Annotated in this window: 57 protein-coding genes (1 of these 57 running past the window's edge); 15 read left to right on the top strand and 42 right to left on the bottom strand. The window is 61.3% G+C overall.

Annotated elements, in window-relative coordinates:
• The 7 genes from VJ698_RS01895 to VJ698_RS01865 all read right to left on the bottom strand — a co-directional run.
• Positions 1 to 435, bottom strand: the 5' portion of a protein-coding gene (locus VJ698_RS01895) for a hypothetical protein (protein ID WP_324100961.1). The gene continues 336 nt to the left of window position 1, outside the view; 435 of the gene's 771 nt are visible here — the first part of the coding sequence; the start codon lies at positions 433 to 435; the stop codon falls past the left edge of the window.
• Positions 436 to 439: 4 nt separating this feature from the next.
• Entirely contained in the window at positions 440 to 1,543 is a 1,104-nt protein-coding gene (gene serC, locus VJ698_RS01890; protein ID WP_324100960.1) for a 3-phosphoserine/phosphohydroxythreonine transaminase, read from the bottom strand.
• A 2-nt stretch (positions 1,544 to 1,545) separates the two neighbouring features.
• On the bottom strand, positions 1,546 to 2,052 hold the full coding sequence (locus VJ698_RS01885; protein WP_324100959.1) for a urate hydroxylase PuuD: 507 nt from the start codon (positions 2,050 to 2,052) through the stop codon (positions 1,546 to 1,548).
• A gap of 106 nt (positions 2,053 to 2,158) precedes the next feature.
• Complete coding sequence (pqqE, locus tag VJ698_RS01880; protein WP_324100958.1) at positions 2,159 to 3,304, bottom strand: pyrroloquinoline quinone biosynthesis protein PqqE; 1,146 nt, start codon at positions 3,302 to 3,304, stop codon at positions 2,159 to 2,161.
• 158 nt (positions 3,305 to 3,462) lie between these two features.
• Entirely contained in the window at positions 3,463 to 4,392 is a 930-nt protein-coding gene (pip, locus tag VJ698_RS01875; RefSeq protein WP_324100957.1) for a prolyl aminopeptidase, read from the bottom strand.
• A gap of 18 nt (positions 4,393 to 4,410) precedes the next feature.
• Complete coding sequence (locus tag VJ698_RS01870) at positions 4,411 to 5,058, bottom strand: response regulator transcription factor (protein ID WP_324100956.1); 648 nt, start codon at positions 5,056 to 5,058, stop codon at positions 4,411 to 4,413.
• A complete protein-coding gene (locus VJ698_RS01865) occupies positions 5,055 to 6,449 on the bottom strand; it encodes an ATP-binding protein (protein WP_324100955.1) in 1,395 nt (464 codons plus the stop codon). The genes VJ698_RS01870 and VJ698_RS01865 overlap by 4 nt, the downstream gene beginning before the upstream one ends.
• Positions 6,450 to 6,873: 424 nt before the next feature.
• On the opposite strand from VJ698_RS01865, the gene pqqB reads away from it, so the two are divergent.
• Genes pqqB through pqqD form a run of 4 tightly spaced genes read left to right on the top strand, consistent with a single transcriptional unit; the run spans position 6,874 to position 9,095 of the window.
• The gene (pqqB, locus tag VJ698_RS01860) at positions 6,874 to 7,800 is read left to right on the top strand and encodes a pyrroloquinoline quinone biosynthesis protein PqqB (protein ID WP_324100954.1); all 927 of its coding nucleotides are present in this window, start codon (positions 6,874 to 6,876) and stop codon (positions 7,798 to 7,800) included.
• A gap of 2 nt (positions 7,801 to 7,802) precedes the next feature.
• Positions 7,803 to 8,555, top strand: coding sequence for a pyrroloquinoline-quinone synthase PqqC (pqqC, locus tag VJ698_RS01855; RefSeq protein ID WP_324101016.1), 753 nt, complete (start codon positions 7,803 to 7,805; stop codon positions 8,553 to 8,555).
• The gene (pqqA, locus tag VJ698_RS24560; RefSeq protein ID WP_414691083.1) at positions 8,470 to 8,739 is read left to right on the top strand and encodes a pyrroloquinoline quinone precursor peptide PqqA; all 270 of its coding nucleotides are present in this window, start codon (positions 8,470 to 8,472) and stop codon (positions 8,737 to 8,739) included. Before pqqC ends, pqqA begins: the two co-directional genes overlap by 86 nt.
• 59 nt (positions 8,740 to 8,798) lie before the next feature.
• The gene (gene pqqD / locus VJ698_RS01850) at positions 8,799 to 9,095 is read left to right on the top strand and encodes a pyrroloquinoline quinone biosynthesis peptide chaperone PqqD (RefSeq protein WP_324100953.1); all 297 of its coding nucleotides are present in this window, start codon (positions 8,799 to 8,801) and stop codon (positions 9,093 to 9,095) included.
• Between the two features lie 100 nt (positions 9,096 to 9,195).
• On the opposite strand, the gene VJ698_RS01845 is transcribed toward pqqD, so the two are convergent.
• From VJ698_RS01845 to VJ698_RS01830, 4 genes are all read right to left on the bottom strand, one after another.
• Complete coding sequence (locus tag VJ698_RS01845) at positions 9,196 to 9,840, bottom strand: alanyl-tRNA editing protein (RefSeq protein WP_324100952.1); 645 nt, start codon at positions 9,838 to 9,840, stop codon at positions 9,196 to 9,198.
• Between the two features lie 108 nt (positions 9,841 to 9,948).
• On the bottom strand, positions 9,949 to 10,293 hold the full coding sequence (locus tag VJ698_RS01840) for a cupin domain-containing protein (RefSeq protein ID WP_324100951.1): 345 nt from the start codon (positions 10,291 to 10,293) through the stop codon (positions 9,949 to 9,951).
• Between the two features lie 154 nt (positions 10,294 to 10,447).
• Positions 10,448 to 10,960 (bottom strand): TspO/MBR family protein, encoded by a 513-nt coding sequence (locus VJ698_RS01835; protein ID WP_324100950.1) that lies wholly within the window; start codon positions 10,958 to 10,960, stop codon positions 10,448 to 10,450.
• The gene (locus tag VJ698_RS01830; protein WP_324100949.1) at positions 10,957 to 11,343 is read right to left on the bottom strand and encodes a VOC family protein; all 387 of its coding nucleotides are present in this window, start codon (positions 11,341 to 11,343) and stop codon (positions 10,957 to 10,959) included. The genes VJ698_RS01835 and VJ698_RS01830 overlap by 4 nt, the downstream gene beginning before the upstream one ends.
• Positions 11,344 to 11,769: 426 nt before the next feature.
• On the opposite strand from VJ698_RS01830, the gene VJ698_RS01825 reads away from it, so the two are divergent.
• The 5 genes from VJ698_RS01825 (at position 11,770) to VJ698_RS01805 (ending at position 15,044) form a co-directional block, all read left to right on the top strand.
• Positions 11,770 to 12,330, top strand: a complete 561-nt coding sequence (locus tag VJ698_RS01825) for a TlpA family protein disulfide reductase (protein WP_324100948.1) — start codon at positions 11,770 to 11,772, stop codon at positions 12,328 to 12,330.
• Positions 12,331 to 12,403: 73 nt separating this feature from the next.
• Positions 12,404 to 13,531 (top strand): transglutaminase domain-containing protein, encoded by a 1,128-nt coding sequence (locus VJ698_RS01820; protein WP_324100947.1) that lies wholly within the window; start codon positions 12,404 to 12,406, stop codon positions 13,529 to 13,531.
• On the top strand, positions 13,531 to 13,935 hold the full coding sequence (locus VJ698_RS01815; RefSeq protein ID WP_324100946.1) for a mercuric transporter MerT family protein: 405 nt from the start codon (positions 13,531 to 13,533) through the stop codon (positions 13,933 to 13,935). The genes VJ698_RS01820 and VJ698_RS01815 overlap by 1 nt, the downstream gene beginning before the upstream one ends.
• Before the next feature lie 9 nt (positions 13,936 to 13,944).
• On the top strand, positions 13,945 to 14,235 hold the full coding sequence (gene merP, locus VJ698_RS01810; protein WP_414691081.1) for a mercury resistance system periplasmic binding protein MerP: 291 nt from the start codon (positions 13,945 to 13,947) through the stop codon (positions 14,233 to 14,235).
• A gap of 158 nt (positions 14,236 to 14,393) precedes the next feature.
• A complete protein-coding gene (locus tag VJ698_RS01805; protein WP_324100945.1) occupies positions 14,394 to 15,044 on the top strand; it encodes a nitroreductase family protein in 651 nt (216 codons plus the stop codon).
• 31 nt (positions 15,045 to 15,075) lie between these two features.
• Here the strand turns inward: VJ698_RS01805 and VJ698_RS01800 are convergent, their stop codons facing one another.
• The 25 genes from VJ698_RS01800 to VJ698_RS01680 all read right to left on the bottom strand — a co-directional run bounded on the left by VJ698_RS01800 (position 15,076) and on the right by VJ698_RS01680 (position 42,221).
• Complete coding sequence (locus tag VJ698_RS01800; protein ID WP_324100944.1) at positions 15,076 to 15,453, bottom strand: hypothetical protein; 378 nt, start codon at positions 15,451 to 15,453, stop codon at positions 15,076 to 15,078.
• A 109-nt stretch (positions 15,454 to 15,562) separates the two neighbouring features.
• Complete coding sequence (locus VJ698_RS01795) at positions 15,563 to 16,810, bottom strand: multidrug effflux MFS transporter (RefSeq protein WP_324100943.1); 1,248 nt, start codon at positions 16,808 to 16,810, stop codon at positions 15,563 to 15,565.
• A gap of 23 nt (positions 16,811 to 16,833) precedes the next feature.
• Entirely contained in the window at positions 16,834 to 17,742 is a 909-nt protein-coding gene (locus VJ698_RS01790; protein WP_324100942.1) for a CoA ester lyase, read from the bottom strand.
• A gap of 67 nt (positions 17,743 to 17,809) precedes the next feature.
• On the bottom strand, positions 17,810 to 18,583 hold the full coding sequence (locus VJ698_RS01785) for an IclR family transcriptional regulator (RefSeq protein WP_324100941.1): 774 nt from the start codon (positions 18,581 to 18,583) through the stop codon (positions 17,810 to 17,812).
• Positions 18,584 to 18,751: 168 nt separating this feature from the next.
• Positions 18,752 to 19,786, bottom strand: a complete 1,035-nt coding sequence (locus VJ698_RS01780) for a TRAP transporter substrate-binding protein DctP (protein WP_324100940.1) — start codon at positions 19,784 to 19,786, stop codon at positions 18,752 to 18,754.
• 105 nt (positions 19,787 to 19,891) lie between these two features.
• A complete protein-coding gene (locus tag VJ698_RS01775) occupies positions 19,892 to 21,829 on the bottom strand; it encodes a TRAP transporter large permease subunit (protein WP_324100939.1) in 1,938 nt (645 codons plus the stop codon).
• Between the two features lie 244 nt (positions 21,830 to 22,073).
• A complete protein-coding gene (gene fabG, locus VJ698_RS01770) occupies positions 22,074 to 22,853 on the bottom strand; it encodes a 3-oxoacyl-ACP reductase FabG (protein WP_324100938.1) in 780 nt (259 codons plus the stop codon).
• 109 nt (positions 22,854 to 22,962) lie between these two features.
• Complete coding sequence (locus tag VJ698_RS01765) at positions 22,963 to 23,880, bottom strand: CoA ester lyase (protein WP_324100937.1); 918 nt, start codon at positions 23,878 to 23,880, stop codon at positions 22,963 to 22,965.
• Positions 23,881 to 23,914: 34 nt separating this feature from the next.
• Complete coding sequence (locus VJ698_RS01760; protein WP_324100936.1) at positions 23,915 to 25,153, bottom strand: CoA transferase; 1,239 nt, start codon at positions 25,151 to 25,153, stop codon at positions 23,915 to 23,917.
• Positions 25,150 to 25,635 (bottom strand): MaoC family dehydratase, encoded by a 486-nt coding sequence (locus VJ698_RS01755; protein ID WP_324100935.1) that lies wholly within the window; start codon positions 25,633 to 25,635, stop codon positions 25,150 to 25,152. The genes VJ698_RS01760 and VJ698_RS01755 overlap by 4 nt, the downstream gene beginning before the upstream one ends.
• Positions 25,632 to 26,795, bottom strand: a complete 1,164-nt coding sequence (locus tag VJ698_RS01750) for an acyl-CoA dehydrogenase family protein (RefSeq protein WP_324100934.1) — start codon at positions 26,793 to 26,795, stop codon at positions 25,632 to 25,634. Before VJ698_RS01750 ends, VJ698_RS01755 begins: the two co-directional genes overlap by 4 nt.
• Complete coding sequence (locus VJ698_RS01745; protein WP_324100933.1) at positions 26,792 to 27,292, bottom strand: MaoC family dehydratase; 501 nt, start codon at positions 27,290 to 27,292, stop codon at positions 26,792 to 26,794. Before VJ698_RS01745 ends, VJ698_RS01750 begins: the two co-directional genes overlap by 4 nt.
• Before the next feature lie 8 nt (positions 27,293 to 27,300).
• Positions 27,301 to 28,677 carry an MmgE/PrpD family protein gene (locus VJ698_RS01740; RefSeq protein ID WP_324100932.1) on the bottom strand — a complete coding sequence of 459 codons (1,377 nt, stop codon included), beginning with the start codon at positions 28,675 to 28,677 and terminating at the stop codon, positions 27,301 to 27,303.
• A 333-nt stretch (positions 28,678 to 29,010) separates the two neighbouring features.
• Complete coding sequence (locus VJ698_RS01735; protein ID WP_324100931.1) at positions 29,011 to 29,787, bottom strand: molybdopterin-binding protein; 777 nt, start codon at positions 29,785 to 29,787, stop codon at positions 29,011 to 29,013.
• Positions 29,774 to 30,670, bottom strand: coding sequence for a cytochrome b/b6 domain-containing protein (locus VJ698_RS01730; RefSeq protein ID WP_324100930.1), 897 nt, complete (start codon positions 30,668 to 30,670; stop codon positions 29,774 to 29,776). Before VJ698_RS01730 ends, VJ698_RS01735 begins: the two co-directional genes overlap by 14 nt.
• A gap of 277 nt (positions 30,671 to 30,947) precedes the next feature.
• Entirely contained in the window at positions 30,948 to 31,631 is a 684-nt protein-coding gene (locus VJ698_RS01725) for a response regulator transcription factor (RefSeq protein WP_324100929.1), read from the bottom strand.
• A complete protein-coding gene (locus tag VJ698_RS01720; RefSeq protein WP_324100927.1) occupies positions 31,628 to 34,561 on the bottom strand; it encodes an ATP-binding protein in 2,934 nt (977 codons plus the stop codon). Before VJ698_RS01720 ends, VJ698_RS01725 begins: the two co-directional genes overlap by 4 nt.
• Positions 34,562 to 34,698: 137 nt before the next feature.
• Positions 34,699 to 36,072, bottom strand: coding sequence for an OmpP1/FadL family transporter (locus VJ698_RS01715; protein WP_324100925.1), 1,374 nt, complete (start codon positions 36,070 to 36,072; stop codon positions 34,699 to 34,701).
• A 220-nt stretch (positions 36,073 to 36,292) separates the two neighbouring features.
• On the bottom strand, positions 36,293 to 37,309 hold the full coding sequence (locus tag VJ698_RS01710) for a 2Fe-2S iron-sulfur cluster-binding protein (protein ID WP_324100924.1): 1,017 nt from the start codon (positions 37,307 to 37,309) through the stop codon (positions 36,293 to 36,295).
• Positions 37,310 to 37,388: 79 nt separating this feature from the next.
• Complete coding sequence (locus tag VJ698_RS01705; RefSeq protein WP_324100923.1) at positions 37,389 to 38,375, bottom strand: aromatic/alkene monooxygenase hydroxylase subunit beta; 987 nt, start codon at positions 38,373 to 38,375, stop codon at positions 37,389 to 37,391.
• A 41-nt stretch (positions 38,376 to 38,416) separates the two neighbouring features.
• The gene (locus tag VJ698_RS01700) at positions 38,417 to 38,731 is read right to left on the bottom strand and encodes an MmoB/DmpM family protein (RefSeq protein WP_324100922.1); all 315 of its coding nucleotides are present in this window, start codon (positions 38,729 to 38,731) and stop codon (positions 38,417 to 38,419) included.
• A gap of 43 nt (positions 38,732 to 38,774) precedes the next feature.
• Complete coding sequence (locus VJ698_RS01695; RefSeq protein WP_324100921.1) at positions 38,775 to 39,110, bottom strand: Rieske 2Fe-2S domain-containing protein; 336 nt, start codon at positions 39,108 to 39,110, stop codon at positions 38,775 to 38,777.
• 48 nt (positions 39,111 to 39,158) lie between these two features.
• On the bottom strand, positions 39,159 to 39,425 hold the full coding sequence (locus VJ698_RS01690; protein ID WP_324100920.1) for a toluene-4-monooxygenase system B family protein: 267 nt from the start codon (positions 39,423 to 39,425) through the stop codon (positions 39,159 to 39,161).
• A gap of 115 nt (positions 39,426 to 39,540) precedes the next feature.
• Entirely contained in the window at positions 39,541 to 41,040 is a 1,500-nt protein-coding gene (locus VJ698_RS01685; RefSeq protein WP_324100919.1) for an aromatic/alkene/methane monooxygenase hydroxylase/oxygenase subunit alpha, read from the bottom strand.
• Positions 41,041 to 41,378: 338 nt separating this feature from the next.
• Positions 41,379 to 42,221 carry a dienelactone hydrolase family protein gene (locus VJ698_RS01680; protein WP_324100918.1) on the bottom strand — a complete coding sequence of 281 codons (843 nt, stop codon included), beginning with the start codon at positions 42,219 to 42,221 and terminating at the stop codon, positions 41,379 to 41,381.
• 119 nt (positions 42,222 to 42,340) lie between these two features.
• On the opposite strand from VJ698_RS01680, the gene VJ698_RS01675 reads away from it, so the two are divergent.
• Entirely contained in the window at positions 42,341 to 43,312 is a 972-nt protein-coding gene (locus VJ698_RS01675) for a GlxA family transcriptional regulator (RefSeq protein ID WP_324100917.1), read from the top strand.
• 38 nt (positions 43,313 to 43,350) lie between these two features.
• Positions 43,351 to 44,139: an N-acetylmuramoyl-L-alanine amidase gene (locus VJ698_RS01670; RefSeq protein ID WP_324100916.1), complete on the top strand. Its 789-nt coding sequence runs from the start codon at positions 43,351 to 43,353 to the stop codon at positions 44,137 to 44,139.
• A gap of 84 nt (positions 44,140 to 44,223) precedes the next feature.
• Here the strand turns inward: VJ698_RS01670 and VJ698_RS01665 are convergent, their stop codons facing one another.
• On the bottom strand, positions 44,224 to 45,108 hold the full coding sequence (locus tag VJ698_RS01665) for a LysR family transcriptional regulator (protein ID WP_324100915.1): 885 nt from the start codon (positions 45,106 to 45,108) through the stop codon (positions 44,224 to 44,226).
• Positions 45,109 to 45,219: 111 nt separating this feature from the next.
• Between VJ698_RS01665 and VJ698_RS01660 the strand changes: the two genes are divergently transcribed.
• Genes VJ698_RS01660 through VJ698_RS01650 form a run of 3 tightly spaced genes read left to right on the top strand, consistent with a single transcriptional unit; the run spans position 45,220 to position 46,431 of the window.
• Positions 45,220 to 45,597 (top strand): cupin domain-containing protein, encoded by a 378-nt coding sequence (locus tag VJ698_RS01660; protein ID WP_324100914.1) that lies wholly within the window; start codon positions 45,220 to 45,222, stop codon positions 45,595 to 45,597.
• A 42-nt stretch (positions 45,598 to 45,639) separates the two neighbouring features.
• The gene (locus tag VJ698_RS01655) at positions 45,640 to 46,023 is read left to right on the top strand and encodes a hypothetical protein (protein ID WP_324100913.1); all 384 of its coding nucleotides are present in this window, start codon (positions 45,640 to 45,642) and stop codon (positions 46,021 to 46,023) included.
• Between the two features lie 15 nt (positions 46,024 to 46,038).
• Positions 46,039 to 46,431 (top strand): VOC family protein, encoded by a 393-nt coding sequence (locus tag VJ698_RS01650; RefSeq protein WP_324100912.1) that lies wholly within the window; start codon positions 46,039 to 46,041, stop codon positions 46,429 to 46,431.
• Between the two features lie 6 nt (positions 46,432 to 46,437).
• On the opposite strand, the gene VJ698_RS01645 is transcribed toward VJ698_RS01650, so the two are convergent.
• From VJ698_RS01645 to VJ698_RS01630, 4 genes are all read right to left on the bottom strand, one after another.
• Positions 46,438 to 47,607, bottom strand: coding sequence for an acyl-CoA dehydrogenase (locus tag VJ698_RS01645; RefSeq protein ID WP_324100911.1), 1,170 nt, complete (start codon positions 47,605 to 47,607; stop codon positions 46,438 to 46,440).
• Positions 47,608 to 47,717: 110 nt separating this feature from the next.
• Positions 47,718 to 48,905: a multidrug effflux MFS transporter gene (locus tag VJ698_RS01640; protein ID WP_324100910.1), complete on the bottom strand. Its 1,188-nt coding sequence runs from the start codon at positions 48,903 to 48,905 to the stop codon at positions 47,718 to 47,720.
• A gap of 270 nt (positions 48,906 to 49,175) precedes the next feature.
• Positions 49,176 to 52,058, bottom strand: coding sequence for a hypothetical protein (locus VJ698_RS01635; protein WP_324100909.1), 2,883 nt, complete (start codon positions 52,056 to 52,058; stop codon positions 49,176 to 49,178).
• A 318-nt stretch (positions 52,059 to 52,376) separates the two neighbouring features.
• Positions 52,377 to 53,537 (bottom strand): GGDEF domain-containing protein, encoded by a 1,161-nt coding sequence (locus VJ698_RS01630; RefSeq protein ID WP_324100908.1) that lies wholly within the window; start codon positions 53,535 to 53,537, stop codon positions 52,377 to 52,379.
• A gap of 349 nt (positions 53,538 to 53,886) precedes the next feature.
• Here VJ698_RS01630 and VJ698_RS01625 point away from each other — a divergent pair, with 349 nt between their 5' ends.
• Positions 53,887 to 54,552 carry an SDR family oxidoreductase gene (locus VJ698_RS01625; RefSeq protein ID WP_324100907.1) on the top strand — a complete coding sequence of 222 codons (666 nt, stop codon included), beginning with the start codon at positions 53,887 to 53,889 and terminating at the stop codon, positions 54,550 to 54,552.
• A 384-nt stretch (positions 54,553 to 54,936) separates the two neighbouring features.
• On the opposite strand, the gene VJ698_RS01620 is transcribed toward VJ698_RS01625, so the two are convergent.
• Entirely contained in the window at positions 54,937 to 55,839 is a 903-nt protein-coding gene (locus VJ698_RS01620) for a hypothetical protein (RefSeq protein ID WP_324100906.1), read from the bottom strand.
• Positions 55,840 to 56,270 lie beyond the last annotated feature (431 nt).

The raw sequence follows: 56,270 nt of genomic DNA, 5'->3' as shown, positions 1-56,270 counted from the left end.
CCCCTGTTCCGATTGACGCACGGCAGCGACAGTTGCAAAGGCATACCGCAGGAGCGGTAGGTGCGCCGTGTTGAGCAAGGATTGATAGCGGCGAGCACTCAGATTGAAGCAAGCGTAATCGGCAATAGCTCGCGCGCCACGAAACCCGGAAGCCCACTCGTCGGGAAGAGCGGCTGGTGGCCCGCTGCTGCTCATGCCGATGCCGATGCCGACACGCGGTTTGTCAGTCAGGCGCGGCGAAAGTGACGCGAGGCGTGAGACCAGCGCAGCGAGGCCGGAATTGTGGCCCTCCTCCGGCTGCGGCGTAACGGTGCCGAATTCAACGCTGTCGAATCCTGCGGCAAGCAATTCGGCTGCGCGGCTGCCATCCTTGTCGATGCCGCCGGCCAGCCCCAGCCGGCAAGGCCATGATCGCTTCCTCATTCTCTCAATCATCCACTCATCCATTAGACTGCCTGAATTCCTTCATGAAGTCGATCAGTGCGCCCACACCCGCCAGGGGCATGGCGTTGTAGAGGCTCGCCCGCAGGCCGCCGACGTGACGATGGCCGCGCAGGTTTGTCAGGCCAGCCTGTTCCGCATCGATCAGGAAGCGTTCGGTCAAGCTGTCGTCCGCCAGATGAAAACGCACATTCGTCATCGAGCGATGCGCGACGAGAATCGGCGCGGTGTAGAAGCCATCGCTGCTGTCGATCGCTTGATACAGCAAGGCGGCCTTGCGCCGGTTGGTTTCCGCCATGGCTGACAGTCCACCCAATTCCGCGATCCACTCGAAAACCAGTGCCGCGAGATGGATCGCCATGACGGGCGGCGTGTTGATGCAGCCATCCTGCTCGGCCTGCAGGCGATAGCAAAGGGGTGACGGCGCCGACTGCGCGGGACGCCGCAGCAGATCTTCGCGCACAATGACGACGGTCATGCCGGAGGGGCCGATATTCTTCTGCGCACTGGCATAGAGGAGACCGAAGCGCGAGATATCGAGCGGCGCGGAGAGAAAACAGGACGTGACGTCCGCCACCAATGGAACCTCACCCGTGTCGGGCCATGCAGGATAGGCAAGGCCGTCCACGGTCTCGTTTGCGGTGATGTGGCAGTAGGCGCATCCCGTCGGCACATGCCACTTGCCCACGGCTGGCGCGGCGAGGGCTTCTCTTCCATCGTGCCTGGCGATCACGCTGACCTCGGCAAAGCGTGCCGCTTCCTGCATGGCGCGTCGCGACCAGTACCCGGAGTCCGCATACGCAGCCGTTCGCAGGTCGGAGTCCGGGTCGAGGAGATTCAACGGCACCGCAGAAAACTGCTGCATGGCGCCGCCGGCCAGAAAGAGCACGCGATAGTTCGCAGGGATTTCGAGCAGTTGAGTCAGACGCTCACGTGCCGATTCCAGCACGGCACGAACGGCGGTGCCGGTGAACGGCCGCTCGATGGCTGTTGCGCCATCCGCACCGCGCCGGAACAAGACATCACCCGCGCGGGCCAGAACGGCATCCGGCAGCCGGGCTGGTCCGGACGCGAAATTCCACACCGCGCTGGGCGAAGACATTATCATCCCCCCAGCACGCCGCCATGCGAGCCGCCGGCCATGAAGAACAACAGCGGGATCGACAGCATGGTATTGGTGCGCGAAGACAGATGCGTGATCCGCGAGCAGCGCAGCCGTTCTTCCACCGTTGCGGACTTCAGGCCAAGGACCTTCTGCTGATGCGGCCAGAGCACCAGCCACACATTGGCCATCATCAGCGTGCCGAGATAGGCGCCGATGCCGATGGGTGCCAGCGCGCCCTGCAATCCGAACGCGCCGCCTAGCCACCCGCGCTGCCAGAGCATCAGGACGCCGGCGCACCAGGCGACGACAGACGCCCAGCGGAAGAAGCCATGCTCTCGGTTCAGCAATGTCTGGAAACGCGGGCTGCGGTCGTCGGTCAGGTCGGCGGCAGTCAGCGGCTGCCAGGACGGCCGCTGCACGACGCTCGAATAGTTGTGTCCGATCCAGATGATGCCGGCGATGAAATGCGTCCAGCGCAGCAGGAGGTCGAAGGGAATGCTATTCATGCTTCATGCCTCATAACAACAGCAGCCGGACCAGTGCAACGAGCAATGCCGTCAGCATCGCGCCGAGCAGTATCGTGCCGGTTGCCGTATCGTAGGGATGGCGCATTTATTCCTCCATGAAGGCAGTGGATACCGCGGCGCTGGTACGCTTGAGCAGCGGCTTGCGAAACCGGAGTGGGCGCACCACGTCCTTGACGGCTTCCTGCACGAGGTGGTGATGCGGCGAGCGACTGCAGGCCGGATCGGTATTGGTCGGATCGCCAGTCAGCAGGAAGGCCTGGCAGCGGCAGCCGCCGAAATCCTTTTCCTTTTCTGAACAGGAGCTGCATGGCTCGGGCAGCCAGTCGAGGCCGCGGTATTTGCGGAACAGCGGCGATTCATGCCAGAGCCAGGACAGCGGCTTGTCGCGCACCGACTGGAAGTCCAGCCCCGGAATCACGCGCGCTTCCTGGCACGGCATGGCCACGCCATCCGGTGCGATAGTCAGGTGGATCGCGCCCCAGCCGTTCATGCAGGCTTTCGGGCGGCCTTCGTAGTAATCGGGAATGACGAAATAGATCGTCATGCTGTCGCCCAGTTTCTTGCGCCAGCGTTGCACGGTGGCTTCCACTTCGCGTACTTCGTCCAAGCTGGGCATCAGTTCCTCGCGGTTGACCAGCGCCCAGTTGTAGTACTGCAGGTTGGCGAACTCGATGTATTCGACGCCGATCGACGAGGCGAATTCGCACATGGCATCGATGTCGCGAATGTTCTGCTTGCACACCGGCATGTTCATCACCATCGGGAATCCGTGTGCCTTGATCAGGCGCGCGGCCTCCAGTTTGAGGGCGTGCGCCCTAGCGCCGACCAGTTCGTCGGTCAGCTCCGCCCTGGTCGATTGCAGCGACAACTGCACCTGCTTGAGGCCGGCTTCCTTCAAGGCGATCATGCGCGCTTCGGTGAGGCCGATGCCGGACGTGATGAGATTGGTGTAGTAGCCGAGGCGGTCGGCGCAGGCGACCAGCTCTTCCAGGTCATCGCGCTCCAGCGGTTCGCCGCCCGTAAAGCCGAGTTGCAGTGCGCCGAGGTCGCGGCCTTCACGCAATACGCGTTTCCATTCCTCGGTTGACAGCTCATGATTCGCATAGTCCTTGAAGTTCAGCGGGTTGTTGCACCACGGGCATTTCAAGGGGCAGCGGTAAGTCAGTTCCAGGGTCAGCCACAGCGGCTTGCCGTCGCCGTCCAGGCTGACGCCGCGAGATTCCTTCGGCATGATTGCATCCTTTCGTCTCCATCGCAGCGGTGCGGAAAGCCCGCTGTCTTGCATGCATTGTGGATCGACGGGAAAGGCGGCGCGACGAGAAGGCGCGGAGATGGGCATCGCGCTTTTATCGGGTTCGGCCTCGCGATTTTCTGGAGAACCGGATTAGCTCAGAAATCGGCAGCTGCCGCCACGGCCTCCAGCATCGCGACGCAGGTGCCGGCCATGTCTGCGGCAAGGGCGTTGTGCCCGCCGGTCTCGACATAGCGCATTACCGCATTCGGCAGGGCGCGCTGCAGACGCGCGGCGGCACGCGGCGGACAGACTGTATCGCGACGGCCCTGCACGATGCAGACAGGAAGATGGCGCAATCGTGCACAGGCGGCGAGCACATCGGCGACATCGGAGAAGCAGGCATTGGCAAGGTAATGCCCTTGGATCATGGTCTTGGCGAGACGACGCGCATCCGGCACGTCTGACAACGGCGGCTCGCCCATGAGTGCGCGCTCATAGTCGAGCCAGCGACGGGCGGCGGCGGTATCGCCGGCCAGCAGACGCGACGTGTAGGCACGCAGCAGGTCACCGCGTTCTTCCTCGGGAATGCCGTCGGCGAATGCCTGCCATGCATGCGGCGCTGCGCCTTCCGCATCGTTCACGTAGCGCCGCAATTCTTCGTCGGAACCGAGAAAGATACCGCGCAATACCAGTCCGGCGACACGCGACGGATACCGACCGGTGTAGACGAGCGCGAGCAGGCTGCCCCAGGAGCCGCCCAAGACGATCCAGCGTTCGATGCCGAGTGAGGTACGGATGCGCTCGATATCCTCGACAAGATGCGCGGTCGTGTTGCACTTCAGGCCAGCCAGCGGCGTGCTTCTGCCGCAACCGCGCTGATCGAACAACACCGCGCGAAAGCGCGTCGGGTCGAAGAAGCGACGGTGTTCGACGGAACAGCCGCTGCCGGGGCCGCCGTGCAGAAACACCACCGGTATGCCATCGTGCCGCCCGCATTCTTCGACATGCAGGACATGTCCGTCGCCAACCGGCAGTTGTTGCGTGCGGTACGGCGTGGACGGCGGGAAGAGCGGATCAGGTATCACGACGGAACGCTATGCGCCTTAGGCCTCCATCAAGCCGGAGCGCATTGCGATCACCGCAAGCTCGGCGGCATTGCTCGCATTGAGCTTCTGCTTGATGTGGTACAGGTGCGTGCCGACAGTGCTCGCGCTCAAATGGAAATCCTGCGCGACCTGATTGACGGAACGCCCCTGCGCCAATTGCAGGAAGACGCTGAATTCCTTCTCCGTCAGTGCATCGGCAGGATGGGCGGCGCCTGAAATCTGTGCCAAGGCCACTTGCTGCGCCAGTTCCGGATCGAGATAGCGCCGCCCCTGGCTCACCTGGCGCACGGCCTGCAGGAATTCCTCGGGCAGGCAGCGCTTGCTCAGGTAACCGACCGCGCCGGCTTTGAGCGCGCGCACCGGGATGAGTGCGTCCTGGTGCGCGGACAGCATCAGCACGCGCGCGCCGGCATGACGTGCTGAGAGGCGTTCGAGTGCGGCGAGCCCGCCGAGGCCCGGCATCGACACATCCATGACCAGTACGTCCGGATCCAGCTCGGCGTAGAGACGCAATGCCTCTTCGCCGGTGCTGGCTTCACCGGCCACCACCGCGCCTGCGCCTTCGAGCAGCAGGCGAAATCCCATGCGCACAATGGCGTGGTCGTCGGCAAGCAGGATCTTCTGGCCCGAAAGGGATAGGCTCATTTTGTTTCCTCCAGTGGATGGCATTTCGTGAGGGGAAGGCGCACGCACAGGCGCGTGCCGCCGTCGGCCACAGTGTCGAAGCGAAGTTCACCAGCCAGGGCGGCGGCACGCTCGCGCATGCCGGCGAGGCCGAGCCCGCAGCCGGGTGATGATGTCGGCGCGGCGAAACCGCGGCCGTTATCGGCAAGGACCAGTTCCAGCCAGACACCGTCGCTGGCTTCCAGCCGCCGCAGGGTAATCTCCACCCGCGTCGCCGCCGCATGGCGGACCACGTTCGTCAATCCTTCCTGCGTGATGCGAACAAGCGCCTGGATGATGCCGTCGCTGATGGGAGCATTGCCGCCGGCGAGCTGCATGCCGAGACGGATATCCGGATACTGCTGCTGCCAGGCTTGCAGGTAGCGCCCCAGCGTGTCGTCTGCGCTGGCGCCAAGGCTGCCCTGCTGGTGGCGCAAGCGCTGCAGGATGGTGCGCACGCCGTCCTGCATCTGGCCGGCGACGGTGAGGATGCTTTGCGCAGGGGCATGCAATGCCGGCTGGTCCACCGTGCGCTGCATGATCGCGCCGGCAAGCGCGCGCACGGCGGTGATTCCCTGCGCCAGCTCATCGTGCAGTTCGCGGGCGATGCTGCGGCGATCATCTTCGATCCGGGCCTGCAAGCGTTCGTTCAGTTCACTCTCGCTGCCGAGCCGCACGTTGTCATTGACCGCTTCCACGAGGCGATCGGCCATGCCGTTGAAGGCCTTGGCGAGACGGCCGAGTTCCGGCTCGGGGAAGACGGGCAGGCGGGTATCGAAGCAGCCGCGCCCGGTGCGATCAAGCGCCGCCATGACCTGCCCGAGCGGGCGCAGCGCGCGATCGAGTGCATGGCGAACCGTAAAGAACAGCACAGCAAGCAGGACGCCGGCCCAGCCCGCCATCGTGCACAGATCGTCCCACGCATCCAGCGTTGCGCGTGAGGCGTCCGGATGGAGGATCACTGTCAGTTCACCCGCGTCGACGCGGCGCGCCGCGAAACCGGGCTCAACCACGGCAGCGAACCAGCCGGGGGCAGCGCGGCCAGCCTTGTAGGTGGGCCCCGGCGACAGGTAGCGACGAGTGCCGGCGGCATCGACGACCTCCAGCGCGTTGGCGCGGATCCGGCCCACGTCCCGCAGATGGGCCAGCAGCCGCTCGCTGTTCCATCCGTCTTGTCCGGCATGCAACTCGCGCGCCGATACGGTCAGCCACTGTTCCGCGACGCGCGTGGCGGCTTCCACTTCCTCGCGGATGCCGTCCCGGGTCTGCTTCAGCCACAGGCTCCCCAGCGCCAGAACGAGCGCGGCGGCAAGGGCCGTCAGCACGAGGCTGATGCGGGTGTGCAGGCGCATTTCATCTGGTCGCAACGTCATCGCGGCACTCACTCTTTATAGGGCTCCGGGGTTGGTAATGCCATTCAGTGAATACTATTTTTCGCGTCGTCCCCGCGAAGGCGGGAACCCATGTTGATTCTCTGGAGCTGTCTCCCTATGGATCCCCGCCTTCGAGGGGACGACATTCTTGCGCAAGCAGGTTTAACTGAACGGCATTACTCGGGTGTTCGGGCCTTCCATCAACGCAAATTTCACGCCACACCCGGAGAAGGGCGCGTGCGTGGCGCTGATACTGCGCACCGCAGGTCTTCGTCCCATGACGCAACACCTGTCACTGTCCAGAAATCGAACAAGTTGTACCAAAGTGGAACACTCGCCTTGACGATCAACTCCAGAAAACCATGATCACGCTTTCGTGAATCTCCGCACGCGGCCTGGCAACCGCCGCACCCATACTGGACGCATGAAACTGCTCGTACTTGGCTCTGCCGCGGGTGGCGGCTTCCCGCAATGGAATTGCAACTGCCGCAATTGCGACGGCGTGCGCAAGGGGACGGTGCGCGCGCTGCCGCGCACGCAGTCGTCGATCGCCGTCAGCACGGACGGCCGCGACTGGGTCCTGTTCAACGCCTCGCCGGACATCCATGCGCAGATCCGTGCCAATCCTTGCCTGCAGCCGGGCAGAGGGCTGCGCGATACCGGTATCGCGGGCGTAGTCCTGATCGATGCGCAGATCGACCACACCACCGGCCTTTTCATGCTGCGCGAAGGCAGGCCGCTCGATATCTGGTGCACGCCGCAGGTGCAGGAAGACCTGAGCACCGGCAATCCGATTTTCCATGTCCTGTCGCACTTCTGCACGGTGCGCTGGCAGCCGCTGCAGGTGACGCCACCGATTGCCTTCACCGTGCCGGCCGCGCCGGGCCTGCGCTTCACGCCCGTGCCGCTGGCGAGCAAGGCGCCGCCCTATTCGCCGCACCGGCATGACGCGCACGCCGGCGACAACATCGGCGTACTGATCGAGGAAACCGCCACCGGGAAAAAGATTTTCTACGCACCCGGCTTCGGTGCCATGGAGGATCATCTGGAACCCTTTATCGGCGACGCGGACTGCGTCCTGCTTGACGGCACCTTCTGGACCGACGACGAAATGATCCGTATGGGCTTGTCCGCCAACACTGCGCGCGGCATCGGACACCTGCCCCAGAGCGGACCGGACGGGATGATGGCCTTGCTGTCGCGCTACGACAAGCCGCGCAAGGTGCTCATTCACATCAATAACACCAATCCGATCCTGGACGAGGACTCACCGGAACGCGCAGAACTGACGCGCGCCGGAATCGAGGTCGCGTGGGACGGAATGCTGATCGACACGGGAGACATGCAATGAAGATGAATGACATGCGGCCATGGACCGAGGAAGAATTTGAAGCACGGCTGCGCGCCATGGGCGAGCGCTACCATATCCATCATCCATATCAGGTGATGATGCACCGCGGCCTGCTCAGCCGCGAACAGATCCAGGGGTGGGTGGCGAATCGTTACTATTATCAGATCAACATTCCGATCAAGGACGCGGCGATTCTTGCCAACTGCCCGGAACGTGAAGTGCGGCGTCACTGGGTGCAGCGCATCCTCGACCATGACGGCTTCAATGGCGAGGACGGCGGCATCGAGGCCTGGATCCGGCTCGGCATGGCAGTGGGCTTGTCGCGCGAGACGATCGTTTCGCAGGTGCTGGTGCTCCCCGGCGTGCGCTTCGCCGTTGACGCCTATGTGAACTTCGCCCGCCAGCGCCCCTGGCAGGAAGCGGCAGCGGCGTCGCTGACAGAACTGTTCGCTCCGACCATTCACCAGTCCCGCCTCGACTTCTGGCCGAAACACTATCCATGGATCGAGCCGGAAGGCTACGACTATTTCCGCCGCCGCCTGAGCGAAGCGCCGCGCGACGTCATCAATGGACTGCGCATCACGCTCGGGCACTTCAATACGCGCGAGCTGCAGGAGCGCGCGCTGACCATCCTGCAATTCAAGCTCGACATCCTCTGGTCCATGCTGGATGCGATGCTGCTCGCGTATGCCGATGTGCAGATCGAGGGCTGGGGCGCATACAAGCCAATGGGAGCGGATGCTGCGCGATCATGATTTTCATGAGCGGCTTCCGGCAAAAGCCTGCTGTTGCGTCCCGTCGGGGATGCCGATAATCAGTCAAGGGGCGGCATGTCGCCGCCTCGTTCAACAAAGGAGACTTGTCATGACTTGGGAAACCCCCGCTTTCTGCGAAATCCGCCTCGGCTTCGAGGTAACCGCCTACGTCTACGTGCGCTAAGCGGCCTGCCGGGCGGCGAACGCATGCCGCCGCCGCCCGGCGCCGCAGCCCCTGCTGCCATGACCACCACCGCAACAGAAACCTCAACCAGCGGCCAAGCTTGTCCGAAGCTCTCGCCGCACTTCGTCTTTCGCTGGGAGAACAGCCAGAACGCCTACATCCTGCTGTATCCGGAAGGCCTGATCAAACTCAACCCGTCCGCCGGCGAGATCCTGAAGCGCTGCGACGGCAAGCAAAGCGTCGACGCCATCATCGCTGACCTGCAGTCGGCATTTCCCGATGCCGCCGGTGAAGTCGCGGAAGGTGCGCGTTCATTCATCGACATCGCGCGCAGCAAAGGCTGGCTGCGCTGCTGATTTTTCGGCGGCGGGTATTCGAAAGCGCCACTTGCGGGCGGCGCGGATGACCGAGCGGTGAAACGGCAGGTGATAACGACTCGCTGGTTGATCCGGCCTTTCACTGCTCACAAAGAAAGATTTCAACCCGCTCCTTGCCCTTGCCGATGTTGTTTCTCTTCAGCCTGATCTGGCCAATCTCGCCGGTAGAGCGGACGTGCGTGCCACCGCACGGAACCTTGGAGAAACCTTCAATCTCCCAATATCGCCGTTCATTCTCAACATCATCGAAACCGGTGCGAATCTCCCTGTCCGAGGAGATGATCTTGTTGGCTCTTTCGGCGATGGAAGGGAGGAGCGGAGCGATGCTTTCCGGCCATGCGAAATCAATCCGCGCCTTGTCTTGCGCGATGTGTGCACCCACCTTTTCCACGTCGTTCAGCTCTTTGTAGAACAGTTCAAGAACCAGTTCTGCGGCGAAATGAAGCCGCATCAGTCGATAGCGCCTGCTCCAGTCAATTTCAACCAGCACGGATTGGCCGACCTGCAGCCCATGATCGAGCGGAAGTGTGTATTTGATGCACAAACCTTCCTTCCTGGCGGAAGTAACTGGCAGCCCTGCAATGGTGCCCTGATCACTTTCCTGGCCGCCGGAGAAAGCAAAGAAAATCGTCGACTCCAATTCGATGTCGCAGCCTTCGACTGCCGACACAATGGTCTGATGAGTACTTGCATATGCATCGTCCCAGAATGATTTTTTTGTCACATGGATCTCTTGGAGGAAATGGTGCCGAGACGTTCATTCTGACATACGAGTGCTTGCAAGACGCGATGCCGGCATCCCCCAACATGCATCTGGACGTCGGACCTGAGCTTACTCTTGCCTGACTATATCGACCGAGATCTCCACTGCCGGAACCGTTCCCCGGTTCTCAAGCCAGTGCGTGGTATTCCTGTCTTCCGGCCAACCCACGCCTGGCCCGTAGTCCGTAGCGACACCATTTCGGTGATCGGTGATCGTTCCTTGCAGTATGTAGACGGTGCCGGGCCTGTCTATGTGATTGTGAACCGGGCCGAAGACGCCCCCGGGCTCGATAGTCACCATGCGCATTCGAAGCTGGCGGCCCTCCATGCCTTCGATCTCGGGGCCAAGGTCAACCGTTGCAAGTAACTTCACCGTCACGCCGTTCGTCTCAGGTGCCACTTGTTCGTTGCTCATGGTGATCTCCTTTTGGTTCGTACTTTGGTGCGTACCAACCCCAACGCTCGCTCGGTGGAGAATGCAAGTCTCCGCGTGATTCGGTCAAGGCAACGTACACCATTTCATCTGCATATGCCTTGACGAATGACGGCCAGACTGCCGAACCTGTTGACTACAAGAGACCTGGATTGGACTGCCAGACCGACCACGTGAGTGCTGATGCGAAAGCCACCCACAACAGATATGGCAACAGCAAGAGTGCGGCAAGACGGCTACTGTGCCAGAACGCCCTCATCGTAAGAGCAATCATTGCCAACAAGAACAATACTTCCATCGCCGCCAGCGCACCCCGATGCCACGCAAAGAACAACCACGACCACAGTGCGTTGGCCGCAAGCTGAACAAGGAACAACGCCAATGGTCTTCGACCGGGCCGCGACCGCCAGACCAACCACGCGGAAATTCCCATCAGCAAGTACAGCAGCGACCACACCGGGCCGAAGACGCCCGCAGGCGGAGCCCATGCCGGCTTGATCAACTGAGCATAGAAAGCCTGCGCGTTGAGCGAGGCAAGTGCCCCGATCGCCGCAGCAGCGAATACAACCAGCAGCCATCCGGTCAGGCCGATCAGTTGATGCGAGATGGAGCGTGATGTCATGGGGCGAGTTTTGGTCTGGCGTTTCACTTTGCAACGGCTGCCGGGTCTGCCTCGATAAGCCCGAACTTCAAGCCGCCCGGCTCCGCGCAGGTGGCGTACCACCCTATACCGGGAATGGGCGTGCGCGATTCCACTATGCTGCCGCCATTGGCAACAACGAGATCAAGAGCATTGCTGAGACTTGCCACAGGGATGGTTACCTGCGTCATAGGCCGCCCCTCACTCAGCGACGCATCCTTGACGCTTCCGATGCCACCGTCGATACCAGGTTCGCTGTCTGGACCAGCCTGGATTCGATAGTACTCATACGGCATCTCGAACTTCTCGAAATGCCAGCCCAGGACTGCCTCGAAGAATGCCCTCGCGCGAGTAATATCGGAAACGCTTAGATCGAAGTAGGTGGGCTTCATGATCGAAAGGCCTCTCAACGTGCGCAGGGAATGGTCGCTATGTGGCGCCTGCCGTTCCATCTAGACAGATAACGCCGGTCTGATCATCCATACCCGCTGTTCACTAGTCCTGGGATGCTGATCTGGCGCAAGTGCTCGCCGCGTGGTTGTTTTGATAATGAACTGCACACCACACCAAGTCCTGAAAAGCGATACAAAGCAGATCAGCTTTCTTGCCCTTACAACAATATACGAAAGCACAGGTACTGCAAGGACCGACCTCTGCCACATTCTTTGCCACATCGAAAAACAGTTTGCCGCCCGCCCAATTGCCCCCCCCAAAAACCACCTTCCAGCATAAGGTCATTCCGCACGATGCACCACGGAGCAAAACCCGCATCTGCTATCATTTCGTCTTTTCCAGCTCCGAATCCGCCAAGAAGTGTCATGCCAGCAAGGGCCATACGTATTCGCCGTGTCGTCTTTGCGCTGACGTTCGTTACGGCCGCGATCTCATGGCAGCCATCATGGGGCAAAGAGCCTGCCCTGCAGCGCTGGCCGAACGGCACGCCGACGCCTTCGCTGGCACTGCGCGACCCCGATGGCCGGGAATGGAAGCTTCAGGACCTGCGCGGCAAGGTGATCGTGCTGAATTTCTGGGCAAGCTGGTGCGCTCCCTGCGTCGACGAGATTCCGCTGCTCAATGAATTAGCAGGCGATTCCTCGCTGGCGGGGAAAGTGGCCGTCCTCGGCGTCAATTTCAAGGAATCGGCGTCGACCATCCAGCGCTTTTCGCACGAGCACCAGTTCGGTTATCCGATCCTGCTGGACAAGAGCGGAGACGCATTCAAGAAATGGACGAGCGGCGTGCTGCCAACCACTGTACTGATTGATCGCAATGGACGCGCCCGCTGGCGCACAGTCGGTGAACTGGAGCGGACGGATTCCAGCCTGAAGGGCGCCATCGAAAAACTGCTCAACGAGCAAGGACAGCGCAGGCCGAAATGACATCGACGCTGTCAGGTGCTGATGCCGTCGCTGACGAAATTCGCAGAACATGAACAACGCAGGATTGAACAACATGAAAGACATCGACATGACAACGATTTCCCGCCGAACACTGTTGAAAGCCGCATCCGGCGCACTGCTGCTTGGCACCGTGCCGAAGGCGGTGCTGGCGCAGGTGCAGACTGAACGGCATTTCAATCCGCGCCCCGGCGACTGGCGCACCTTCGAGATCGTCACCCGCGTGAACCTGCAAGCGTCCGGTGCGCCCGCGAAGGTCTGGGTGCCGCTGCCGTCGGTCGACACAGACTGGCAGCGTTCGCTGTCGAGCGCGTGGACCGGCAATGGCAAGGTAATGCAGATCGGCACCGACAGCCACTACGGCGCGAAGTACCTGGTCGCGGAATTCGACGGCTCGGCAGCGCCCGTGTTGGAAGTGACCTCGCGCGTACAGACCATGAGCCGCGCGACGGACTGGTCGAAGCCCATCGCCGCGCACGAAGATGCCGACAACCTGCGCCAGTGGATGAAGCCGACCGACCTGATGCCGCTCGACGGCATCGTCCGTCGTACGGCGCGGCAGATCGTTGCCGGAGCACGCTCCGATGAGGAGAAGGTCCAGCGCATCTATGACTGGATCATCATCTCGACCTATCGCGAACCCAAGGTGCGCGGCTGCGGCACCGGCGACATCAAGGCGATGCTGGAGACAGGCAATTTTGGCGGCAAGTGCGGCGACATCAACGGCCTGTTCGTCGGCCTGTGCCGCGCGGCCGGCGTGCCAGCGCGCGATGCCTATGGCATCCGCCTGGTGCCGAGCGCATTCGGCTATCGGGAACTCGGCGGCAATCCGGCATCGCTCAAGAGCGCGCAACACTGCCGCGCCGAGGTCTACCTGCGCAAGCACGGCTGGGTCGCGATGGATCCGGCGGATGTCGGCAAGGTGATGCGCCTTGAAACCGCCACCTGGATCAAGGACCCGGACAATCCCGTGGTAGCTCCCGTCAGGAAGGCCTTGTTTGGCGGCTGGGAAGGCAACTGGATGGCCTACAATTTCGCCCATGACGTGCGCCTGCCCGGCTTCACGACCGGGAAAGTCGGATTCCTGATGTACCCGCAGGCCGAAGTCAACGGCGAAGCGCTCGATCCGCTCGATCCGGACTCCTTCAAGTACACGATCAGCGCACGCGTCGTCTCCGCCTGATGATCCCTGAACCGATGCTCGACAACCCGACTTCCATCAAAGCTGCCAATGCGCGGCCCCGCAAGAACCTGAGCACGGGACTGATGGCGCTTGCCGTCGGGTCGTCAATCATCGCATCCACCTGCTGCGTGCTGCCGCTGGTGCTGGTGCTGGTCGGCATCACCGGCGCATGGATGGTGAACCTGACATCCCTGCGGCCAATCACGCCCTTCTTCACGGCGATTTCGATCGGCGCACTCGTGTGGGCAGGTGTGCTTGTGTTCCGGCCGTCACCTGCCTGTTCGACAACTGAAGGCCCGGCCTGCGACAAGGCCCGCCCGGTTACCAAAGCGATCTTCCTGGCCTGCGCCGTCTTCATCGGCCTGCTGCTGCTGTTCCCACTGTTTGCGCCTTATTTCTACTGATCTGCCATCATGAAGAATCCAGCTTCCCTGCTGCTCGCCGCACTGCTCTGCTTGCCGCCATTCGCGCTGGCGAAAACGCAGACCGTGTCGCTCAATGTGCCGACCATGGATTGCGCCACCTGTCCGATCACTATCAAGGCTGCGCTGCTCAAGGTTCCTGGCGTCAGCAAGGCGAAGGTGAGCTATGAACGGCGCGAGGCACTTGTCGTGTTCGACGACAGCAAAGCCAGCGTCGATGATCTCAAGAAGGCAACCTCGGACGCGGGGTATCCTTCGATGCTGAAAACGCCGCTGAAGTAATCCGGATTCAATCCCGAAGCGCTGCCCGGATGCGCCTGCAGCGCAAGGGCAAGCGACGAAATCCCGCGCCTATTTCCACTGTTGCGCCCTGTCAAGATGCTCGCTGCGCAGTGGACTAGCCTTGATGTACATGATCCTGCATCAGGGAAGGGACGGCGATGAATACCTTGACCAAACTGGCACTCGGCATGATGGGAAGCTTGCGGCCCAAACCCGCGCTCGGCGAATCGGAAGCTTCGATTGTCCTGCCCGAACCGGCGAAACATGGCGGGCTCCCGTTGATGGAAGCCTTTGCAGCGCGCCATTCATCACGCGAATTCTCTGCGAACGCCTTGCCCCTGGGCCTGCTCTCCGGCATGCTCTGGGCGGCCTACGGGATCAACCGCGCCGACGGCGGACGCACTGCGCCATCTGCATTGAATGCGCAAGAGATCGATGTGTTCGTGGCGCTGCCATCGGGTGCGTATCGCTACGATGCTGCCGCACATGCACTGCGACTGGTCGCGGGCAGCGACCTGCGGCGGGTGACCGGATACCAGGACTTCGTCGATGAAGCACCGATGGATCTGGTCTATGTCGCCGACCACGCGCGCATGCGTCTCGTGCCGGCGGAACAGCGCACTGCGTACGCTTATGCGGCGGCTGGCGCCATTGCGCAAAACGTCTACCTGTTCGCCGCGAGCAATGGCCTCGCCACCGTGATTCGCGCCTGGATCGACCGCACCGCAATCGCCGACGCGCTCGGCCTCACGCATGATCAACAGGTCTTGCTGTCGCAAACGGTGGGATTTCCCAAGGCCGTTCGTTAGACCGGCGGCGCAGTGCCGCAGCCTGCGAGCACTAGTGCTGCGACTTCCGGAACAGCCCGGACACGACAAGCGCAATACCCGCGACGATGAACAGGATCGGTAGCACGCCGCCCGGTATCAACACGCCGGCGCCGTACTGGATGCTCAACAGTTCGACGACACCCCAGGCAAGGAACACGATCCCGATGATCATCCAGAACCGTTCCACGGGCAACGCGAAATATTTCCGCGCCACCTGCCCGCCAACGATGATGATGCCCACGCCGATGAGCCCGATTCCCCAGCTGATATTGGCGAGAAAAGCCACCCCCATCCAGATCAGGAAAATGCCCCAGCCTACGGCGTCGATCTTCTGGAGCAAGGCCTGTTTGCTGTCAGTCAATTGGTCGTGACGAAGTTCAGCCATCATCCACCTCCCCGGTTGCCGAGAGTATCTGACAACCAGTTTAGGCAGCATGCCGGCCTAAGGTCCTTCATTGACCCAACGGTTTGATTTTCCGCAAACCCGTCAGTCCATGTCAGCCCTTTGCGCGACGAAGAACGCGCCAGGAAACCATCGAGGCAATGCCCGCTCCCAGCAGGATGATTCCCATCGATGCCGCCGAACCGGAAGGCATGGTGGTGATGAGCACGCTGCCAGCCGACCCGGCGCCCATCCTCAGGCAACTGATGAGTGCCGCGCCGGAGCCGACCAGCAGGGGCGCGGCGCTCAGGCTGCCCATGGTGGCACTCGGTGTGACCAGGCCATTGCCCGCGCCAAACAGCAGCATGGGTATGCCGACAAACCAGGGCGATGGCACGAAGCCGAGCGCCAGCACGGTAACGAGCAGGCCGGACGCGATGAAGAGCAGGCAGCCGGATTCGATCAGCCGCGACTCATGCACGTACAGCGCAAGGCGGGCCGAAGTGAACGTACCCATCAGGAATCCGACCGCCGGCATGGCGGCGAACAAGCCGTAATCGGCAGGTTCCACGCGCATGAGGCGGATCAGCAAGACCGGACCCTCGGTCTGGAAAGTGAACAGGCCGACGGAGCCGCAGATCACCGGCAGCGCGTAGGCCATGAATTTGCGCATGCGCATCAAGGCGAAATAATTGGTCATCATCGACCATGCGCCGCCGATATAGCGCTTCTCCGCCGGCAGCGTCTCGCCGAAGCGCAGCACGGCAAGCGCCGACAGCGCAAAGGAGAGCAGCGCCACGATCAGGAAATTGGCGCGCCACCCGAGCAGTTCATGGACATATCCGCCGAACACTGGCCCGAACATCGGCGCAATGGAGACGGCCATCGCCACCTGTGCAGACGCTTTCGCCGCAGCGGCGCCGTCGAAGGCGTCGCGCACCATGGAACGCGACAGCACGACGCCGCCGCTGGCGCCGATGCCCTGCACCAGGCGCGACACGAGCATCAGGTCGATGTTGGGAGAGAACAGGGCGCCGAAACTTCCGAGCGTAAAGACGAAGAGCAGCACCAGCCCGACACGTCGGCGCCCGAAGCGGTCGCTCAACGGGCCGATCAGCAGGGCGAAGATGGCCATGGCGGCGAGGTAGACCGACACGGTGAATTGCACCGGCTGCGGCCCGACGCCGAAGTCGACCGCCATCGCCGGGATCGATGGCATGTGCACCGAGGAGGCGAACAGGCCAAGCGCCGGCACCAGGCTGATCATCCACAGCGGCGGCGCCGGCAATGCCGGCCGGGGCTCGGGTACGTCCGCTGTCTTCTTCGCCGGCGTTGCCGCCCGGCTTCCGTGCTGTGCGTCCACGCGCCGCCGTTCGCCTGTGCCGATCAGGCCGCGGCCTGATCCGCCTGCAATGCCGCGATCGCGTCAGCAATGGCGATAGTGTCGCGCGCAATCGCCGCGTGCAGCAGTTCGACCATCTTGCCGTCCACCTGCAGCACGCCCTTACCGGCGTTTTCCGGGCGGTCGAAGGCGGCGATGATACGGCGTGCGTTTTCCACTGCCTCCGGGTCAGGTGAGAAAATGCGGTTGCATTGATCGACCTGGGATGGATGGATGACCGTCTTGCCGTCGAATCCCATTGCCCTGCCCTGCTCACAGACACGCGTCAGCCCTTCGGAATCGGCAATGTCGTTGTGCACACCGTCGAGGATGCCGAGCCCATGAGCGCGGGCGGCATTCAATGCGGCACCGAGCGCATACAGCATGGGCGTGCGGTCCGGCGTATGCTGCGCGCGCAACTCTTTCACCAGATCGTTGGTGCCCATCACCCACACGCTCATGCGTGAGGCACTGTTCTCCGCATGCTGTGCGATCGCATGCAGGTTGAGGATGCTGAGCGGTGTCTCGATCATGCACCACAGCTGCATCGATGCCGGGGCGCCGGCTGCCGTCAGCATTTCCTCGGCGCGCTCGACATCGCGGCGGCTATTAATCTTCGGAAAGAGAATGCCGCTGATGCCGAGGCTGATCACGGCGCGCAGGTCGTCCGCGCACCAGGGCGTGTCCAGGCCGTTGACCCGGACGATCAGTTCGCGCTTGTCGGCCTTGTGCTGTTGCAGGAAGGCGGTGACGTGCTGCCGTGCCTCCAGCTTGCTGTCGGGCGCCACGGCGTCTTCCAGGTCGAGAATGAAAACGTCTGCCGGGACCTGCCTTGTTTTCTCCATGGCGCGCGGATTCGCGCCCGGGGTGTACAGCGCGCTGCGGCGTGGCTTGTTGCGTTGTGTCGGGTTCATTGTTATTGAAAGTGAATGGAACGGATGGATTGGTAAAGTCGCCGCGCTCTGCAACCGCAGTTTCGCGTCATGCGGATCGCCTGATGCCGAACTGTGGCTGCAGCGCTTCCTGCAGCATGTCGATGACTTCCTGTTTTTTCTTCAGCAGGCGCGACATCGGTGCGCCGATCCCCAGGCCCATCGGCGGCTGCCCGGGGCTTTCAGGAAGCAGCATGGCAATTACGCCGGCGCCGTGCGTCACCGTGCCCTGGCTGATGTAGTAACCATCGCGGCGGCAGCCCTCGATGTCTTTCATCAGGTCCGCAAACTTGATCCGGTTTTCCGGCACCTCTTCGGTGGCGTTGATCCGGGTCAGCAATGCTCGGATCTCCTTGTCGGACTTGGTGCTCAACAGCATCTTCCCGATCGCGGCACGCGCCAGCGGGCGCAAGGTTCCCGGCCGCACGAACAGGCGCAGCGGCGAGGCGGACTGGATGCTGTGGATGTACTGCACGTAGATGTCGTTCTGCAATCCGAGGATCACCGTCAGCTCGGAGCGCTGCTGCAGATCGACCATCAGGCGGAACAGGTTGCCGTCGCTGTACATGCTTTCCTGCACCCAGTTCCCCATGAAGGCAACACGCAGGGTCGGGTTGAACTGCCGCGAATAACGGTCGTAGCTCAGGTAGCCGAGGCTGCGCAGGCTCTCCATCAAGGCCGAGGTGCTCGACTGCGGATAACCGAGTTCGCGCGACACCTCCATGACCGTTGCGGGCGCCTGCCGGCCCGCGAAGAATTCGAAAATCTCGAGTACACGCCTGGCCGACTTGACCACCGAGTGGGAGGGCTTTTCTGCGTCCATGCATTCTCTCCTGCGCTAGCCAGGTAATCAGATCCTGCATCATGGCTCGTCGGCGGAGCCTGGATGGCGCATCGTGATGCAGGAAGTCGGCGCGCCCAACGATGATTTCCCGCGCAAATCATGCCGGCGGGAACCAGCAGCCGTTTTGCGGGCTGCCTGCAGCTCATATCACGGGTTGCGCGTGGCTTCCACGCGCTCAAGCAGGACATCGGCATCTTGCCCGGCACGTTCCTTGAACAGCTTGACCTGCGGCGGCATCATGACCTTTCTCCAGCGGTCCAGCTCAGCCGGTTCGACCTTGTACACCACGTTGCCCGGAACTGCCGCCAGCTTTTCCCATGCCTGCGCGTCCGCCGTCTGTGCGGCCTTGCGGCACCATGCTTCGGTTTCCTTGCCGGCGGCGGTGAGCAGATCCTTGACGTCCTGCGGCAGGGTGTTCCACCACTTCAGGCTAACCACAGTGCCGAAGTTGCCATAGCCCTGCGAGCTGTTCATGTCGTACTTCGCGACTTCATAGAGTTTACGCGAAATGAAGCTGCTCGGCCCGGTGATGGCGCCGTCGATCGTTCCCAGGCTCAGGCCCTGGTAGACTTCGGCCGAGCTGATCAGGCTGCTGGCGCCCCCCAGGGTTTGCACCTGGATAGTGTTGTACTCGGTGCTGGCGCGGATCCGCATGCCCTTGAAGTCCTCCATCGTCTTGAGCGGCTTGTTCGTGATGTAGGTGCCCTCGCCATAGTCGATGGTATTGAGCAGATGGACGTCCTTCTTTGCCATCGCCTTCGCAATCACGTCGCGAATCTTGCCGTCGTCCTGCGCCCGATAGAAGTGGTCACGGTCGTGCCAGTTGCCAGTCAAATCGAAAATCGCCATCTGCGGCACGAGCCCGCTCCACTGGCCAAGATTGGCAATGGCCATTTCCAGCGAACCCTTCGGAATCACGTCGACCAGGTCCACATCCTTGTAGAGTTGGCCGGCGGGATACACCTGCACGGTGATCCGGCCCTTGCTGCGCTCCTCCACCAGTTTCTTGAAATATTCCTGCGCCTTGGTGATATGGTGCGCAACCGGCAGCGTGCCGGCAAAACGGATCATGATGCGCTTGCCGTCCGCGGCATGTGCGGCGATCGACGGAATGCCGAGGCAAAGGCCGACGGCTGCGGCCATCATCTTGAGCTGCGTCCGGCGATGTGTATTGGTTTTCATGTCAAGTCTCCTTCCAGGCTGAAGTGGTTTATAACGCGCACGGCAAGACCGTCGTGCCCTCTGCAGTGTGTGCATCCTTGTCCACGATGGATGGTGCAAGGATGTTCATTTGTACCCCATATTGCCCGGCAACCATGTGGACAAGGGCGGATAAACTGCCACGAGAATGGCAAACAGGGTGATCAGCACGATGAACGGCACCGCCGAGGTAATGACCGTGCGCATCTGCGTTCCCGACATCTGGCGCAGCACGAACAGGTTCATGCCGACCGGCGGTGTGATCAGCGCCAGTTCCATGTTGACCGTCAGGAAAATGCCGAACCATAGGCCGCTGAAACCCATGCCGGTGACCAGTGGATAAAGAATCGGCGTCGTGATCAGCAGGACCGAGACGACTTCCAGCATCATGCCGAGCACGCCGAGGATGACCATCAGCGATGCAATCACGAGCCACGGCGGCAGCTGGTTGTCAACGACGAAGGCCGTTGCGAGCTGCGGCATCTGCAGCTGGGTGAAGATCGCGCCCATCGATGCGGCACCGATGATGATCGCCATGATCATGGAGCTGCTCTTGGTACCGTCCACCATCGCCCTGTTCATGCTGCGCCAGGAAAAGCGGCCGGTGACCACGTTCACGAACAAGGCATAGACCAGCACGGCGGCCGCCGATTCCGTGGCGGTGAAGATGCCCGAGTAAATGCCGCCGAGCACAAGCACCGGCGCGAACAGTCCCCACACGCCCTTCCTTAGTGCTTTGCGCCGCTCGTCCCAGGAAGCCTTCGGCATCTTCGCGCCGCCGGTGCCCGACTTGATGTGGGCATAGGCGCAGTATGCGGCAAGGATCACCGTCAGCAACAGGCCGGGAACGACACCGCCCATGAACAGCGCGCCGACCGATTCGTCGGTGATGCTGGAATAGATGATCATCGGTCCGCTCGGCGGAATCAGGATGCCGAGCGTGCCGCCGGCGGCCAGCGAGCCCAATGCCAGCTTCATGTCGTAGCCATTCTTCAGCATGGCGGGCAAAGCGATCGAACCGATGGTGGCGACGGTGGCGACACTCGAGCCGGAAATGGCCGCGAAGATCGCACAGGCCACGATGGACGTAATGACGAGCCCGCCCGGCAAGTGACCGATGAACTTCGACACGACCTCGAACACCTCTTCACCGATGCCGCCCGAAGCCAGAAGATATCCCGACAAGACAAACAGCGGCAGCGCGACGAGGGTGAAATCGCCGGAGCTCTTGTACCCCATGAAGGCGACCTGGCTCAGCGAATCGAAGCCGCCGAAGACAAAGAAAAAACCTGCCGCGCCGACCAGCCCCAGCGCGGCGAAAACCGGCACGCCCCCGAACAGCAGGACGACCAGCAGGAGGATGACGCCCCAGATTTCAGACACTTCGTTGAGGACATACAAGGACACCGCCAGGCTGGCCAGCAGTACGATCAGCGGCAGGAACTGACCACGTTCGGACGGCATGCTCCGGACCCTATCGATCGTCTTTGCCGCGACGCGGATGGCCTGCAGGACCAGGATGGTAGTGCCGATGCCCAGTCCGAGCTGGACGATCCATACCGGGAAATGCAGCAAGTTGGGTGTTGCCTGCTTCCGTTCCCAGGACTCCCACACCATCTGCCATCCGAACCAGGCGAAGATCGTCACATACAGCAGGACCATCGCATTGCCCGCCAGGTGCAGGATTGTCTTGGCACGTGGCGCGAGTGAATGTGTACAAACGTCCACCTCGATATGGCTGCCCGACTTCAGGCCGTATGCCGCCGTCATGAAGCAGAACCAGGCAAGGATGTAGGTACTGACATCCGTCACCCAGATGGTGGGCGCCTTGAATGCAGACCGCATGAACACTTCATACAGCACAAACAGCCCGACGAAAAAAACCGCCCATCCGCTGATGATGCCGGCAACGTCGGTAACCCAGTCGATCGCCCGCCACAGAATGAACTCGTTCTTCTTTTCCGGCACAAGCGGCCGCGCAGCGGACTGCGCTGACGGCTCCATCACCGAGGCGTCCATCTTCATTGCTCGTCTCCTGTCTGGGTTATCGTTGCATTTCAGCTGAATCACTGCGGAATGCCTTGTGCCGGCACTTGCTCCGGAGCGCCCTGGTGGTTTGTTTTGCAATTGGTTGGACTAACAAAAGCGATGGATTTTTGCATCAGGCCAGGCGCCAACCGCAGCGATAGTGGGACTATCGCGAGGATTGGCAACGCCGCATGATGCGAAAAGACGCGCTTTTGTGTTCAATCAATTGCAAAACAAACCACTAATACATGTAATGGCCGCCGTTGACGTGGATCGCCTGGCCCGACACGAATCCGCCGCCTGACGAGGCGAGATAAGTGCAGGCCGCTGCCACTTCGGCCGGATCGCCGAAACGCCTGACGGGAATCTGCTTTTCGATCTCGCTCTTGTCCGGCTGATGCGTGTACTGCGACCAGTCGCGGACAGTATCGATCGCCCCCGGCACGACGGTATTGGCGGTGATGCCATCCGGCCCGAATTCGCGCGCGATGGCCTTCGCCAGTCCATGCAGGCCAGCCTTGCAGGTGACGTTGTGTGCACGCTGCGTAATCTGGCCCCAGAAACCATCGAACCCGGAAATCAGAATGATCCGGCCCCATTTGCGCTTCTGCATGTGCGGGATGGCATTGCGCGCGAGGTAGAAGGCCGGGGAAAGGTTCGATCCCAGCACCGTATTCCAGTCATCCACGCTGATGTCCAGGAAGGGCTGCATGCGGCGAATGCCGACGTTCGACACGACGATGTCGATCGAACCAAACGCGTTGACCGTCCTGTCCACCATGGAAACAACGTCATCGTGCGACGAGACATCGGCCATGACACCGATGGCCTGCCCGCCTGACTTGCGTATTTCCTCGACGACGGTGTCAACGGCATCCTTGTCGCGATGGCCATTGACCACTACCTTCGCGCCCAGCCGGGCGAAAGCCAGTGCCGCGGCACGGCCGATATTGCGCCCGGATCCGGTCACGAGCGCTGTCCTGCCGACGAATTCCGGGGCGCCTTGATTCTCTGCTGTCATGTTTGTCTCCGGCCTGGATGCACGTTCCATGTTCTTGTGAATACGATCATGTTCTTGCCATGTCGGCCGGGCGCGCCCGTGGCGCGTCCGGACCGTTGCGCTACCCTGCTTACATTCCGATCAGATCCGCCTTCTTGATGATGTTGCGCACGATGCGCACCGAAGCCGCGTCGACCATGATGCCGTCAATGTTGACCGAGCCCATGCCTTCGGCTTCGGCCTTCGCATATGCCGCCTCCAGCTTGCGCGCGCGCTCGACCTCTTCCGGCTTCGGCGAAAAGGCATCGATGGCAACATCGATCTGCGCCGGATGGATAGCCCATTTGCCCACGCAGCCGAGGATCATCGCGCGGCGACACTCTTCGCGATACGCATCGGGGTTCTTGAAGTTCGCGAACGGCCCATCCACCGGATCGATGCCAGCCGAGCGTGCTGCCACCACCAGCTTGAATCGCGCGAAATGCCAAATGTCGCCGGGATAGCCGTTGTCGCCACCAATCGACCGGATATCGATGCCCTGCGACGCGGAGTAGTCGCCGGCGCCGAAGATGATGCATTCCAGGCGAGGATCGGCGCGCGCGATGTTATCGATCTCCTGCATGGCCTCGACTTCCTCGATCAGCGCTTCGATGCCGATCTGGCGCTTCATCCCGGTCTTCTTCTCGATCTGCCGCAGCAGCGTGGCGACGAAGCGCACGTCGCAGGCCGACATTACCTTCGGCACCATGATGGTGTCGACGAATTCGCCCGCCTCTTCCACGATGTGAATGATGTCTTCATACGCCCATTGCGTACTCAGGTCGTTGATGCGCACGCAGCGCGTCTTCTTGCCCCAGTCGAGCGTGCGCAAGGCCGTGACGATGCTGGAGCGCGCACCAACCTTGGCGTTGGGCGCGACGGCATCTTCCAGGTCGAGGAAGACATGATCCGCGCCGCTCGCGGCCGCCTTTGCCATCATCTTTTCACTGCTGCCCGGCACCGCAAGCTGGACGCGACGCAAGCGCTTGGGTCGTTGATAGTTTTCCATGCCGATTCCTTTTCCTTGTGAGAATGAAGTTCAATCAAGCCAGTGCGCCTGCGGCGCGCCATCGTGCAATTTCTGCTTCGCTGTACCCCGCCTTGAGCAGGATCGTGTCGGTGTGCTCGCCCAGCAGGGGAGCGCGGTGCCGGATCTTGCCCGGTGTTTCCGTCATGCGGATCGGCACGCCGGCGATCGTGAGTGTCCTGTCCATGCCGGGCTGCTCGACTTCCGCCAGCATGCCGCTGCCCTGAAAGTGCGGGTCTGCATGGATGTCGGCGATGTCGTACACGGGGCCGAACGGCACATGTCCGCCCAGGCGCTCGGTCAGCTCGCGCTTGGTGTATCGGATGGTGTACGCACTCACTGCGTCGCAGACAGCCTCGCGGTGCTTCACGCGGGACTGGTTGTCCGCAAAGCGCGGATCGGCGAGCATGTCTTCACGTTCCATGAGGGTGCAGAGCTGGTGCCAGAAGTCCTCGCTCTGGCAGGCCAGCGTGATCCAGCCATCGCGTGCCGGGAACATGCCGAAGGGGCACAGCAGCGGGTGCTGGTTGCCTTCGGGATGCGGCACCTTGCCCTGGTAGCTGTATTGATAGACCGCGCGCTCGCACAGCGCGAGCACGCCATCCACCATCGCCACGTTCATGAACTGGCCGCGCCCGCTGCGCTGGGCGCGGAACACCGCGGACATGATGCCGTATGCCGCCAGTACCGCTGGGACGAGATCGCCCAGGCCGGGACCGACCTTGATCGGCGTATTCGCATCCGGGCCGGTGATGCCCATCAGTCCGCCCATGGCCTGCGACACCACATCGAAGGCCGGCCAGTCGATATACGGGCTGTCGCCGGTGCGCGGGTCACCGAAGCCGCGGATCGATGCATAGACCAGCTTTGGATTCTTTTCCCGCAGCACTTCATAGGAAAGGCCGAAGCGGTCCATCACACCCGGACGATAGTTCTCCACCACGACATCGGCCTGCTCGGCAAGCTTCAGCACGATCTCGCGCGCTTGCGCCTTCTTCAGGTCGAGCACGAGGCTCAGCTTGTTGCGGTTGGCGCTCTGGAAATAGCCGCCAAATGCGCGCAGCTTGTCGTCCGGATGGAACGGCCCGACCTTGCGCGTCGTATCGCCGGACATGGGCTCGATCTTGATGATCTCGGCGCCCTGATCCGCCAGCAGCTGGGTGCAGAACGGCCCGGCCAGCATCTGCGTGAAGTCGAGCACCTTCAGCCCGTCCAGCGCGCCGGTGGTTTCGGTGCGCATGTCTTGCGTCGTCATTGCTTGACCCAGTGGCTGCGACGCTTCACCTGCACGCGCCGCTCTCCCTCGAACACGATCTTGTCATTCTGGTTGATGCCCCAGTGGCGGAACAGCACCTCTCCGGCGTCGGGCCGCGTGCTGTCTTTCGTCGCCAGCACTTCGGTGAATGCATACAAGGTATCGCCATGCAGCACCGGCGTCTTGAAGCGGATCTTGTCGAGGCCGAGTTCCGCCAATGCGTTTTCCGCCGTGTCCTGGCTGGCGATGCCGATGATGAGCGACGCCGTCACACCGCCGAAGGTGATGCGGTGCTTGAACGGCGACTCGGCCATGCGATGCTCGTTGAAATGGCCTTCCGCCGTGTTCATCACGAGGTTGGTGATCAGCACGTTCTCCAGCGCTTCCACCGTCTTTCCGCGCGCATGGCGGATCATCATGCCGGGCTTGAAATCTTCGAAATAGCTGTCGCTGCTGGTCAGCTTCTGGATCTCGGCATTCATTGGTACTTACCCCCAAGCAAATTGTCGGAAATGATCTTCATCTGGATCTCGGAAGTGCCTTCGAAGATCTTGGTCAGCCGCGCATCGCGCCAGTAGCGCTCGACTGCGTACAGCTTGGTGTAGCCTGCACCGCCATGGATCTGCAACGCTTCGCTGGTGACGCGTTCGGACATCTCGCTGGCAAACAGCTTGACCATCGACGCTTCCTTGTCGCAGCGCTTGTCCTGGTCGATCTGGTCGCACACGTAGTACATGAGCTGGCGCGCGGCTTCGATCTCGGTCGCCATCTGCGCGAGCTTGAAACGGATCGCCTGGAACTGCGCGATCGGCTTACTGAACTGCTGGCGTTCCTGCGCATAGACCAGCGCATCTTCAAGGCCGCCGCGTGCAAGACCAATCGAACGCGCCGCGGTATGGGCACGCGCCTTCTCCAGGCCGCTGGTGACCATGTAGAACGCCTTGCCTTCTTCACCGATCAGCGCATCCGCCGGCACGCGGCAGTTATCGAAAGCGAGTTCCCATGTCTTCCAGCCGAAGTAGCCGATCTTCGGAATCGGGCTGCCCTGCACGTTCTTCGGCAGTTCGCCGCGCGGCTTCTCGACCATGAATGCGCTGATGCCGAGATGGCGCCTTTTCGGATCGATGTTCGGATCGGTACGCGCCATCACCATGATGTAGTCCGCGCCGTCGGCGAAAGTGCACCAGTACTTGTTGCCCGTGATGACCCAGGAATCGCCGTCGCGCTTCGCGCGGCAGCTCAGGCTGGCCACATCCGAGCCGGTGTTCGGCTCCGACAAGGCAAAGGCACCAAGGAACTCGCCGCGCGCCATGCGCGTCATGTAGCGCTTCTTCTGCTCTTCGCTCATGCCCTTGCGGCCGATGAGCGAATTGCCGCGGGCGATGAGGCTGGCCACGCTCATCCATGCGCGGGCCAGCTCTTCGGTGATCAGGCAGTATTCGAAACAGCCGAGGCCGAGACCGCCATATTCTTCCGGAATGGTGATGCCGAAATAGCCCATCTCGGCCAGCTTGCCGATCAGCTCGCGCGGGATATCGCCCTGCACGGGGTCGAGCTTGTTCGCGATCGGCAGCACTTCGCGCATCGCGAATTCGCGTGCTGCCTCCTGGATCATGCGCCGTTCTTCTGTCATGTAACTCATGCTTTTTGCTCCCTCATTCTGACCAGGTTGCTGCGCCGGAAATCGATGACGCGTTCGCCGTTCTTGTTGAATCCTTCGGTATGCCAGGTGACGATGCCCATGTTGGCGTGCGAGGTTGATTCCCTGCGATCGACCACGGTGCTGCGCGCGGTGAGCGTGTCGCCGGGATAGACCGGCTGGTGGAACGTCAACTCCTCGATGCCGAGGAAAGGACCGCCGCCTTCGCTCAGGTCCTCCACCGACAGCCCGAACACGGTGTTGAACACCAACATCGGATTGACCGGCGTATCAGGGTGGTCATGCGCCCGCGCATACTCGACGTTGTAGTAGTGCGGATTGAAGTGCAGGGTCAGCGTCGAGAACAGCGTGTTCTCGCTCTGCGTGATGGTCCTTCCCCAGTGGTGATCGAACTTGCGGCCCGGGGTGAAATCTTCGAATTTGTTGCCGCGGACCCTTAGCGTTGCGCGGCGTGCGAAATCGTGCTCAGAGGTTTGCATGGGATTTGTCACTTGAAAGATGGGACAAGGAGCCGAGTCAGCTCGGCCACTGAGGAAAGCCTGTCCAGGCGATGCACCATTTCCCGGATTTCTTCTGCCCGCGCCTGTCCAAGAACCGGGCTGGCGAGACTGAGAAACTTTGCGTCGATACGGCGCCCCTGCTCTTCCACGGATGAGGCGGGGATGCCCGTGTCGAAAGATGTGGAGAAGCGACGGCCGTCGACGAGCTCCACTTCCATCTCTGCCAGCGTGTGCGGCCTGTCCGGCAACAGTTCCACGCTGACCTTGTTGCGCAGCGCAGCGACCTTCGATTCGGACATGCGCGCTTCGTCGTAGGTATCGAGCCGCGCAGTATCGACGCCCGCAAGCGCGAAGGCTGCCGTCTGGCGCAAGCTGAATTTCGCTTCGAGGCCGGTGCGCGGTTCGACGATATTGCATACCTTGTCGCAGCCCTGATCGACACGCAACGCGACATGCCTGATGTCGGCACTGTCAATGCCATGCTGCTCGCGCAGCGCGCGGCCGCACTCGATGCCTGCATGGGTGAGGTAGCAGGCCGCGTGGTACTTGAACAGGTTCTCGCGCAAATAGAAGCCCGTCGCCGGCCTGTTCGGCGCGAGCGGCTTGAGCCCGTCGCTTTGCGTTGCTGCGAAACCCTGCACTGTTTCGAGCACGTCCTTGCGGCTGTCGAAGCCGCGCGCGGCGAGTCGCGCGGCGATCAGGCCGTTGTAGGCGGCCTTGCCGGCATGGAGAGGTTTGCACATGGTTCCGAACATGGATTTCAGCCCGGCAGCCTGCGTGCCGGCGATGCCGAGCGCATGCGCCGTTTGATCCGGATCAAGCCTGAGAAGATGTGCACATGCGGCGGCCGATCCAAAACTGCCGATCGTTGCGGTTGCATGAAAGCCGCGCGCATAATGGCTCGCGCCCATGCGCGCGCCGATGTCGCACGCCGCTTCATAGCCGGCAACGAAGGCAGCGATCAGGTCCCGGCCGGATGCATTGCGCTGTTCGGCCAGGGCGAGCACGCCAGGCAGCACCGCGACGGTGGGATGGCCCGTCATGCTCAGGTTCACATCGTCGTAATCGAGCGCGTGGGATGCGGCGCCATTGACGAGTGCTGCGGCAAGAACAGGAAGACGCTCGGCGTGGCCAACGATGGTTCCTTGCGGGTGCCCGCCTTGCTCGCACAGGTCAGTGAGAAGGATCCTGACAAGCGGTTCCTGCGAACCCGCGAGTGCCACGGCGATCCAGTCGAGGATGCACTGTGTGGCGAGCGCATGGATTTCTGTCGGCAGCTTTTCAAATCGAATGGCGAGAGCGCGATGCGCCAGTGTCTGCGTCAATGCCGCATCCTGCTCACCTTGATGCACGGTGTTGTGCATGCGTTGTCTCCGTTGAAAAAGTGTTTTTCTCTTTCTTTTGTGTGATTCACTTTAGCAGCGTGACTTCATGGAATCCATGAGATTTTTCATACTGAGGATGACATATCACATACGTGATATCTGCAAATTTAGGGGAATCGGTATGGATCTGATCAAGGCCGCCGGCGATGCCCGCATATCTCGTAACCAATGGTTGGTTACAGTTAATTCGCGCTTGCAGGGAAAACGCTGCACGATCAGCAGCGCGCTTGTGTGATGGACTTGATGGACTTGGTGCAGGAGCCGTGACGAAGCGCGCAGCGGACGCGCGGGTTCAAGCAGGACGGGCCAGCGTCAGATCCCCGCGTACCACTGGTAGCCGTAGCCGTCTTCCCAGTAACCGCCCTTCCCGCCGCGGATGCCATCCAGGCTCACGACCAGTTCGATGCGATTGAGGTATTTCGCATGCTTGTAGCCGAGCTGGCGTTCCACGCGAAGGCGCAGGGGCGCGCCGTTCGCCACCGGCAGTGCCTGGTCGTTCAGCGCGTACGCAAGTATCGTCTGCGGATGGAAAGCATCCTCCATGTCGATGCTTTCGTAATAGGCTGCGGAGCCGGGGCCATCCATCGGATCGGCGCAGTGGAAGACCGCGTACCGCACATTGGGACGTGGGCGCGCCATCTCCAGCACGCGCCCCAGCGGCACGCCGGTCCACTTGCCGATAGCGCTCCAGCCTTCCACGCAGTCGTGCCGTGTGATCTGTGTGCGCTTGGGCATGGCGCGCAGGTCTGCCAGCGACAGTTGCAAGGGATGTTCGACGAGGCCGTCCACCGTCAGCTTCCAGTCCTTGAAACCGTTTGCTGCGAGGGTCTGGTATTGCGCATCTTCCGGATTGCTCGTGCCATTGCTGCGAAAGTGCGGTGAAAGGTCGGCTTCGCCGAACTCCTGGGCCATGGCATGGGGCGGGACCAGCGCCCTGTGCGCAACCCGGCTCAGTCCCTCTCCGGTGGAGAGCACGTGCTGGAACCACCCGGCTTCGCTCAGCCTGTCGCAGCCGCTGATGACGACTGTGCCCAGCGCTCCCAGTGCGCCACGCAGGAACAGGCGCCGTTGTGCTTTAGCCGTTTTCATGGTGCGCTTCCTTTGCAGCTTCCGGACCGATATCGTAGTACCCGGTGACCATGGACCGCAGATGATTCCACAATCCGCTGACGATCACTTCGAACACATGGATCAGCACGAATGCGACCAGCAGCCAGGCGATGATGAAGTGAATCGTACGCGCCGACTGACGTCCGCCAACCCAGTCGACCCAGCCGGTGATCACGCTGTCGAGCATCGGCGACATCGCCATGCCCATCAGCGCAATCAGCGGCAGCAATACGAGGATGACCAGCAGATAAGCCAGTTTCTGCAGGACGTTGTAACGTTTTGCGGCCTCGCCCTGCGGATGGCGGAACAGGAGATGATCCTTCACCGATGTGCCGATGCCTCTCAGCTCGGTGCTGTCCGGAGCCAGGTCGCGCACGAGATGGCCGCTCAGCACCGCGTAGATCAGAAATGCCAGGCCATTGATGACGAACAGCCATGCAAAGAAGAAATGCCATTGTCGCGCGTACGCAAGCGAGTAGTAGCCGGGAATGGTGATCCACGACGGGAAGGCGTGCCGGTTCAAGGTGCCATTCGGCCCCTTGGAAATGCCAAGTATCCCGGTGGCATCAAATTGATGCGTGCCGATGCGTAATATCCCGCGCTCCTGCTGTGAAGCGGGGTTGACCGGTATTGCATTCACCGTCGTGATCTCCAGTACAGCGGGACGCCTGCTGTACGAAGAATCTCCGAGGTAAAGCGCGGGATGGGCATTGAATATCGACAGGCCGCTCATGAAGAGTACGACAAGGCACAGCACGTTAATCCAGTGCATCAGTCGGACAGGCAAGCGATGGCGGTAATACAGGCTGATTCTCCGGGGAGGCGCGCTGACGACCGACAGGGTTTTGCGTGCGGTGAACATGATTGCTCTCCTTGCGGCAGCGATGGCCGGGCGACGACGAATCGGCTGGATCTCCCTCACTCAAGTCAAGGGAAGGAGTGCATGCCGTTCGTCATAAGCAATGCATCATGAGCAATGCAAGGCATGCGCGTGCGCTCGCGTCGAGGACATGTACTATAGAGCGGCGGCAGGGCATCGCCAACCCGGATCTGCAGGGTTTCTGTGGAAGCTCATGCCTGTATTCGGCATGGCATCGGGAGTGCGGAGAGCGGAACAGTTCTGTGCGTGAACGCCCTGCTTACCGCTGCTTGCGTTCCGCCACCTCGGTTGCTTTCCGCTGGTTATCACCGACGCCATTTCCAGCGAAAACCGTGTGCAGCTTTTCAACCATGCGCACCAGCGCCGGCAGGGATTCCGCTTCCATCTTTTGCATGATGTGATGGCGATGGACCTTGATGGTCGGCTCCGAGATGCCCAACTCGGCGGCGATCTGCTTGTTGAGCAGACCTCTCACCGCAAGGACGATCACCTCGCGCTCGCGTATCGTGAGCGTATCGTAGCGGCGCCGGATCGCTGCCAGCTCCGCGCGCCGGTGCCGCGCCGCAGCGTCGCGCTCGTGGGCCTGCGCGATGGCATCGAGCAGGTCCTGGTCGCGGAACGGCTTCGGCAGGAATTCGACCGCGCCCGCTTTCATGGCGCCCACGCCCATGGCGATATCGCCGTGGCCGGTGATGAAGATGATGGGGATAGGATCGCCTGCCCTTGCCAGCTCGCGCTGCAAGTCGAGGCCGCTCAGGCCCGGCATGCGCACATCCAGCACCAGGCAGGACGGCGCGTCCGGGCGCGCGGCCTGCAGGAATTCCTGCGCCGAAGCGAAGGTTTCGACATGAACGCCAACTGAACGGATCAGGCTGCTCAATGCTTCGCGCAACGAGAGATCGTCGTCCACGACGAACACGACAGGCCCGGGCCGCCGCGTCATTGCTGCTCTCGCTTGATCACCGGCAAGGTGAACCGGAAAGTGGCGCCCGGGCCTTCATTCGGCGTCACCCATAAGCGGCCGCCATGTGACTCGATGATCGAGCGGCTGATGGTCAGGCCCATGCCCATTCCGGTGGGCTTGGTCGTGTAGAAGGCATCGAAGATCGTGCCCTGGTATTGCGGATCCAGTCCGGGGCCGGCATCGCTGACGGAGACGACAATCGCATCCGGGCCATGCTGCCCGGCCCGCACTTCGAGCGTGCGCGGCCGGTCCCTGACCTGCATCATCGCTTCGATCGCATTCATCAGAAGGTTCAATATCACCTGTTGCACCTGCACGCGGTCGATCGCGACCGTGGGAAGATGCGGCGATGTCTCCGTCACCAGCTCAATGTCGAGACTGCTGGCCTCGTTCTGGACCAGGCTGACGACATCCGCGATGATGTCGGCCATCTGCGCCTCGGCGCGTTGCGGTTCATAGCGCTTGATAAAGCCGCGGATGCGCGCGATGACGTCGCCTGCCCGATTCGCGTCGCGAATGACATGCTGGAGCGCGTCATTCGCCTCCTTGACGTTCGGCGGCTGGGCAGCCAGCCAGCGCAAGGAGGCATGGCCGTTGGTGACGATGGCGGCCAGCGGCTGGTTCACCTCATGCGCAATGGAGGCTGCAAGCTCTCCCATCGTGGTCACGCGCGCGACGCGCGCGAGCTCGACCTGCGTCTGCGCCAGCGCCGCTTCCGCGCACTTGCGTTCGGTGATGTCCTCGACGATACCGACCAGCATGGGCGCCATGTTCTCGCTGCCAGGGATGAGCGACACGCTCGCATTGGCCCATACAAAGCTGCCGTCCTTGCGCTCGTAGCTCTTCTGCTGGCGATATTCGGGCACGCTGCCGGAGACCAGTTGGTCAATGTGGAAGCGCGTCGCCTCGCGATCGCTCTCGCTGGTGATCTCCATGAGCGAGAGGCCGCGCATCTCGGCGCCTGCATAGCCGAGCATGCGCTGGCATGCCGGATTGGCTTCGATGATGATGCCGTCGACATCGGTCAGAACGATGCCCACTGCAGAATTTTCATACACGGCGCGCCAGCGGCTTTCCGATTCCTGCAATGCCTCGTGGCTGGCCTGCAGCTCCTGCCGGCTCGCGATGAACTGCTCGGTCAATTGCGCGAGGTCCTCGTTCTGCGTAGCAAGTTCCTTCTGCAAGGCCTCGCGCGCACGCTTCACGATCACGAGGTTGCTTACGCGGATCCGCAGTTCATGCGCGGAAAACGGCTTGGTCACATAGTCCTGCACCAGCTCGGAAAGCAGCTTGAGCCTGAGTTCCTCGTTGGCCATCGCGGAGAGGACGAGCACCGGCACATTGGCCAGCGTTGGATGAAGACGCATCGCATCCACCAGGCGATCGCCGCCGAGCTTCGGCATCATCAGGTCCATCACGACCAGGTCCGGCGGCTCGGCCAGCGCCCTTGCCAGCGCTTCGGAACCATCCGCCACCGGCACGACACGGTAATCGCTGCCGAGCACATCGGCGATGAAGCGCCGCATTTCCGCGTTGTCTTCGGCGACGAGAACCAGCGGCCGGTCCACCGGCACGATACGCTCCTTCACATCGGGTTCGATGCCTTGCAACTCATTGACCGCAGCGTCGATATCGCCACCTACATGCATGGCCGGCGCCGGCGTTTCGATGCGGCGGACATAGGCGCCCTCCGGCGCGGCCAGGGGCATCTCGACCTGGAACAGCGCGCCGCCACCAGGCGCCTCGGAGACGGTGATGGTTCCACCATGCAACTCGACAAACTCTTTCGCAATCGCCAGGCCCAGTCCGGTACCGCCAAATGCGCGCGTCGTGCCGCCCTCTCCCTGGCGAAAACGTTCGAAGATCGTGGACCGCATTTCCGGCTTGATGCCGGGTCCACTGTCCTGGACGCTGAGCAGCAGGCGTTGGGTTCCGGCAAACGCAAGCGAACACCGGATCCGCCCGCCGTCCGGCGTGAATTTGAACGCGTTGGAGAGCAGATTGAGCAGGACGCGATCGAATTTCTCCGGGTCGACATCCGCCTGCAGCGCCTCGGGCGTACTGACGACGTAGGAGAGCGAGCGCTGCGGCGCCAGCGCATCGAAGTGCGCCGCCACTTGGCGCACAGCCTGTGCGAGATCGATGCGCGCGTAACCGAGCGTTGCCTTGGCAGCGTCCAGCTTCGCCAGATCGAGAAGATCATTCACGTGCTTGGCCAGCGTCGAGGCATTGCGCTGGATGACAGCGAGATCGCGCTGCTGCAGTTCGGTGAGATTGTCCGCGGAGGAGAGTATGGACGTCAGCGGACCGAGGATCAGCGTCAGCGGCGTGCGCAACTCGTGGCTGACATTGGCAAAGAAATCACTCTTCACCTGGTTGAGATGGCGGATCTGTTCGAGCAGCCGCTGCAATTCCTCGTTCTTTCGCGCGATTTCCGCCTCGACGCGCTTCTTCTCGGTAATGTTGCGGCCTTCGGGAAGGAGGAAGACGACCTTGCCGTTTTTATCCTTGATGGGACGCAGCGAATAATCGACGATGATCGTTTCTTCGCCGGCAGCCTGGCCGTAGATTTCGACATCGCAGCGCACGAATTCTCCGGCCGATGCGCGCAGGACCATATCACGCTGCATCTCCCGCGTTTCCTTGGACGTCGCCCACCAGTGCGCGTCCCAGAACGGCTTGCCGCGAATGTCCTCGATCCGGATGCCGGCCCCTTCCAGTGCGGCGCGATTGATCTCCAGCGTTGTGCCTTTGGCATCAAGCAGCCCGACGAACTGGTACATCTCGTCCAGCACGATGCGGGCGAGCTTGTCGCGGTGCATGCAGAGATCGTCGTCCGCATGCATCGTCACATCGCGAACGTCGAACGTCGATGACTCTTTGAACAATTGGTGACTTGCTATCGGCACGCTGGGACTCCCGCAGGCTTGAACGGTAAGGCGCCGTAATCAATGTGGCAACAGAGCGCTGTCGAACGACGGCGCCCTGTTGGGGCTGGATTGATTATACGGCTTTCCTTTGACACATTTCTTGCAGCGCCGTTCGCTCAGAAACGGCGGGTGTACGCGACGGTGAGGTTGTCCTGGGAGTGATGGACATCGATCGGAGCCGACGTATTGGGCAGGCTCGCGTTGCTCATCGACTGCTCGAACGCGTGGGAATAGGCGAGATGTACGCTGTCCTGCTGCGAGAAGTCATAGCTGAAGCCGGCAGACAGGTGCTTCGTCGGCGTTGCAGGGATCACTGCGAACAGCAACGCCGGCCGCAATGCCTGGGACGCCACGCGCGCGCCGCCGCGCAGCGTCCAGTTGCCGGTACGATAGGCCGTTCCCAGTGCCAGGATGGTCTGGTCCTTGTACTCCTGCGGCAGCAGGATATTCAAATTGCCGCCCCCATTCGCTTCGAATCCGACGTCGATGTTCTTCATGACGTCTTTCCAGAACACGCGCGACAGGTCTGCCGTCACCATCCATGCATCATTGATGCGCTGGCTGAGGCCGAGCGTCAGGGACGCAGGCATTTGAAGATCACGGATCCTGAGCTTGCCGGCCAGCGGTACCTTGCCCGCCACGCGGTCCACTGCCGTCAACGTGGCATTGCCTTCCAGGTCGGATATCCTGCTCTTGAGGGAGTATGAAGCGCCGAGGGTCGTTTCTGTTGAGAGTTTGTAGGTCAGGCCGAGCTTCGCACCGACACCCCAGGCATCGACGCCGCTCGCGATCGGCTGGTTCTTCGTCACGCTGAAATGGGCGCCATCGAGCGCCGGAAGACTGCCGAGAACCGGCAGCAGGCTGCCATTGATGCGGCCACCGCCGATCAGCGCGCCCACCTGGTCGGCACCAAGCAACATGTCGAGATTCAAGCCCATCCACATTGCATCCAGGCTGCCGCCAACACTCAACCTGTCGTTGACCGCGTAGCTGGCTGCGAAGGGAATGTTCAGCACCAGCAGCCGGCTCGAATTCTCCAGCTGCGAATTGGCACCGGAGGTCGTCCTGGAAAGGAAGCTGGCCTTTCCGTATTCGGTGCCCAGCCCGCCTTGCGCAAACGCACCGGCGCCGAGCGTCCACGGCCCGATGCGGTGTGTGTAAGCTATCTCGGGCGCTGCATACGGCCCCCGGTTTTTGGAATGCGTATCGGAAGAAGCGGTCTCTCCTGTCGCGCGATTGCGCGTATCGATGTCCGTGGTCACGACATCGAGTCCGAGGTGCAACTGCGTCCCCGATGCCATCAATGACAGCGTCGCTGGGTTGCTCATCATGCCGGACGCACCGACATCGTATGCAGTCGCCGTGCCGCCCATGGCGCGCGAAATCGGGCCGAAGCCTTCCAGCCGGAATACATCGGTGGCGCTCGCGCCGGCGCTGAGTGCAGCCAGCATGCATGCTGCGGCAAGGTGTCTTGCTTGGATTTGTCTCATCGTTCTCTCTTTTTTAATGTTGGGGCCGCGCGGGTCCGCCCGGCGCATTGTCATAAGGTGCACTCAAGGTGCGTTCTGTGCGCCATTTTTCAGGATGAATGAGGCCGGCGAGGCTGAGCGAAGCGGAAGCCGTCATGACATCAAGCGGTGTGCTGACGGGTTTCGCTTCGCTCGACCCATCCTACGGTTCTTGATCCATCCTCTGTATCCGGATGATCTGCTAGAAGAAGCGGTCGAAATGCACCTGTTCGAAAGGCACCCGGTAATCAAGCATCAGCATCGATTGCAGCGCCTGCGTCATCGGCGGCGGCCCGGCGAAATAGAATTCGCAATCCGGAAGCCTCTCCGCGAGGACGCGCCTGACGCTCTCGTGCACGAAGCCGGTTGCGCCGGTCCATCGCGTTGCGGCATCTTCGGGTTGCGACACCACGGGGTGAAAGTGAATGCTTTCGCCGAAGCCGGGCAATGCGCGCAGGAATTCCTCGCCGCAGACATCATGCGGCGTACGCGCACCGTAAAAGAAATGCAGCTGACGCTCGCGCAGCATGCCGGCTTGCGTCGCCCCGCGCGCGATGGATACCATCGGCGCAAGACCTGATCCTCCCGCCACGCAAACGACGTCGCGCGCCGACTGCGTGCGCAGTCCGGCCAGCCCGTATGGGCCGTCGATGACAATATCGTCACCCGGCTGGAGATGGTTGAACAATCGGTCGGTGCCCTTCCCGCCGGGCACGCGCCGGATCTGGAAATGCCACTCGCCGTCGCTATTCGCAATATTGGACATCGAATAGGCGCGCGGTGCGGCGAGTCCCGGCAGATACAGCAATGCGTACTGTCCGGCCTCGAATTCGGCCGGTCGCTGCGTCACGAAGCGGAACTCGGTGATGTCATGCGTGATCGCGCGCACGCTGACCAGCCTTGCGCTGCGCCGTACGGGCCGCACCTTTGGCCGGCACTCCGGCGAGGAACGCACCTTGATGCGCAACGGCCCCCTGGCGCGGCACTGGCAGGCCAGCTGCAGGTTCTTGCGACGGTCACGCTCGCTCAAGCCCGGCGCTTCCTTCCACAGGTTCTCGACTTCGCCGTCAAGCAATTCAAACTTGCAGCTGCCGCAACCACCCGAGCTGCATTCGTAGGGAAAGCCAACGCCGGCGCGCAATGCTGCCTGCAGCAATGTATCCTCGCCGTCCTGCTGGAAAGGATCATCCTCTCCAATCCGTATTTGATGCTGTGTCATGCATGCTTCCTTGCAAACAGGCCCAACGATCCCCCGGAAGCGCAGCTTCCGAAAGGCCGTCCGGACATCGGCGGTGGAGTTACAGGCCGAGCGAGCGGCGGAAGTCGCGCGTCGCCTGCCTGACTGCTGCTGCGGCGTCGGGCACGTCGGGCAGCATGGCGCAATAGGCGTCGATTGCCTTGTCGGCCAGCGGCTCCCATTTCGCGATCCAGCCGCGCATGATCTCGGCGTTGCCCGGCTGTTCCAGGGCCATCTTCGCCAGCGCCGTCGCCCAGCGGCGATGGCGCGCGACGTCGATCAGCTGCGCATCGGTCAGCAGGCCCAGCAGCATGTCGCCGTTGTGGCGCGCCGACTCACCGAGCTTGCGCAGGACCGCTTCTTCGATCGCCGGCTTGGCGACCAGGTCCAGCGCGACGAATGCCTCGGCCCAGTCCCAGGTCACCAGGACCTTTTCCATCAGCTCGCGGAAGCCCTGCCATGCGGGGTCGGTTTCCCAATAGGTGCGCTCGTCGCGGCCGAAGCCCTTGTCGGCGATGGTCAGCGACAATTCCCTGGTGCGATACGCGGTGTGGCTGAGCCAGCGGAAGGCATCCGCCATCTGGAAGTAATGGCAGCTGGTGATGGTGCTGGCCGGCGCGACCTGGCCGACGTAAGCGGACGCCATCTGCACCGTGTGGAACAGGTAGCGCGTCGGTGTGTACAGGCGCGCCAGCGTGCCGGCCCAGCCGGGTGTCAGCGTCTTGTCGTGCTCGCGCGCGTTGAACTGGTCCAGCAGGCCGAAGACATAACTCTCCTGGCCGTCCTGCATCATGGTGTAGGTGCGATACACCACTTCGTCCGGATCACGGAAGGCGTTCCAGTCGGGATGCTTGAGCGGGCTGCCGAGATTGTTCTTCTTGTACCAGCGATTCATGAACATCTCGGGGTCGAGCTCCCACGGCGCGTTCGCATCGCGGTCATTGAAGTGCAGGTTGACCGAGACGATCTCGTATTCGCTCGGCTTGCGGCGACGCGCCGCGAGATGGCTCCAGGTTTTCAGCGGCTTGAGCACTTGTTCTTGTGACATGGTTGAGTCTCCTTGATTTACTATGTTTCGCGCTCGCTGCTTCAGACCTGCTTGATCAGGTAGAAGCGGATCAGGTCCGGCTGCGTTTCGACGCGGCCTGCGAACGAGCTCAAGCCGATTTCCAGGTCGGGCATCTTGAACGGCCGGCCGAGCGCGCGCTCCAGGGTCTCGCGGCGCAGGATCATTTCGTTGTCGGTCTCGATGCGCACGTAGGCGCGCTTGTCGTCGACGCGGATTTCCTTGCCGGGATTGTCTTCGTGCGCGGCCTCGACCACGGCGTCGGCCATCTCTCCGGCACGCATCACAGGACCGACCCGGTTGTTCAGATGCGCTGTTGAAATTTCGTTGGTGCCCATTTCTGTCTCCTCATGGAATTATTGATTGACCTCGGGCCTCGGCTTACGTGTGTGCAAACAGCGGCATCACGCCTTCGGTGTCGACAAGAATGTGGTCACCTTCGATCTTCACCGGGTACTGCGCCAGCGCGCAGTCCGATGGATTGATGCCCTTGCCGGAGCAGGCATCGAACTGCCACAGATGCGCGCGGCAGACGACCGTCTTGCCATCGAACTTCCCTTCCACCAGCGGAATGTCCTGGTGCGGGCACATGCCCTGGAAAGCGCGGATTTCGCCGCCTTCGGGCGCAACCACGAGCACCTCTTGTCCGTCGATTTCGAACGATGCCATCTCGCCTTCCCACAGGTCGTCGAGGGTGCAGATTTTCTTGAATGTCATGATGCTTGCTTCCTATGCTGAATCGGACCGGCCTGCGCCGGCGAGCGATTACCGTTTTTCGGGTTCCCAGACGATCTCGATGCACTCGGTCGGCTTCAGGCCGGCCTCCGCCACTCTCATCATGCGCGGCAGGGGTTCGCTGGCTCCTTGCTTGCGGGCGCGCAGGATGTGCCCGGGCCTTGCCTTCACGCGCCGGCCGACCGAGTGGTAGGCGGCGGCGGCGCAGACTTCGTCCATCGTGTTTTCCGTGTCGACCGGAAGCAGCTGCAAAACGAAGTCGCCTTCGAAATTGGATGTCAGGGGAAATAAAGCCATGTTGTCCTCGATCTGTTTTCTATGTGTTTCTTGCGCCATCCCCGCGCAGGCGAATTGCCGCCCGCGGGAATGACGTTCTTGCGCCAGCAGACTTGCCTGAATGACGTGGCACAGCTCAGCCCGCTTTCTTGCGCAACTGCTTGTAGAGCTCAACCCATTTGTAGCCGTGGGCGTCGTCGCCGATTTCACCGGGAGCCAGGTTCATGTAGGCCAGCGCGCCGTTCAGGTCCATCGGCTGGATCTGTCCCGCGAGGAAGCGGTCCACCAGGCTCATGTGGCCGGCGTAGCGCTCCGGCTCCTGCTCGAAGCACCAGCGGTCCACTTCCGAACTGAAGTGATACAGGCGGCCCTTGTATTCGAGCGGATAGTCCTTGACGGCCCAGCCGTTGCCGGGTGTGTAGTTGATCGGCAGGTTGCTCATGTTGCAGATCATCGGCAGCGTCTCGGGATAGGTCTGCGCCATGTTGCCGTCGACGAGGTTGTCGATAATCACGTCCCAGCACTGGCCCCAGGTGTCGTTCCAGCCCGGATACTTCTGTTCCAACCAATCGCGCTCGTCGGGCGTGACGCCGGCGGCGGGATTCCACCACACGGTCGGACGCCAGTACCAGACGCCCAAGTGCATGCCGTGGTGCTGCGTATCGAGATCGGCCAGGAACTTGTCCCAGTACCACGGCTTGTCGAGGCCAAGGTCGGAGATCGCGCGCTCGAATTGCGTCACGATCCACTCCTGCATGAATTCCTTGAACGATTGCTTGCGATGCTCGAGCGGCGTGTAGTAATCCATCATCGGGCCGGTCAGCACCGAGAACAGTTTCCATGCACGCCAGAACGATACGTCCACGCGCTGTTGCGCTTCCGCCTTCTTGCCGTTTTCGATCAGGATCTGCAGCAGCGGTCCGCCGATCTGCGCGTGGCGCGACTCGTCGGTCTGCACGCTCGAGATCAGGCTGGCAAAGGTATGGTCGCCGGCTTCGGCGGCATCCGCAGCCAGGCCGAGGAACTGCATATTGGTGAAGCCGGTTTCGAAGGCGAAGGTGAGCATGATGCCGACGCTGATCGCATCGCGCGTCATCATGATGTCGTCGAAGAAATGGCGCGAAGCGATCATGCCCCACTCATTGGTGTCGTATGCCTTGAACGCCCAGTCGAACTGGCGGTCCTTCGACACATGCTCGTGCGGGAAGAAGAGCTGGATCTGACCGTGCCGGATTTCATCCATGCAACCGAGCGTGGCCATGTTGCGCATGCCCGGCGCCTTGGAGAAACGCATCATGCGTGCCTCCGCCGTGGCAGCTGCATACTCGCCTCGTGCAATCGCACCGTAGTGCGCCTTCATCACTGAAAGCCAGCCCGGGTCCGACTTCTCGAAAATCTCGCTGCGCTCGAGCGCAGCCTTGACCGAATACGCACCGGCGTCCTTCTCGCGCTGCACCTTCACATATTCCGGATAGGTCTGCTTGTACGGCTCGTCGTAGGCTTCCCACTTTTCGATGGGGATGCCGAAATCACCGCTCAGCTCGGGCGGAAAGAGCTCGTCCTCCTTGACATACGTGGGTGACCAGTTGGTTGTTCTGGCGATGTCGTACCAGTCCATCCGATTCAATACAGCCATCTTCAGTCTCCTTGTTTTGGCGGGCCGGCGGCCCGGTTCGTATCCGACGCTTGCGTTGCGATTGCGTGTGAATGTCGATGCGAGGAGGATAGAGGGCGTGTGTTGCGGGGGTCTATTGGACTTTGGTTTAGTGCGCTACACCGGCATGGCAGATGCTCAATGGCATCTTTCACTTCTGCCATGCTGTGTGGAAAAAATGTGATTGTCGTGAGGAAACCAACGCCTGCATTCACGATGTAGGCGATGCGCTTCATGACTATCAGAGAGCTACGGTGTGGAGAGTTGTGTTGTGGCCGTGCGGCACACCCAAGCTCCGAGCACACTCGCTGTTGCAACTTCTATTCTTGCAACGATCCTCGGGAGTCGGTCGCGAGCCGACGTGTGAAGAACGCGAGGATTTCATCGCGTGCAGCGAGCGTCGGCTGACCGGCTTCATCGATCAGGTGTGCGGTCACTACGCTGTGCGGGCATGCCACCACTTTCTCGAAGAACGGCGGCACCGCGCGGCTGGCTGCGCTGTCAGGCAGCACGCGCGCGATAAAGCGCTCACCAAGTGCCTGAGAATAGGCGGCGAAGCGCTGGGCCGTGCAGACGCGGTCGCCTTCGAAGCGATAGGCCATCACGGTCAGGTCTTCCTGTTCCAGGCGGCGCCGCACGGCAGCGAGTTCGTCCGGCGCGATCTCCAGGCCGGCAGGATCGTTGAGCGGCAGCGAAGGCTGCGACAGTACGGGCGCAAGCATGGCGGGTTCCAGCATCATCGTGAGCGCGAAATTGCCGGTGAAGCACATGCCGATCGCACCCACGCCAGGACCGCCACACTCGTAGTGCGCCAGCCTCGCCAGGGCGCGCAGCCATGCCGTGACCGGGCTCGATTCGTTGGCGGCAAATGCACGGAACTCCGCGCTGACGCATACCCGCTTGAACGTCGCCACGCCCTCCTCTGCCATCGGCACGGCACCGTCCCTGCCGAACAGTGAAGGCATGTACACAGTGAAACCCGCATCCCGGACCCACCGGGAGAAGCGTGCGACATGAGGGCTGATGCCCGGCATCTCCGTCATGACAATTACCGCCGGCCCGCACCCGGCCACATGCACCCGCTTCGTGACGCCGTCGAGGGTGATCTCGCGCGCAAGGAAATCATCCAGCGGGTCATCCTCATACAGCTTGCGTGTCGACATCCTGCTCTCCTTCTTGTCAATTGACCGGCAACATGCCGGGGTGATGAGCTTTCAGTGTGCCGGCGGCGGCGATATCAAGGAATAGACATTTTTGACATTTTTCATGTCAAAATGGACAAATGAAAACCATCCTTGTCCTTGCGTTGGAAGGTGTGATGGATTCCAGCCTCGCCATCACGCTCGACACCATACGAGCAGGGCAGGCTTTCCTGTCCGGCGCCCGCAAGCCCGGTCGTGTGCAACTGCTCGTCGCCGGTCACAAGAAATCCATACGCACCGGCGGCGGCCTGCGCCTGAACGCGGACCTGACGTTCGCCGAGGTACCCGGGCTCACCCGCTGGCCGGACTGGATCGTCATTCCCGGCCTTGGTCTCGTATCGGACAAGGCGATCGGCTCGCGCCTGCAGAAGAAAGACGCGATGGCGGCAATGGCGTTGCTGCGCATGGCACCGCGTTCGGTGCGGGTTGGCGCTTCGTGCTCGTCGGTATTCCTGCTGGCGGATACCGGCCTGCTTTCCGGTCGCAACGTGACGATGACGTGGTGGCTGGCCCACCTGTTCCGCGCGCGGCATCCTGACGTGCGGCTGGACGAAACGAAAATGCTCGTGCGCGACGGGCCGATTCTCACTGCCGGGTCGGCCTATGCGCAACTCGACCTGATGCTGGCCATCGTGACGGACTGCATGGGCACGTCCATCGCCCACCTTTGCTCACGCTACCTCATCATCGACCAGCGGCCATCGCAAGCCCGCTACATGATCCACGCTCATGCGCAGCATGTCGATCCGACCGTCGTCGCCGCAGAGCGCTGGATCGATGCGCATCTTGCCGGGCCGATCAGCATTGCGGACCTCGCCGCCGAGCTGGCGGTGTCGCCAAAGACGCTGGCGCGGCGTATCGAAGCGGCGACGGGCTTGTCACCCGTCAAGTTTCTGCAACGCCGGCGGCTGCTGCACGCCTCCCACCTGATCGAGACGACTTCGATGTCGATTGAAGCCGTCGCCGCCAGGGTCGGCTACCAGGATGGAACGGCGCTGCGGAAACTGGTCCGGCGCGAATTCGGCACGACGCCGGGAGCGCTGCGGAGTTAGAGGGGTACAATTTCTGCCAACGATACCTGCGTGCGCCGATGAGATACCTGCTTTCACTTCTTTGCCTGACACTACTGGCCGGCTGCGCGGGCGGGCCGCCGATCGACCGGCATTTTTCATCGGTCTCCCAGGACAGTCGCGTGCGCTACGTGATCCTGCACTACACCGACGGCGACTTCCCGCGCGCGCTCACGATCCTGACGAAAGGCGACGTCAGCAGCCATTACCTGATCGACGACCACCCGCCGAAGATCTATCAGCTAGTCGATGAAAACCGGCGCGCCTACCACGCCGGCCTGAGCGCGTGGAAAAACGATGCGCAGCTCAATTTCAGTTCGGTCGGCATCGAGATCGTCAACCCCGGCTATCGCGACACGCCGGAAGGACGCATCTACTTCCCCTATCCGCCGGAACAGATCTCCCTGCTGATCGATCTCCTCAAGCAGATCGTCGCGCGCCACCACATCTCGCCGGACAACATCCTGGGTCATAACGAAATCGCCTTCCAGCGCAAGGTCGACCCCGGCCCACTGTTTCCATGGATACGCCTGGCACAAGCGGGCCTGATCCGCTGGCCCGATGCGGCGCTGGTGGCGCAGCGCCAGCAAGCCTTCGAGCAGCAATTGCCGGATACCACGTGGTTCCAGGAGAAGCTGGTGGAGCACGGTTATGTTCTGCCCTGCAGCGGGCAGATGGATGAAACGACGCGACAAATGCTGGTGTCATTCCAGATGAAATACCGGCCGCAGCGGTTTGACGGCGTACCGGACGCGGAGACAGCGGCGATACTGGATGTGCTGACTTCGCAGGCGGCTGTTCAGCCATGAAAGCAAGCAGCCGCAACCACCGGATCAACCAGACAAGGCGCAGCGATTGCTCTGTGCACCATGCAGAATCATCTGGACGTCCTGCTATTCGGGCGATGACAGGATGTCGATGAGCAGGCGCATGCGCGCGGGCAGCAGCCGGTTTCCCGGCCAAATCAGGCTGACCGGCTGGGGCGGCGGAGCATTTGCAGCAAGCACTTCGACCAGACTGCCGTCAGCAATGGCATCCTCCGCCATGTAGCGCGGCACCTGCGTGAGTCCGGCGTCATTGCGTGCCGCTTCGACCATGCCCTCCCCGTCGTTGATGACGACGCGTGTTGGAGGATGAAATTCACGCAAGCGGCCACTTACGTGCAATTGCACCGGCCGCTCCCGTCCTGAAGTCGGATTGCGGAAGACAACGAAATGGTGCTGATCCAGCTGGTCGATGCGTGTCGGCTTGCGGTGCAGCCGCAGATAAGCGGGGCTCCCGCAGAGCACGAGATGCTGCCAGTCGATACGCTTTGCAGCGAGCCGCGAATCGTCGAGCTTTCCGACGCGAATGGCAGCGTCGACACCGTCCTTGATGAGGTCACAGAAAGAATCCGAGAGGCGCATGTCGAGTTCCAGCCCTGGGTGCTGCGACAACAGCCGCGCAAGGCGAGGAATGACGATGCGCTTGCCGTAGGTGATCGGCATGTTGATGCGCAGCTGACCGCGCGGCTCGCCGCTCGTACCGGAGGCAAGCGATTCGATTTCGTCGATATCGGCCAGCACCTTCTCACAGCGCGCATACAGCGCTTCGCCGTCGGATGTCAGTGTCACCTGTCGCGTGGTGCGATGAAACAGCTTGATGCCGAGCCGCTCTTCCAGGCGGAGGATGCGCTTGGCGACCGTGGAAGCGGTGATGCCAAGCTCGCGTCCCGCTCGGGCGAAACTCGCATGACGAGCCGTGACGGCGAACGCTATGAACTCACTGAACCCGCTCATCCGGCCTCCCTGGATTGACGAATAAATTTCCTTAATATTGTGAAATTACAGCATATTTACTGGCAAGTTCAAGGCTTGCATACTGAGCCTTCCCTTTTCAAGGAGACCATCATGCAAATACTCACGAACCATACTCCGGCTTCCACGCCAATCCCCGGCATTGACCACGTCACAGTTGCCGGCAGCGGCACCGGCCTGCGCCATCTCTCTGTGTGGAAGCAATCCATGGCCCCCGGCAATGCGACGCCGCCGCACCGGCACACCTGCGAGGAAGTGGTACTCTGCATTCGTGGCATCGGCGAACTGCATGCCGAAGGACGGATAGAGCGGTTCATAGCCGGACAGACTATCGTCATTCCAGCGAGCGTGGACCATCAGCTGATCAGCGTCGGGCCAGAGCCCCTGGAAACGATTGCTGCCTTCTCCATGACGCCCGTGTTGACCACCTCACCGCAAGGCGAAGTGCTCGCTTTGCCCTGGGAAAGCTGATGCTCGCCGCATTGCTCTGATCACTCGTTGAGATGGTGCATCATGCCTGCGCACGAAAGTCTTCCGCTCAGGATTGCCTGGATCTCGCTCGCCATCATCGGAGTTTCCATTCTGGGCTTCGGCATCTTCGCCAGCGTAGGGCCAGCGTCGGCGAACAGCCCGTTCCTCAAGGCAATCGGTGTCGCCTCCATCGGCATGGGCCTGTTCGGCCTCATGATTACCCTGACTGCATTCCGGCGCCGGGAGCGGTGGGCGTGGTTCACGCTTTGGTACTATCCTGTCTTCTGGACGACGCATCTGCTGGGCGGATTGCCACCCGGCAGGGACCACATTCACCAGATCGTGTTCATCGTGCTGTCACTGGCAGGACTGCTGTTTCCGATACGCGATTTCTTTCGACGGGCAAACAATCATGGATGCCCGTGACAATCAGGAGGCAACGTGAAACTTGGCTACACCATCATCTACGTGCCTGATGTCGCCGCTTCACTGGCGTTCTTCGAAAAAGCATTCGGCTTGTCACGCCGTTTCCTGCACGAGTCAGGAACCTATGGCGAGCTGGACACCGGTGAAACGACGCTCTCCTTTGCGGCGCATGAACTGGGCGACATGAACTTCCCGGGCGGCCATGTCGCTGCACATACTTCCGCGCAACCGTTGGGCTTCGAAATCGGCCTGGTCACGGAGAACGTCGGCGAGGCGCATGCGAAAGCGCTTGCGGCCGGCGCGCGGGAACTCACTGCGCCGGCGAACAAGCCATGGGGGCAAACCGTATCGTACGTGCGCTGCCCGGACGGCATTCTGGTCGAGTTGTGCACGCCAATGTCGTCCTGAGACAGTTCACGCCATCCTGAAACGGCGCTTGACGCCCTTCGCCAGCGACCAGCGATGCACCTCTGACGGGCCGTCGTAAATGCGGAATGCGCGAATCTCGCGGAAGGCCTGCTCCACCACCGAATCGCGCGTCACGCCCATGCCGCCCAATACCTGCACGCAGCGATCGGCCACGCGGAACAAGGCCTCGGAAACCGCGACCTTGGCCATGCTGGACTCCGCCGTTCCGGAATGCCCGGTATCGAGCACCGATGCGCACCAGTCGATCATCAGTTCGGCCTGCTTGAGGTCGATCTCGTTATCCGCAAGCATGAAGCCGACGCCTTCATGATCGACCAGCGGTTTGCCGAAGGCCTGGCGCGTGCAGGCGTAGCGCGAGGCGATATCATGCGCGCGCTTGGCCGTGCCCCACCAGCGCATGCAGTGCGTCAGGCGGGCGGGCGACAGCCGCACCTGCGCATACTTGAATCCCTGGTCGACTTCGCCGAGGATCTGGCTGGACGGCACACGCACATTGGTTAACGAGATGACGGCATGGCCGCCGGGCATTGAGTTGTCGATGGTGTCGAGAACGCGCTCGATGTGGATGCCCTGCGCATCCATGTCGACGAGGAACATGGTGGCGTGCTCGCCGGTCTTTGCCATCACGATGCCGACGGCGGCGCCCTGCGCGCCGGTGATCAGCCACTTGCGGCCGGAAATCAGCCAGTCATCGCCGCTGAGCGTTGCCACCGTACTGATCATCGAAGGGTCCGAACCGGCACCGCCGTCAGGCTCCGTCATGAGGAAAGCGGAGCGGATTGCGCCGGACGCGAGCGGCCGCAGGTAACGCTCCTTCTGTTCCTGGGTAGCCACGCGCTCCAGCAGGAACATGTTGCCTTCGTCCGGCGCCATGATGTTCATGGCTACCGGGCCCAGCGGCGAGTAGCCGGCGGCGCGGAATACCGTCGCGGTTTCCCTGTGGTTGAGGCCGTGGCCGCCCCATTCCTCGCCCAGCTGCGGTGCGATCAGGCGGGCCTTTCTCGCCTTGTCGCGCAGCTCGCGTACCAGGTCCTCGGAGGGACCATGACCGTGATTGCGCGGATCCTTTTCATAAGGAATCACTTCCTCAAGGATGAATTTTGTGACGCGTTCTGCAATCGTTACATCGCGCCCTGCGCGTTCATTCATGCTCATCTGGCTTTCCTTCAGCGACATGGCAAGCGCCGCCTGCCTTGTTAGGAGGGCGAATCACCCTGATACAACACTGCCAATATTATCGGCGCTTTGCCGCAGCCTTGCAGGCGTCAGCCGTGCTCGTGCCCCATGCGCATGGCAATGACGATGCACACCACGCTGGCGGCCGCTGTCATGAACACGAAGGCGGCCAGCCTGAGTGCGCTCTGCGCAACCAATGGCGCAACCAGCGCCGAGACCGCGGCATACATCAGTGTCTGGAAAAATGCCTGCATCGATGCCGCCAGCCCACGCATGGCAGGGAATACGTTCAGCGTGAGCACCATGATGCTGGGCGATGCGACCGACACGCCGAAGGTGTAGAGGAGCAAGGGCAGGACTGCCCAGGGAACCTGCGCGGGAAAAATGCTGGCGTACAACAGGTTTGCCGCCGCGGACAAGCCCACCAGCACGTAGCCAAGCGTGATCAGGCGAACCGGGCTCCAGTGGTGGGCGAGCCGCCCGGCCATCCCGGCGCCGCCGACCAGCCCGATCACGACCGGAATGAAAAGCCATGCAAAAGAGGTTTCGGTCAGGTGCAACACGTCGATCACAAAGTGAGGCGCGGACGCGATGTAGACGAAGTAGCCGATCGATGCCAGGGCCAGCGCGAACACCAGCAAGAGAAAGCGCGGATGCTGGAGGACGAGGCCGTAATTTCCGAGGATCTGCCGCGCATGGAACGGCTGCCGGCGCTCCTGCGGCAGGCTTTCGGCAAGCGCACGCCAGCAGGCAAGTGTCATCAGCAGTCCGAGCAGGCAGAGAAACGCGAACACTGAACGCCAGCCGAACCATACTTCCATCCAGCCGCCAAGGACCGGCGCCACTGCGGGCGCCACCGCGAACACCACCGTGACATCGGACAGCATTTTCTGCGCATGCGCGCCTGACAAGCGGTCACGGATCATGGCGCGTCCCACGACGGTGCCCGCTCCCGCCGACAAACCCTGCAAGGCACGAAACGCGATCAGCCAGCCGAGGCTTGGTGCCAGCGCGGCACCGGCAGAGGCAAGCGTATAGACACCCAGCGATGCCATGATCACCGGCCGGCGTCCGAAGGAATCGGACAGGGTGCCATGGAACAGCATCATCGTCGCAAAGCATGCGAGGTAGGCACTGAGCGTCTGCTGCACCAGGACTGGATCAACCTGAAAGTCTCTCGCGATGGAGGCAAAGGAGGGAAGATAGGTGTCAATGCTGAAAGGGCCGAGCATCGCCAGACCGGCAAGAATCAGTGTCAGGGAGCGAAGTTGCTGCATGTGAAGCCGAGTGGGCAATGATCGTTATGGAAAACGAATTTTGCCACTGGAGCGGGGCCTTGAACATGCTCGAACGCGACCAGATCTGTTGCCGCCAGTAAGCTGTTCCAAAGAGTGGCTATTCCCCGCCCGACTTCCGGTTACATCGGGAACGCCAGAGATGGACAGAATGCATGCACATTCCCTTGCCTGCGAAGACAATCTCCATCTCTGCCCGCCCCTCCCGCAGGATCGGGAGAGGTGGGCTGCATGCGAAACAGCTGCGCGGAATCAGGCTGCCTTGAAGCTATAGGGAATCATCAGCAGCACGTCGTCGATATCATCCATCGTGATCCCTGCCGGCAAGGAAAGGATCTGCATCATCCACGATCCGATCGCGCTCTTTCCCTGGATCAGCCCGCGCAAGGCATTGGTGTTGTTTCCTGCCGGGTAGGTCTGGTCGGTCGCCACGATGCCCTGGTCGTTGGTTTCCACTTCGACCGCCGCCTGGTTCTGGAAGTTGAGACGCAGCTTCGCCACGCCGCTCAGCAACGGTGCCTGCTTCGGTCGCAGCACCACACCCACTTCGCGGATCAACTTGTCGACGCTCGGCGCTTCGAACATGAACGACGTGATGTCGGCGACGACGGGCTGCGAGAAGTCGACCGTCGTCCCGCGATCCTGGAGCAGCTTGCGCACGGAAATCAGTGCCGTTTCATTGCGGTTCTGGTAGCGCTTGGACTCGACCACGCTCTTGAGCGCCGGATCGAACAGTGCTTCGAACTGGAAGTAGACCTTCACGTCCGTGATGCGCGCATAGGCGAGTTCCTGCTCCGGCGTGAATTCAAGCTGCCAGGTGCTCTCCAGCCCACAGCCTTCAAAGAAGTTGCGTTCCTGCCGCTGCAGTTCAGTGGCCCGAGCTTCATACAGGAACGAGTCGGAGGACGGGAAAGCCATGGTCTCGACTGCATGGTGCCGACGCCGCCGCTTGTAGCACAGCTTGCGCAGGTCGGTGTCCGGCTCGGCAAGCACATCCCGGTCATCGACCGCGACCTTGTTGCCATGGTCGACAAAACGCACGAACGACACGCCGTCGTTGCTCAGGTATCCCCGGATCGGCTGCGGCTTGTCATCCACCAGGACTTCAACGCGTACTTCCTTCAGTCGATGCATGTAGGTGCCCGGGAACCAGCGGTCGAAATCACTCAAGCGCGTGGCAAACCGCCCGAATCCCGCCGTGAGGATGGCCGCGAAAGTACTCGGATAATGCTTGCTCAACGATACCATCTGCGTGAGCTGCATCTGCTTGCGGGTGCGGCCTGTCAGGCGGATATGCTCCAGCCCTTCCAGGTCGCGCTGCAGCGTGGCCGCTGCCGTATAGCCGCGCGCGTCCTGGTCCAGGTAGTCGCTATGGCTGCCGGCGATGACATTGATCTGCAGGTCGTTGTCCGCGTTGTACGCATCCTGCGCCAGGCGGGCAAGCGCATGCGCCCGCAGGATGGCGGTGCTGCGCACGCTGTCGAGCACGCCGAGAACGCGGCTGAGCGTGGCGGCATTGAGCACGCGCGCCTGGTTGGAGGTGACCGCTTCGTCGTAGGTATCCTGCAGTGAAGCCAGCGTGGCGATGATCGCATCGCGTTGCAGCAGCGAATGGTGCAGCTCGGCCTGGTTATCCGACAGTGCCGCCTGCAACGCCGATTGCGCTGTCTGGAAGTCCTGGCGCGCCTGGCTCACGTTGTCGCAATTGATCTCCCTGTCGTTCCACACCTTGATCGTCAATCCGATGCTGGTGACGAGCGAACTCAGTCCGCCGGCCACCGCTCCCAGAGGGCCGCCAAGCAGGAAGCCGATCAGCGCGCCCACTGCGGTCGCCAGGATAACCACGCCGATCGACAGCAGGATTTCCCACCATTTCGGTGTGCAATCGTCTTCCGCCTGCTTGAGCTGCTGGACCATCACGCCAATCTTCTGGTTGCCATCGCTCAGCGTGGCGATGTTCGTCTGCAGCTCGGAGATGCGGTTATCCAGCGCCTGGATCTCACTCGCGTTTTCGTCGATGTGGCGGCGGATCGTGTCGACCAGTTCGTTGAAGTCGTCAAGCTGGAATTGCATCGGCGCCATGCGCGCATCGATGCCGGCGATGAACTCGAGGATATGGCGCGCCTGGTCGACCAGGTAGGCGTAGCGGTATATCGGCATGCTGCCCGCCGACAGGCCGACGGCATTGAGATTCTTGTCCAGCGCGAGGATACGTGCATGGGCGGTCAGCATCGCCGACATGAGAGGGAGCGTGGAAGAAGCACGCAGCTCCATCGCATGCGGCGCGGAGAACGCGCGCGGCATCGCCGCCCTTCCCGCTTCCACCGAGAAGGCTTCGATGGCGGCAAGGCCCACCGGCCGGCTGGACATGGTTGCAAAAGCGGCACCAGGCTTCAGTACAGGCCGTTCGAGCACGACACTGCCGAGTCCCTTTTCATTGGCCAGTTCATCAACAGGCGGGGGATCCGTCCATCCGTCACCCGGTTTGTCCTTCGGTGGCCAGTGAGGTGGAATGCCGGAGCCAAGCCCCTCGACCAGGCTGACATCCGGAATGATGTCCTTCAGATGGTCGAGGATGCTCGAATCCTGGAGGCGCCTGTGCGTCTCGCACCACTCTTCATACTGCCCCGCGCTCAGCATGCCCTTGATCTTTTCCACAAGGTCGCCGCGCAGCTTCACCATCTGGTTGACTGCAGTAGTCGTCAGCTTGTTGATTGTCTCGAACCGGGCATCGCTCGCGGGTGCAGAGGTTGCGTCGCGATAGGCCTTCTTCGCACGTTCGCGGTCGCCCCAGGCCAAGTAGCGGTCGCCCAGTCCCACCTGCGCGCGCACCACCTTTTCCTGGATCATCAGCGTGTAGGTCGATGCGAGGTTGGCATCCTGGATGTTGATCGCACGCGCTTCCCGGATGGCGGCCTTGTAGCTTCGGTTGCGGATCAGCTTTTCAATTTCGATGAGCTTCTGTTCGGCTTGCTCATCGCGCGGCACGAACTGAAGCGTGCCCGCGGCCGGCGCAAACTTCTTGTCTCGCACTGCATTCGACAAAGGCGCGGGTGCATTGATTTCCGTGAGCCCGATGAGTGCGTCCTTCAAGGACACGCTGGACACACTGGTGCTGTCATTCGCTTCCGACATGATGGGACTCCTATCGAGAGAATGTCATTGCAATGACCACTCCGCCACACAGGCACAGTGGCACGAGTTATCCCCGCCCCCGCACGAAGTTCAAGAGTAGAGGCTGATGGAAGAGTCCGAGTGTAGTGAAAGACAATGGCCCGGATTTGATGCGCCACAATGCCGCGCGCGGCAGAAATGTAACAGCACGAGCGCTTGTATCGCCGTGACATGAAACCGCATCGACATCGTCCGACGATGTATCGACCGCGAATCGACACGCGTACAGATTCGAGAATGCGGCCTGTCCAGCGGAAAGCCAGGGTGGATTTTTTTACGTCAGCCGGCCGACGCGACTGGATGGCAAACCACCTGGGTACGGCCTTTGGCCTTGGCTTCATAGAGCGCGATATCGGCGCGCTTCAGCAAGGTCTTGAGCGAATCGCCCTGCTGCAGGACCGACACGCCAATGCTCAACGTCACGCCAACCAGGCCATCGCCTGACTTGCCTGTTTCCACGCTCTTTTTCAAGCGGTAAGCGGCAGCCGTTGCGCCGGCCAGATCAGTCTCCGGCATCAATACCGCAAATTCATCGCCGCCCATGCGCGCCAGGCAGTCGATTGCGCGCAGCGCTGCTTCGGCTCTATGGGTGAAGGACACCAGCACGCGGTCGCCGGCGTCATGGCCATACTGGTCGTTGATCGGTTTGAAGTTATCAAAGTCGACAAGCATAATGGCAAGCGGACGTCCGGTGCGGGCCGCCCGCACCAGTTCATGCTTGCCCATATTGAAAAACGCACGGCGTGACCACGCCCCGGTCAGGAAATCCCGGTTGGCCGCTTCTTCAGCCATTGACACGATCCGACGATGCGCAAGAAGCAATCCGCCGAACGCTATCGCCGGCAAGGCGACGGTGGCTGCGCTGAGAAACAGGATGCTCGCGGTGCTCGGTTGCAGCAGTGACGTGGGCGAGACGGGCGCAACGATCTGCCACAGCACGCGCCCTAGATGGCCGACTGCGACCACGCCGCACACGAACAGGATGAACAACTTCGTGTAATACGGTTTGTCCCAATGCGTGCGCGCTTGCAGAAGTGCCATTGCGATGCCCGCCGCAATTCCGGCCTGAAACAGCGAAACAAGGGCGCTTCTTCCGAGAAAGGAGTCGAGCACATAGTGGAAGAAGGCGGCCGCCAATGTAAACAGGAGTACCGCAACCAGCATTACGCGCCGGTAGGGCCGTTGCTTGAATAGCCGGCGGTACCCGATGAAAAGCGAGGCCGATGCAGCCGCGTAGACCCCGTTGGCGGCTTCATAGGCAAGAAGCGGCGGCAGTTCCCTGCCAAAGGCATACAACAGGTTGCCCAGCGTGCCGAGCAGCGTGGCCATGAGAATTTCGTCAATGCCCGCGATCCGGTTGGCGCGCACGCCGTACAAGACAAGAAAGGTCAGGAAGCAGAGAAGCGCTGCGATAAGAAAAATATACTGCGTGCTAAGCATGTGAGAACGTTGCCGAAATCGGATGCAGCGGCGGATTCACGGGGAAGCGTCGAGCGTAACATATCCGATGCTTTCGATTCAACGAGGGGATGGGGCGACGCAACAATGCTCTGCAGGCATTGTTGCCGGAGCATGCCGCGGGATTGCTGACGCCGCGGACAAGCACCGGCATGCAAAAGCGGGCAAGGCGCGCATGCCGCCCAGCCCGCTTGCATCGCGCTCAGACTTCCCTTATTTGAGAACGATCTTCTTGTTGACGATCAGGTCCGGCGCGAACTTGGAGCGCGGCCACGGCTCTGTCAGATAGAAACCGTCCCATGCACCCGACCAACCGTACACGCCCGAAATCATGTCAATCACCATGTTGTCGGTCGCGGCCGGGGCCGGTGCTGCGAAGGCCGAATCGGCAGTGAATACTGTTCGTGCCGAAGGCGGCAAGGCCGATGGTTACGTGGTGAATGTCGCCGCCCGCGCAACGGTGGATGCCATGATGACTGCCGTCAAAGACAGGCACGGCCGCATTGACATTCTTGTCAATAGCGCCGGCATTACGCGTGATGCACGCCTGATCAAAATGAAGGAGGCCGAGTTCGATGCCGTCATCGACGTCAACCTCAAGGGCGTGTTCAATTGCACGCAGTCCGTGGTGGAAACCATGTTGGCGCAGGGAAGCGGCGCCATCGTCAACACATCGAGCATTGCCGGCATTTATGGAAATTTCGGCCAGGGAAATTATGCTGCGTCAAAGGCCGGTGTTGTCGGCATGACCAAAGCCTGGGCGCGCGAGCTTGGTCCGAAGAACATTCGTGTCAATGCAGTCGCGCCCGGCGCAACAGCGTCGCAAATGCTCGAAAGCGTACCGGAGGAGGTGTTGAAGCAAATCAGGGAGGCGAGTTGGCTTCGACGCATCGGCAAGCCCGAGGAGATTGCGTCTGTCTACGCTTTTCTGGCGAGCGATGAAGCGAGTTACATCAATGGAACCTTGGTGGAAGTCAGCGGTGGCGTTTCGGTATAGCCAGGATGGTTTACTTTGTAGCATGGAATCTGACCGAGCCACTCTTTCCTGGCCTGGTCAATTGCGGCGGCAAGTCCATTCCTGGATAACTCACTTCGCAACGTCAAAGCTTAGATGGCGTAGCTCAGGCTTTATCTTCCAGCCAATGTCAGATTTGTTCGAACCTCAATCCTGGTTGATCGACAGCTTTTGACTCAGAAGCGGGCAGTAGATGATGTGTGCTGAATGCCTGATTCAGACTGAGAGCGGACAACCGATCCTTGCGAGCGACAGGCAATATCCGACCCTTTCCGGCCATTCGCGTTTTCCGAAAGCAGACGTTCAACGCCTGCTTTTGCGGCCTTCGCCGCGTTCGGCGTCGAATTGAACGTTGGATATAGAAGGCTAAAAAGGGACATCACCTTCTTGTACGTGAGAGATATCAACTAGATAAATGATTTGTGAAGCGCACACCGCAAGTACATATTCCGCCACTTCCATGGTTGCCGCGCCCCCAGATGAGCCGCCATGACCTATACCGTCCCCGCCGCTGCGGTATGCGTAGATACCTGTGATAGTTTGAATCAATGCCTTCGGTACAGATACTTCTTTTGCCGAGGATAGCCATTTGGCCAAGTCGCCTAACGTCGATGCTTTGGCGCCAGGGAATAAACTCTTTCCCGCGGCTTCAACAGCGCAAACTGCCTCCTTTACCGTATTCTCGTAGTCCGGCTTTGAGGGGCTCCGAAAAAATTGTAGCGCTTTGTCGTAATGTTTTCTCGCGCTAGCCAACCGAGGATCGCCGAGAACCACTTGAGCTCTCGTAGTTACGTCAACGGTGTGCTTTCTGCCAAGTCGCCGTACAAGTCCATCGGAGAACTCGAAAGCGAGTCCCTCTTCTTCGAAGAGCCGCTGTAGCTCTTCGGCGATAAACCCCTGAACTTCAGATTTGGTCTTTGTTACTTGAAATTCGTCATTCCAAGTATATCCAACTTCACATGCGAGATAGTTGTGCAAGCGCTCGCAGAAGTCATAGGTTTTCTCCCAACCCAAATCAGTTAAGGCAACTTCGGCGTCCGCTTTAGCCTGGCTAATGCTAGTTACTTTTGATTCGTTGTATTCGACGGGCGGCAGCCTGGCAATGCGCTGTAGCTCCCGAGCTACAGCACACCAGCCTGCGACGTAATTTTTCTCAATTAAATCTAGCAGGAGATGCAAAAGACCATTGCGTGCAGTCGATGGAAAAGCACCATCAATCTGTTGGTGGGGACCACGATTACGGGCCGAAAATGGAGGAGCGGCCGCCATGTTTTCTCCGTTGTCTAGCGGCCTAAATGACAAGCGCCAAAGGCGTCAATGTTGAGGTGAAAACTTGGATATTTATCGATACCCATATACAGTAGCCTTTCCACTTTCGATTACGCATTCCAGTCCAACTTTCTCCGCTATCTCATTCAATTCTGAAGGTGCGCTTGACTGTACCCATTCGATGAAAATAACGTGGATCGGGTACAAGGCCCCGCTTTCAATAAAGTCGTCTGCCGGCATCCATATCGAGTTGCATTCAACTGGCGTAACGGAGTCGATAAACTTGATCTCTAGAGCGGTTTTCACATCAGTGAATGGAATAGCCGCAATGGGCAAACCATCCTCTGGCATCGCTATTACTGATTTTCCCAATGATCTTTGTTAATGCCAAGTCAAGTGCTTCCTTGGTCCGGGCCTTCATGCCGCGTAGC

Source organism: Noviherbaspirillum sp., from assembly GCF_035254685.1.
Classification (GTDB): Bacteria; Pseudomonadota; Gammaproteobacteria; order Burkholderiales; family Burkholderiaceae_D; genus Noviherbaspirillum.
Note: the sequence above shows the minus strand (reverse complement) of the source record. Positions and strands in the feature narration are given on the sequence as shown.

Bases quoted from the DNA above. Each gene is read 5' to 3' on its own strand.
- serC (WP_324100960.1), bottom strand. From the start codon at position 1,543: ATGTCTTCGCCCAGCGCGGTGTGGAATTTCGCGTCCGGACCAGCCCGG.
- VJ698_RS01885 (WP_324100959.1), bottom strand. From the start codon at position 2,052: ATGAATAGCATTCCCTTCGACCTCCTGCTGCGCTGGACGCATTTCATC.
- pqqE (WP_324100958.1), bottom strand. From the start codon at position 3,304: ATGCCGAAGGAATCTCGCGGCGTCAGCCTGGACGGCGACGGCAAGCCG.
- VJ698_RS01870 (WP_324100956.1), bottom strand. From the start codon at position 5,058: ATGAGCCTATCCCTTTCGGGCCAGAAGATCCTGCTTGCCGACGACCAC.
- VJ698_RS01865 (WP_324100955.1), bottom strand. From the start codon at position 6,449: ATGACGTTGCGACCAGATGAAATGCGCCTGCACACCCGCATCAGCCTC.
- pqqB (WP_324100954.1), top strand. From the start codon at position 6,874: ATGAAACTGCTCGTACTTGGCTCTGCCGCGGGTGGCGGCTTCCCGCAA.
- pqqC (WP_324101016.1), top strand. From the start codon at position 7,803: ATGAATGACATGCGGCCATGGACCGAGGAAGAATTTGAAGCACGGCTG.
- pqqA (WP_414691083.1), top strand. From the start codon at position 8,470: ATGCGATGCTGCTCGCGTATGCCGATGTGCAGATCGAGGGCTGGGGCG.
- pqqD (WP_324100953.1), top strand. From the start codon at position 8,799: ATGACCACCACCGCAACAGAAACCTCAACCAGCGGCCAAGCTTGTCCG.
- VJ698_RS01840 (WP_324100951.1), bottom strand. From the start codon at position 10,293: ATGAGCAACGAACAAGTGGCACCTGAGACGAACGGCGTGACGGTGAAG.
- VJ698_RS01830 (WP_324100949.1), bottom strand. From the start codon at position 11,343: ATGAAGCCCACCTACTTCGATCTAAGCGTTTCCGATATTACTCGCGCG.
- VJ698_RS01825 (WP_324100948.1), top strand. From the start codon at position 11,770: ATGCCAGCAAGGGCCATACGTATTCGCCGTGTCGTCTTTGCGCTGACG.
- VJ698_RS01820 (WP_324100947.1), top strand. From the start codon at position 12,404: ATGAAAGACATCGACATGACAACGATTTCCCGCCGAACACTGTTGAAA.
- VJ698_RS01815 (WP_324100946.1), top strand. From the start codon at position 13,531: ATGATCCCTGAACCGATGCTCGACAACCCGACTTCCATCAAAGCTGCC.
- merP (WP_414691081.1), top strand. From the start codon at position 13,945: ATGAAGAATCCAGCTTCCCTGCTGCTCGCCGCACTGCTCTGCTTGCCG.
- VJ698_RS01805 (WP_324100945.1), top strand. From the start codon at position 14,394: ATGAATACCTTGACCAAACTGGCACTCGGCATGATGGGAAGCTTGCGG.
- VJ698_RS01800 (WP_324100944.1), bottom strand. From the start codon at position 15,453: ATGATGGCTGAACTTCGTCACGACCAATTGACTGACAGCAAACAGGCC.
- VJ698_RS01790 (WP_324100942.1), bottom strand. From the start codon at position 17,742: ATGAACCCGACACAACGCAACAAGCCACGCCGCAGCGCGCTGTACACC.
- VJ698_RS01785 (WP_324100941.1), bottom strand. From the start codon at position 18,583: ATGGACGCAGAAAAGCCCTCCCACTCGGTGGTCAAGTCGGCCAGGCGT.
- VJ698_RS01780 (WP_324100940.1), bottom strand. From the start codon at position 19,786: ATGAAAACCAATACACATCGCCGGACGCAGCTCAAGATGATGGCCGCA.
- VJ698_RS01775 (WP_324100939.1), bottom strand. From the start codon at position 21,829: ATGAAGATGGACGCCTCGGTGATGGAGCCGTCAGCGCAGTCCGCTGCG.
- fabG (WP_324100938.1), bottom strand. From the start codon at position 22,853: ATGACAGCAGAGAATCAAGGCGCCCCGGAATTCGTCGGCAGGACAGCG.
- VJ698_RS01765 (WP_324100937.1), bottom strand. From the start codon at position 23,880: ATGGAAAACTATCAACGACCCAAGCGCTTGCGTCGCGTCCAGCTTGCG.
- VJ698_RS01760 (WP_324100936.1), bottom strand. From the start codon at position 25,153: ATGACGACGCAAGACATGCGCACCGAAACCACCGGCGCGCTGGACGGG.
- VJ698_RS01755 (WP_324100935.1), bottom strand. From the start codon at position 25,635: ATGAATGCCGAGATCCAGAAGCTGACCAGCAGCGACAGCTATTTCGAA.
- VJ698_RS01750 (WP_324100934.1), bottom strand. From the start codon at position 26,795: ATGAGTTACATGACAGAAGAACGGCGCATGATCCAGGAGGCAGCACGC.
- VJ698_RS01745 (WP_324100933.1), bottom strand. From the start codon at position 27,292: ATGCAAACCTCTGAGCACGATTTCGCACGCCGCGCAACGCTAAGGGTC.
- VJ698_RS01740 (WP_324100932.1), bottom strand. From the start codon at position 28,677: ATGCACAACACCGTGCATCAAGGTGAGCAGGATGCGGCATTGACGCAG.
- VJ698_RS01735 (WP_324100931.1), bottom strand. From the start codon at position 29,787: ATGAAAACGGCTAAAGCACAACGGCGCCTGTTCCTGCGTGGCGCACTG.
- VJ698_RS01730 (WP_324100930.1), bottom strand. From the start codon at position 30,670: ATGTTCACCGCACGCAAAACCCTGTCGGTCGTCAGCGCGCCTCCCCGG.
- VJ698_RS01725 (WP_324100929.1), bottom strand. From the start codon at position 31,631: ATGACGCGGCGGCCCGGGCCTGTCGTGTTCGTCGTGGACGACGATCTC.
- VJ698_RS01715 (WP_324100925.1), bottom strand. From the start codon at position 36,072: ATGAGACAAATCCAAGCAAGACACCTTGCCGCAGCATGCATGCTGGCT.
- VJ698_RS01710 (WP_324100924.1), bottom strand. From the start codon at position 37,309: ATGACACAGCATCAAATACGGATTGGAGAGGATGATCCTTTCCAGCAG.
- VJ698_RS01705 (WP_324100923.1), bottom strand. From the start codon at position 38,375: ATGTCACAAGAACAAGTGCTCAAGCCGCTGAAAACCTGGAGCCATCTC.
- VJ698_RS01700 (WP_324100922.1), bottom strand. From the start codon at position 38,731: ATGGGCACCAACGAAATTTCAACAGCGCATCTGAACAACCGGGTCGGT.
- VJ698_RS01695 (WP_324100921.1), bottom strand. From the start codon at position 39,110: ATGACATTCAAGAAAATCTGCACCCTCGACGACCTGTGGGAAGGCGAG.
- VJ698_RS01690 (WP_324100920.1), bottom strand. From the start codon at position 39,425: ATGGCTTTATTTCCCCTGACATCCAATTTCGAAGGCGACTTCGTTTTG.
- VJ698_RS01685 (WP_324100919.1), bottom strand. From the start codon at position 41,040: ATGGCTGTATTGAATCGGATGGACTGGTACGACATCGCCAGAACAACC.
- VJ698_RS01680 (WP_324100918.1), bottom strand. From the start codon at position 42,221: ATGTCGACACGCAAGCTGTATGAGGATGACCCGCTGGATGATTTCCTT.
- VJ698_RS01675 (WP_324100917.1), top strand. From the start codon at position 42,341: ATGAAAACCATCCTTGTCCTTGCGTTGGAAGGTGTGATGGATTCCAGC.
- VJ698_RS01670 (WP_324100916.1), top strand. From the start codon at position 43,351: ATGAGATACCTGCTTTCACTTCTTTGCCTGACACTACTGGCCGGCTGC.
- VJ698_RS01665 (WP_324100915.1), bottom strand. From the start codon at position 45,108: ATGAGCGGGTTCAGTGAGTTCATAGCGTTCGCCGTCACGGCTCGTCAT.
- VJ698_RS01660 (WP_324100914.1), top strand. From the start codon at position 45,220: ATGCAAATACTCACGAACCATACTCCGGCTTCCACGCCAATCCCCGGC.
- VJ698_RS01655 (WP_324100913.1), top strand. From the start codon at position 45,640: ATGCCTGCGCACGAAAGTCTTCCGCTCAGGATTGCCTGGATCTCGCTC.
- VJ698_RS01645 (WP_324100911.1), bottom strand. From the start codon at position 47,607: ATGAGCATGAATGAACGCGCAGGGCGCGATGTAACGATTGCAGAACGC.
- VJ698_RS01640 (WP_324100910.1), bottom strand. From the start codon at position 48,905: ATGCAGCAACTTCGCTCCCTGACACTGATTCTTGCCGGTCTGGCGATG.
- VJ698_RS01635 (WP_324100909.1), bottom strand. From the start codon at position 52,058: ATGTCGGAAGCGAATGACAGCACCAGTGTGTCCAGCGTGTCCTTGAAG.
- VJ698_RS01630 (WP_324100908.1), bottom strand. From the start codon at position 53,537: ATGCTTAGCACGCAGTATATTTTTCTTATCGCAGCGCTTCTCTGCTTC.
- VJ698_RS01625 (WP_324100907.1), top strand. From the start codon at position 53,887: ATGTCAATCACCATGTTGTCGGTCGCGGCCGGGGCCGGTGCTGCGAAG.
- VJ698_RS01620 (WP_324100906.1), bottom strand. From the start codon at position 55,839: ATGGCGGCCGCTCCTCCATTTTCGGCCCGTAATCGTGGTCCCCACCAA.